Genomic DNA, 57671 nt, shown 5'->3' with positions numbered 1-57671 from the left:
CGCGTCGCACACAAACCTGCAGCTTATTGCGGCTTCCCATTCTTCCATGTGACAGTCTGCCCATAAAGCGGAATCGTCGAGATCGACATCTTCGCAGAGCCATCCGTCAGTTCCCTGGAATGGGCGAGATAGATCAGCGTGTCGTTGGCCTTGTCGTAGATGCGATTGACGACCAGCGTCTTCCAGATCAGCGACATGCCCTGCCGGAACACTTCGCTGCCATCCTTGGACAGGTCGATATTGCCGATCTCGATCGGCCCCGTCTGCCGGCAGGCGATGGAATTGTTGGAGGGATCTTCGAACCAGTTGCCGTTCTTGAACCGGTCGATCAGGCTGCGGTCGAAATAGGTGACGTGGCAAGTGACGCCCTTGACCTCCGGATCGGAGAGCGCCTCGACGATGATGTCGTTGCCGATCCAGTCGACCCCGACCTTGCCGACGACCTCGGCCGAGGCGGCGCCTGCGGAAAGGGTGGCGAAGGAGAAGGCGGCGAAAAGAAGATTGCGCAGGTTGGACATGGCGGCTCCTTAGAGCGCCGCGCGTCCGACCGGACGCGCTAAGGACGCTCTATCACTTTGAATGCGCATAATCCTTTCCGAAAATCGATTCCGATTATTGGGGTTATGCGCTGAATAATCCGCCTTCTAGATAAGTGCGTCCACATGCTTTGCAAGAAAGGCCGACCGCGGGAAAGGATCACCCTTTCCGGCAGGTGCAGGGCTCATAGGCCCGCGCCGTCAGCCGGCCAGGCTTCATGCCGATCAGCGCCGGTATGGCGTGAACGGCATTGGCCTTGACCGCCTTCGCCATCTCGATGGCCGCGGCCGCGCAAACGATGGCGTCCTCGGCCGCATTGTGGTGCACAAAACGCAAGCCGAGATGCTCGGCGATCAGGTTCAGCCGATGCGAAAGGAAGTGCGGCCAGATCCGCTGCGCCATCTTCAGGCTGCAGAGATAGGTCAGCTCCGGATAGGATTGCCGGTAGAGATCGAGGCACGCCCGCCAGACGCTGAAATCGAAGGCGGCATTATGCGCGATCATCGTCGCGCCGCTGATATCCTCGTGGAACTCGTCCATCACCTCGGGAAATTCGGGCGCATCCTCGACGTGCTCCGGCCGGATGCCGTGAATCGCGATGTTCATCCCGGAAAAACGCATGTCGCGCGGCCGGATCAGCCGCTCCTCGACACGCGTGACCCTGCCCTCCTCGATCCAGGCAAGGCCGACGGAACAGGCGCTGCCGCGCTGTTCGTTCGCCGTCTCGAAGTCAATCGCGATGGTCTTCAAATCAGTACCCGAATCATTTCTTCGGGAACAGAAATACCGCCCCGCTCCCGGCCGCGCAAATTCGGCACGACGTACGGTTGACTTTTCACCCGGCATATCCAAACTTGCCGCCATGATCGGCTCCGTGACCGTGGCAGCGCTTATTCATCACACCACGACCCTTGAAGGGTACGCGGGAGCGATGGCGCGTTAGCAGCGATCCGATCACCCGAAAACCCTGCCGAGGCGAGCAGGGTTTTCGCAAAGCCGGCTCTCCTCCTGACACCGATGGAGAGCATGAATGTCCGAAAACGAAGAGAATGAACCTCGCGGCCGAGCGCGCCTGCCGGATGGCGTCCTCGTGCGCGCCGTCCGCCTGTCCGATGCGGAGGAGATCACGGATCTCATAAATCTGCCGGGCTACAGGGCCGGCACCTTGAGGCCGCCGTACCAAAGGGTCGAAGAGGTCCGCAAATACATGGAAAACCCATCGCCGGGCGCGCTCAACCTCGTTGTTACCTTGGATGGCAAGATCGTCGGCAATTGCGGCCTCAACCGTCTCTCCGGCCGCAGGCAGCACGTCGCCAGCCTCGGCATGGGGATACATGACGATTTCACCGGCCGCGGTTTCGGCCGCATCCTGCTCGGCGCCATGGTCGAGGCCGCCGACGATTGGCTGGATGTCAAACGGCTGGAACTGACCGTCTACACCGACAACGGCGCCGCCATCGGCCTCTACAAGACGTTCGGCTTCGAGCGGGAGGGCCTGCTGAAAGCCTTCGGCTTTCGAGCGGGAAAGTATGTCGACGCCTATACGATGGCCCGGCTCAGGCTGTGAGTGGACGAGGCTGGCGGCTTGCCGTCAGCCTCTCACCCGCTGATCAGCGCCAGCCACTCGTCCTCGTCCATCGTCTGCACGCCGAGTTCGCGCGCCTTGTCGAGCTTCGAGCCGGCGCCGGGTCCGGCGACGACGATGTCGGTCTTCTTGGAGACCGATCCCGCCACCTTGGCGCCGAGGCTTTCCGCCCTCGCCTTCGCCTCGTCGCGAGTGAATTTTTCCAGCGAGCCGGTAAAAACCACGGTCTTGCCGGCGACCGGACTGCCGGTCGTTACCGGCTGTTCGGCCTGCTGGGGCGTCACTTCCTCGAGCAGCCGGGTAATCACCTCGACATTACGCGGTTCCTTGTAGAACTCGACCATCGCGCGCGCCACCACCTCGCCGATGCCCTCGATGGCGTTGAGATCGTTCCAGGCGTCGCCGGAAAGCGGTGCCGCCTCCTTCATCGCAGTCGCAAAGGCTTCGTAAGTTCCGTAGGAGCGCGCCAGCAGCTTTGCCGTGGTCTCGCCGACATGACGGATTCCGAGCGCATAGATGAAGCGGTGGAGTGCAATGCTGCGTCGTTCGTTGATCGCCGTATAAAGCTTGCCGACGCTGACCTTGCCGAAGCCGTCGATATTCTCCAGCTTGGTCAGCGATTGCTGCTGGCGCTTCTCCAGCGTGAAGATTTCGGGCGCGGTGCGGATTTGCAGCGACGCATCCTCGTGTTCGAAGAAGAAGTCGATCTGCTTCGAACCGAGCCCCTCGATGTCGAAGGCGTTGCGCGAGACGAAGTGCTTCAGATGCTCGGTCGCCTGCGCCCGGCAGATGAAACCGCCGGTGCAGCGACGCACCGAATCCATCTTGCCGGTCTTCTCGTTGACCTCGCGCACCGCATGCGAGCCGCAGACCGGGCAGGTTTTCGGAAATTCGTACGACCGGGCGTCGGCCAGGCGCTTTTCCATCACCACGTCGAGGATCTGCGGAATGACGTCACCAGCGCGCTGGACGATGACGGTATCGCCTTCGCGGATATCGTGATCTTCAGGCCGAATGCGCTCGCCGCTATTGCCGATACCCTTGATATAGTCCTCGTTGTGCAGCGTCGCATTGGTGACGACGACGCCGCCGACGGTGATCGGCTTCAGCCGCGCCACCGGCGTCAGCGCGCCGGTGCGGCCGACCTGGATCTCGATTTTCTCGACCTCGGTGAAGGCCTGTTCGGCCGGAAATTTATGCGCCGTCGCCCAGCGCGGTGAACGCGAACGGAAGCCGAGACGGGCCTGCAGTTCGAGACTGTCGACCTTATAGACGACGCCGTCGATGTCGTAGTCGAGATCCGGGCGCTTCAGGCCGATCTCGTCGTAATGCGCCAGGATGTCGGCGACCGAATTCAGCCGCTTCATCAGCGGGTTCACCGGAAAACCCCAGTCCTTGAAGGCCTGCACCATCCCGAGTTGGGTGTCGGCGGGCATTTCCGACATTTCACCCCAGGCATAAGCAAAGAATTTCAGCTTGCGGCTGGCCGTCACCTTGGCGTCCAGCTGGCGCAGCGACCCGGCGGCGGTATTGCGCGGATTGACATAGGTCTGCTTGCCCTCCGCTTCCATCTGCCGGTTCAGCGCCAAGAAGTCGCTCTTGGCCATGTAGACCTCGCCGCGGATCTCCACCACCGCGGGCACGCCCTTTGGCAGCTCGTTGGGGATTTCGGCAATGGTGCGAATATTGGCGGTGACGTTCTCGCCCGTCGTGCCGTCACCACGTGTGGCAGCAGTCACCAGCCTACCGTTCTCGTAACGGATCGACATCGACAGACCGTCGATCTTCGGCTCGGCGGTAAAGGCGATCGACTGGTCCGGCAGACGGCCGAGGAAGCGATAAACGCTGGCGACGAAATCCTGCACGTCCTCCTGCGAAAACGTGTTGTCGAGCGACAGCATCGGCCGCGCATGGACGACGGGCGAGAAGGTGACGGAGGGCGCAGCACCCACCCGCCGCGACGGGCTATCCTCGCGGATCAGCTCGGGAAACCGTACCTCCAGCGCATCGTTGCGGCGCTTCAACGCGTCGTAATCCGCATCCGAAATCTCTGGCCGGTCCCTGCCATGGTAGAGCGCGTCGTGATGCGCGATCTCCTTTGCCAGCCGCTCAAGCTCGGCGGCAGCCTCTTCGATCGTCAACGTGTCGACGGCGGAACCTTCGGTGGACATGGAATATCACTCCAGAGAATCTGGCCAGAAATCTGCATTGTTTTTAGAGCAAAATTGCCGGATGAAAAGAGAGGCAATATCTGTCGCGTTGCGAAGATAGCTCTACCCCAGTCCGCAGCAGTACGCAGCCGGACACCGCTGACGTACAGACGGACCGCTGACCTTTCCACCCTCATTCCTGTGCCTGTCACAGGAATCCAGCCACCGCGCGTCTGCGCGGAGATTGACTCTCTTGCGCCGAAGAAGAGTCTTCTGCGCCCAAGGACTTGGGCGCACTGGATTCCTGTGAAGGGCACAGGAATGAGGGAGGTTGGGGCCGGCTTTCTCGCCAAAATTCGACACGCGGAGCATCGCACAGACGGATAGCATTTGAATACCCTCCCCGCCCTATTCCCAATCCCTCGCATTGCGCAACCGGATACCGCTGACATGCAGGCTGGTGGTCCAGAGGCCCTTCAGCGGCCGCAGACTGTCGAGCACTCGAAGCTCCACCCGGCGCGGCGCAAACTCCCGATCGAGCCGCGATATGGCAACCCGCTCCGTCGGAATGACGCGTCTGCGCGATACCCACATGCCCGCATCGTCAAGATCTTCGAACTCCTCTGCCGGCATCTCGTAACGATGGATCGTCTCTGCCTCGAGCCTTTCCAGCCAATGACGCTCGACGAAGGCGACGGCGCGCCAATCGCCGAGCCAGCGCCGCCGTTCGGCCTCCGGCGTATCCGACGTTGCCCATACCAGAATGCGCGGGCAGTCGCGCGGAAAGAGATACATGAAGTCATGATCGCCATCGATCGCCCAGACGAGCGGACCATTCAGCCATTCCCGGCCGAGCGGGCGAATGGAGGGAATGCGGACGGGGCGCGGTTCGAATATGGCAATATCGGGATCGTCGCTGAAATGGAAAAGCCGCATGGCGAGGGATCACCGCTGAACGAGCGATTGGCATAATGTGAATCGAACGCATGTCACAGCGGCCGTCTGGCGATCAGCCGTTGCCGGCCAGCAGCCGCTTCGCCGCCGCCCTCGCCTCTTCGGTCACCGAAGCCCCGGCCAGCATCCGGGCGATCTCTTCGGTGCGGTCCTTCTGCTCCATCGTTGCCACGCGCGTGGCGATCTTTTCCGACCCTTCGGCGGCCGGCCCCTTGGAGATCAGAAGATGCGTCGCCGCTCTCGCGGCGACCTGCGGCGCATGCGTGACAGACAGCACCTGCACCCGCTCCGACAGCCGCTTCAGCCGCTGGCCGATCGCATCGGCCACCGCACCGCCGACGCCGGTATCGATTTCGTCGAAGACGAGCGTCGGGGCCGATCCGCGATCGGCGAGCGCCACCTTCAGCGCCAGCAGGAAACGCGACAGCTCGCCACCGGAGGCGACCTTCATGATCGAGCCCGGCCGCGTGCCCGGATTGGTCTGGACATGGAACTCGACGACGTCGATGCCTTCGGCAAGCGCCTCCTGCGCATCCGTGGTGATCTCGACCATGAAACGGGCGCGTTCGAGCTTCAGCGCCGGCAGCTCCGTCATGACGGCCGTAGCCAGTGCGGTGCCGGCATGATGGCGCTTGTCGGAGAGCGAGCGTGCCGCCGCATCGTAATTCTCGTGCGCCAGGCCGACTTCGGCTTCGAGCCTGGCAAGCCTTTCCTCGCCCGCATCGAGGTCGGCAAGATCGGCGATCATGCGGACGGCAAGAGCCGGCAGCTCGGTGACGGGCACCGAGTATTTTCGCGAAGCAGCCCTGAGCGCGAAAAGCCGCTCCTCCACCCGCTCCAGCTCTCTCGGATCGTATTCTGTCTTGCGCAACGCCGCCTCGACTTCCATCTGGGCGTTGGAAAGCTGGTCGAGCGCGGCATCGAGCAGCGTCACGGTGTCTTCAAGCAGGCCCGGCGCCTCATGGCTCTTGCGCTCCAGCCGTCGCACCAGCGAAGCGATATGAGGCACGGGCGAGGCATTGCCGTTCAGGAACTCGGACGCCTCGGCGATATCGCCGGCGATTCGCTCCGCCTTCATCATCTTCTGCCGGCGGTCGGCGAGTTCGTCCTCCTCGCCATCTTGCGGCGAGAGCTTCTCAAGCTCTTCGACGGAAGATCGGAGATAGTCGGCTTCGCGCGCCGCACCTTCCACCTTCTCGCGGTGCTTCTTTAGCATCCGCTCGCTGTCGCGCCACAGACGATAAAGCCGGGAAACCTCCGAAACCTCATCGGTGAGACCGGCGAAGGCATCGAGCAGAGTGCGGTGGGCATTGGTGTCGACAAGGGCGCGATCGTCGTGCTGGCCGTGGATTTCGACCAGCATCTGGCCGGCCTGACGCATCAGCTGCACGCTGACCGGCTGATCGTTGACATAGGCCTTGGTGCGCCCGTCCGCCGATTGCTGGCGACGGAAGATCAGGTCGCCCTCGTCGTCGATGCCGTTTTCACGCAGCAACTTGCGGGCGCCGTGGTCCATGCCGACATCGAACACCGCCGTCACCTGGCCCCTGTCCTCGCCGTGGCGCACCAGATCGCCATCGCCGCGTCCACCGAGCGCCAGCGACAGGCTATCGAGCAGGATGGATTTGCCTGCTCCGGTCTCGCCCGTCAGCACGGAGAGGCCGGTCTCGAAGGCAAGATCCAGCCGCTCGATCAGGACGATATCGCGGATCGAAAGCTGGATCAGCATTGGCCTCAGGAACCGAGCAGGAGTTTCTTGCCTGCCGCAGCGATCCACGAGCCCTTGTTTTCACGCGGCTCGGCACCGCCGGTCTGCAGCAGCTTGTAGGAATCGGCGTACCACTGGCTGTCGGGATAATTGTGGCCGAGGACGGCAGCCGCCGTCTGCGCCTCGTCGACAATGCCCATGGCGTAATAAGCCTCGACGAGACGCGCCAAGGCCTCTTCGATCTGGTTCGTATTCGGATATTTCTCGACGACGATGCGGAAGCGCGAGATCGCGGCGAGATATTCCTTCCGCTCCATGTAGTAGCGGCCGATCTGCATTTCCTTGCCGGCGAGCTGGTCCCGCGCAAAGCGGATCTTGGCCTGGGCGTCGTCGACATATTCGGAGTTCGGATAATTGTCGATGACGGCCTGCATCGCTTCGATCGTCTTGGCCGAGGCGCGCTGATCCTGGGTCACGTCGACGATCTGCTTGGAATAGGTGAGACCGATGAGATACTGCACATAGGCCGCATCCTGTGATTTCGGATATTGCGACATGTAGCGGTTGCCGGATGTAAGCGCATCGTCCAGGCGGCCCTGGCGGTATTTGACGAAAGTGCTCATGACAAGCGCCTTGCGCGCCCATTCGGAGAACGGGTTCTCGCGGTCGATGGCGTCGAACTTGCGCGCCGCTTCCGCCATGTTGCCGGCCTTCATGTTGGCAAGGCCCTGTGTGTAGAGCACATCCGGCGGATCGGTTTCGAGGCCGAGCTTGGTGATGTCGATATCGGGATCCGACTGGCAGCCGGATATCGAGGCGCCCGCGCTGAGCACCAGAAGCGATGCGAACAAAGCACGCGCTGTCTTCATCATACCGTCAGATCCTGCATAACCCATTCGAAAGAACCCCACTGCCGCCGCTCGCTCCACGGCAGCCACGCCTCGCTGGCGTTTCTAGCCATAAATGTGCATCAAGAGCAACGCAATGATAAGGCATTAACGCATTTTTGTGGCAGCAGCCGGGGAATGCCCGGCTTTTCCTCTTCTTCCCCGACCTGTGGCAGTAAAGCATCTGACCCGGCGGACATAAAAAAACCGCCTCCGGGAAAGAGGCGGCCTGGTCTTGAGAATATGCTGGAGGTCATGCCGACCAGGGAGCGAATCCGGAAGCGCTGACCGCGATCAGTTCGCGGGCGGCGACACGCTGGCGCGGCGTCGACGTCTCCACAACCTCATAGGCGGAGGGATCGGCGAGCAGCGCCTTCAGCGCATTGGCATTCATCTTATGGCCACCGCGATAGGACCGGTAGCAGCCGATGAACGGCGCGCCGGCAAGCGATAGATCACCGACGGCATCAAGCGTCTTGTGGCGGACGAATTCGTCCTTGGCGTAACGCAGCCCTTCGACGTTGATGACGGTATTGTCGTCCGAGATGACGACGGAATTTTCGAGCGAGGAGCCGAGCGCGTGGCCCGAAGCCCAGAGACGCTCGACATCGCGCATGAAGCCGAAGGTGCGGGCGCGGGAAAGCTCGGCCTTGAAGACGGCCGCGGTCATGTCGCCGGCCCACTTCTGCCGGCCGATCAGCGGGCAGTCGAAATCGATCTCGACCTCGAAGCGCGTGCCGTCATAGGGACGGAATTCGCTCCAGGAGCCGCCATGCTCGATTCGCACCGGCTTGGTAATGCGGATATAGCGGCGCTTGACGCCAAGCGAGACCAGGCCGACCTGCTCGATCGCCTCGACGAAGGGCAGCGAACTGCCGTCCATGATCGGCATTTCGGAGCCCTGCACCTCGATCACCACATTGTCGAGGCCGAGCGCATAGATCGCCGCCATCACATGCTCGATCGTCGCGACCGAATGGGCGGGCGAGAAGCCGAGTACGGTGCAGAGGTCGGTATTGCCGACCTGCGAGGAGACGGCCTTGAGTTCGGTGATATCGCCATTGGCATGCATGCGCTGGAAAATGACGCCGGTATCCGATTCGGCCGGGTTCAGCGTGATCGAGACATTAGCACCCGAATGGACCCCGATGCCCGAAAGCGTCACGGGACGCGATACCGTCGTTTGAAAACCCAGCAAGCCAATTGCCATAAATTCTGCCTTTATTCTTCCGCACCGGCAGTCTGCCCAATCGGCGCGGTCATCGTTCATTCTGTACAACGAGCCTGTCAAAAGGACTCGTGGGGCAGTTTCCTTGCACCATACTTACGTGCCCCGGCGCTCCAATCCAAATCACTGTTTCTTTCGCTTTGTAACGAAGTCACACGATTGAAATCGCTAGCGAATCACGGACTGAAAAACAGCAATGCCCGGGACCTTGATCCCGGGCATGAACGGTGCAGAGTTAGCCGCTCAATTCGACTGGCGACGCAGGAATGCCGGGATTTCCAGCTGGTCGTCTTCCTGCATCATCCGGGCCTGCGGAACCGCCCTGCCCTGATCATCGAGATTGCCGCGACGCGGTGCGTAGAGGCTTGCTTCAGGCGACAGCGGACGGCGCTGCTGCGAAGCGGCCGGCGGTGCGGCGGTCATGTCGGCGGCCACGGCTTCGTCGTCGCGACGGCCGAGCGAATTGGTGATTCGCTTGAGCAGGCCCATCGGACCGCGCTCTTCCGCTGCATGCGCGGAAGCCGGCTGCGTGCGGTGGTCGAGTTCGGCCTGGACGACCGGCGGGAAATCCTCGACCTTCGGCATGCGCATCGGTTCGGGCGCCTGGCGGATGATCGGCTCCTGCCGGACCGGCTGCTGCTGGACGGGCTGGCTCACGATCGGCTGGCTCATGACGGGCGCTGGAGCCTGCTGCTGCACCTGGGGACGCGTGACGGGAGCTTCCGGAGCAGGCGCGAAAATCTTGCTCTGCGGACGGAAGGTTTCCTGCTGTACCACTGGCTGCTGTACCGGGGCGCTGGCACGCGGGGCCGGGAATTCGAGTTCGCGTTCCATCTCGGCTTCGCGGATGGTCTGCGCGATCGGATCCACCACCTTCGGTGCCTGCATCACGGGGGCAGGCTGAACTGCGGCCGCTGCCGGAGCAACAGCCGCGGAGGGACGGATAGCAGGCCTTGCGACCGGCTGAACGTTGCGCTCGGCGGCTTCGCTGATCGCCCGATCGATGCCGGTTGCGACGACCGAGACGCGGATGATGCCCTCAAGCGATTCGTCGAAGGTGGCGCCGAGAATGATGTTGGCGTCGGGATCGACTTCCTCGCGGATGCGGGTCGCGGCTTCGTCGACTTCGAAGAGGGTGAGGTCGCGACCGCCGGTAATGGAGATCAGCAGGCCCTGGGCGCCCTTCATCGAGGTTTCGTCGAGCAGCGGGTTGGCGATCGCGGCCTCGGCGGCCTGCAGCGCGCGGCCGGAGCCGGAAGCTTCGCCGGTACCCATCATCGCGCGGCCCATTTCGCGCATGACCGAGCGGACGTCGGCGAAGTCGAGGTTGATGAGACCTTCCTTCACCATCAGGTCGGTGATGCAGGCAACGCCCGAATAGAGAACCTGGTCGGCCATCGCGAAAGCGTCGGCGAAGGTGGTCTTGTCGTTGGCAATGCGGAAGAGGTTCTGGTTCGGAATGACGATCAGCGTGTCGACAGACTTCTGCAGTTCCTGGATGCCCATCTCCGCCAGGCGCATGCGGCGCCCGCCTTCGAAATGGAACGGCTTGGTGACGACGCCGACCGTCAGGATGCCCTTGTTGCGGGCGGCCTGGGCGACGACGGGCGCTGCGCCCGTGCCGGTGCCGCCGCCCATGCCGGCGGTGACGAAGCACATATGCGTGCCGTTCAGGTGATCGATGATCTCGTCGATGCACTCTTCGGCGGCCGCGCGGCCGACTTCCGGCTGCGAACCGGCGCCGAGGCCTTCAGTGACGTTGGCGCCGAGCTGGATGACCCGCTCCGCCTTCGTCATCGTCAGCGCCTGGGCATCCGTGTTGGCGACGACGAAGTCGACGCCCTGGAGACCGGCGGTGATCATGTTGTTGACGGCGTTGCCGCCACCGCCGCCAACGCCGAATACGGTGATGCGCGGCTTCAGCTCTGTGATGTCAGGCTTTTGCAGCTTGATGGTCATGGTACCTGTTCCTTCTCTCTCTGGCCGCATCGCCACGCCGGCCAATCACTCAATTTCAGAAGCTTTCCTTCAGCCACTGGCCCATCCGGGCTATGCGGCTGTTATTTCCACCAAGCGACATGAGCAGACCGCTCTGTGACGCATGTGTCTCCATGTCCGCGACCTGCGGATAGATCATCAGGCCGACGGCCGTCGAAAAAGCCGGGCCCTTTGCCGCCGTCGGCAGTCCCGAGACGCCCATCGGGCGGCCGATGCGGACGTTGCGGGCAAGAATGCGCCGCGCCACATCGGCAAGGCCGGTCAGCTGGCTCGCGCCGCCGGTCAGGACGACGCGCTTGCCGACGATCGGGCTGAAGCCGGAGCGCTGGATGCGGTCGCGGATCAGTTCCATCGTTTCTTCGATTCGGGCCGAAACGATGCGCGAAACCAGCGCCCGCGGCACCTGCGACGGCTGGTCGCGATCATCCTCGCCGATCGGCGGAATCGAGATCAGCTCGCGCTCGTCGGAGGAATTCGAAAGGGCCGTGGCATGCACGACCTTCAGCCGCTCCGCATCCTCGATACGGGTCGAAAGGCCTCGCGCGAGATCGGTGGTCACGTGATGGCCGCCGAGGCCGACGGCATCCGTATGAACGAGCTTGCCTTCGGCAAAGACCGAGATCGTCGTCGTGCCGCCACCCATGTCGATCGCAGCGCAGCCGAGCTCGACTTCGTCATCGACGAGAGCCGCCAGGCCGGATGCATAGGGCGTCGCGACGATGCCCTCGACCGACAGATGCGCGCGGTTGACGCTGAGCTCGAGGTTCTTCAGCGCCGAGCGCTCTGCGGTGACCACATGCATATCGACGCCAAGCGCATCGCCATACATTGCCAGCGGATCGCGAATACCGCGCTCGCCGTCGAGCGAAAAGCCGGTTGCTAGCGAATGCAGCACCGAACGATCCTGGCGCAGCGACTGCTGGCAGGCGGCCGACAGTACCTTCTTCAGATCGTTGAGTTCGACTTCCTGGCCGCCGAGATCGATCGTGGCCGTGTAAATGTCACTGCCGAGGCGGCCGGCCGTCAAATTGACGATCAGGCTCTCGACAGTCAGCCCGGCCATGCGCTCCGCCGCGTCGACGGCGAGGCGAATGACGCCTTCCAGCGCGTCGAGATCAGCGATGACGCCGGTCTTGATGCCGCGGGAACGCTGGTGCCCGATGCCGATGATCTCGATATTGTGCGTGCGGCCCGGCAGGATCTGGCTTTCCTCGCGCGGCGTCAGCCGGCCGATCATGCAGACGACCTTGGTCGAGCCGATGTCGAGCACCGAAACGACATGCGACCGCTTCGACGAAAGCGGCTTCAGGCGCGGCAATCCGAAATGGGATGAACCGAACAAGCTCATATATTCTGCCCCGCCTTCTTCAATTCCTTGGTGCGCTCTGTCACAGCCGTCTGACGGCGGACTGCCGCCTCCGGCGTCAGCTGGATTGCGGTTCTATCGGACAGCCTGAGATCGACCGCGGCAATGTCCCGCTCCAGGAGCTGATGCTCCTTGTCGAACTTCGAAAGCGTCGCCAGCGCCTGGTCGATACCGTCTTCCGGCAGCTTGACGACGACGCCGTTATCCATGTGCAGATCCCAGCGACGGCCTGATATCCAGACATAGGCCTTCACGCGGGCCTTGACGTCGGGCCACTTCGAGAAGGCGTCGTCGAGCGACGCCGCCGCCGTCTCCGCATCGCGGCCGACGACGAGCGGCAGCGACGAAAACTTGTTGTCGCGCAGCGGCGCAATGACGCTGCCGTTCTTTTCGATCAGCGAAAGCTCCTGCCCGTGCTGCCAGATCGCATAGGCCTGACGCTCCTTGAGCTTCACCTCGATCGTCTTCGGATAGATCTTGCGAACCTCGACACTTTCGACCCACGGAAGATGCGCGATCTTCCGGCGGGCGGCATCGACGTCGAGGGCGACCAGCGAGGTCGTGCCGTCGAGGCCGATCAGTTGCAGGATCTCGATTTCGGACGTCTCCGAATTGCCGGAAACCTTCACGTCCTCGATCGCAAAACCCGCCGCCGTCGTCGTCGCCTGCGCAACGGCTTCGGTGTGGCCGCCGAGCGACATGCCGTAAAGCCCGGTCGCAGCCAGGAAAGCCAGCGCCGAGATCGTGCCGGTATGGGCCGGGATGTAGATGCGGCCGCTGCCGAGGCTGATCAGGAAACGGGTAACGCGGCGCAGCGGACGCGGCAGGACGAATCGCTCTTCGGCTTCCATGACCGGAAGCACGGCATGATGGCTGGGGCGCCCTATCCTCTTTACTGTCAACGCAAACAAGACGCGTCCTCCACCATCCACCGGAGAAACTCACCAAAGGAATAACCGGCATGACCGGCCATTTCGGGCACAAGCGAGGTTGGAGTCATGCCTGGCTGGGTATTGACTTCCAGCCAGATGATTTCGCCGTCTTCGGAGAAACGATCGTCGTAACGAAAGTCGGACCGACTGACGCCGCGACAACCGATTGCCTGATGCGCCCTTAGGGCCAATCTTTGTATTTTTTGGTAAATATTCGGTGAAATTTTTGCCGGGATGACGTGTTTTGAACCGCCGGCTGCGTACTTGGAATCGTAATCATAGAAATTGTGTCCCTGCGGCACCACCTCGGTGACGCCGAGCGCAGTCTCGCCCATGACGCCGCAGGTGAGTTCGCGGCCATAGACATAGCGCTCGACAAGCACATCCTCGCCGTAGCGCCACTCGGTGGAGCTGACGACTTGCGGCGGATGCGCCTGATCTTCCGTGACGATGACGACGCCGAAGCTCGACCCTTCCCGCACCGGCTTCACCACATAGGGCGGCTTCATCGGATGCGTCGAGGGAAAGGCGAAACGGTTGATCACCTGCGATTCGGCGACCGGAATGCCGGCAGCGGCGGCAACAAGCTTCGCCTTGTCCTTGTCCATTGCCAGCGCCGAGGCAAGCACGCCCGAATGCGTATAGGGGATCTCGAGATATTCGAGGATGCCCTGAATGGTGCCGTCCTCGCCGAAGGGGCCATGCAGCGCATTGAAGACCACATCGGGTTTCAACGCGGCAAGCTTTTCGGAAACGTCGCGCGCCACATCGATGCGTGTCACTTCGAAGCCTTCCGATTCGAGGGCTTCTGCGCAAGCCTTTCCCGAGGAAAGGCTGACAGGCCGTTCCGAGGAAAATCCGCCCATCAGGACAGCGACATGCTTGCGACTCATCAACACCCCCAAAAAATAACTTTCATTCTCGAAATCGACGCTTGCGCGAAGCTGTCTGCGCCGTTTCGGGCCTTTGTCCGACCTGCATGCATTAGAGCATCATTATGGTTAATGAAGTGTTTACTTTCGTTAACTTCTTCTTCCCAGGCGCAGCATTTGTCCGTGCCGCGCACTTCATTTTTCGAAGCTTCACGTCTTCGAAGTTTCAGGGTGGACATCTCAGCCGATCTGTCAAAACGGAAAAGCCCGCATGGAAAAACCACGCGGGCTCAACGGGATAGCCTCCTGCCTTGTGGTCAGTCGGCGTCGTCGAGAAACTTCCACACGAGCCCCCCGAGCACCCCGCCCGCAAGCGGTGCAATCCAGAACAGCCAGAGCTGCTGCAATGCCCAGCCGCCGACGAAAAGCGCCTGGCCGGTGGAACGCGCCGGGTTGACCGAGGTATTTGTCACCGGGATAGACACGAGATGGATCAGCGTTAGCGCTAGGCCGATCGCAAGTGGCGCGAAGCCTGCAGGCACGCGGCTGCTGGTCGATCCCAGGATGATGATCAGGAAGAACATGGTCAGCAGCACTTCGATCAGCAGTGCCGAAAGCAGCGAATAACCGCCCGGCGAATGATCGCCATAGCCGTTGGCGGCAAAGCCGCCAAGTTCGAAACCCGCCTTGCCGCTGGCAATGAGATAAAGCAGTGCGGCCGCAGCAACAGCGCCAACAACCTGGACGACGATATAGGGAAGCAGGCGTGCCGCGGGAAACCGCCCGGCGACCGTCAGGCCGAGGGAGACGGCGGGGTTGAAATGACCGCCCGAAATACCGCCCACGGCATAGGCCATGGTGAGCACGGTCAGGCCGAATGCAAAGGCCACCCCGACAAAACCGATGCCCAATTCGGGATAGGCCGCGGCAAGGACGGCGCTCCCGCATCCACCAAAGACAAGCCAGAACGTGCCGAGAAACTCCGCAACAAGACTCTTTCGCATGCGCACCTCCTAAATCTCAACCAGAGAGTTTATAGGGAATCTGCTACAATTCGAGTCCGGTCAAGCTGGTGAGAAATGCTGCGGCAAGCTTCGCGCAAGGATCGAGAAACTGTGCATCCGAGGAAAACAGCCAGCGCGGCTTTTTTATTGATGCGGTCGGCACTTCCGGCTAACCCGAGCACTCAAGGTCAAGCGGGGAACAGATCATGCGATGCCTCATCACCGGCGCGGCCGGCTTTGTCGGCGGGCCTCTCGTCGAAAGACTGCATGGCGAGCGGCTGTGGGAGCTTCAGGTGACGACGCGCTCCGCAGCCGCCGGCTTTCCGGCAGAGGTGCGGCATTTCCCCATCGAAATATCCAGCGAAACAGACTGGACGGCCGCTCTCGACGGTGTTGACGTCGTCGTCCATCTCGCCGCCCGGGTGCACATCATGAATGACCGCGCGGCCGATCCTCTGACGGAATTCCGCCGGATCAACACCGCCGCCACGCTCAATCTCGCCGAGCAGGCCGCACACGCCGGGGTAAAAAGGTTCGTTTTCATCAGCAGCATCAAAGTCAATGGTGAAGAAAACGACCGGCCCTTCCGCCACGACGATACGCCGATGCCGCTTGATCCCTATGGCGTTTCCAAGTTGGAAAGCGAAATCGGCCTGCATGAAATCTCAGCCCGAACAGACATGGAAGTCGTCGTCATTCGCCCGCCCCTCGTCTATGGGCCTGGGGCCAGGGGCAACTTCGCCCTGCTCGTCGGACTTGTCCGGAAGAAGATACCGCTCCCCTTCGCATCGCTGAAGAACCACCGGACACTGGTTGCGCTTCCAAATCTCGTCGACCTGATCGTCATGGCCATGACGCATCAGGCTGCGGCCGGCCAGACCTTTCTCGCAGGCGACGGAGAAGATCTCTCCACGCCCGGGCTCATCGAAGGCATTGCCGCAGGCTTGGGTGTCAAACCGATGCTGCTCCCCTTCCCTCCCGCCCTGTTACAGTTGGGCGCAAGATTGACGGGGAAGGATGCGGTCTACCAGCGTCTTTGCGGTTCCCTGCAGGTCGACATATCCCACGCCCGCGACGTGCTCGGCTGGTCGCCCATCGTCACGCCGCGCGAAGGTTTGAAGCTCGCCGTGAAGTAAAAAGCTATTCGCTGGTGACGCCGTGGAACGGGCGCACTTCGCGGCCGGGCATGAAGACGCCGAGGCGCTTGATTTCCCATTCGAGCTTGATGCCCTCTTTCTCGAAGACCTCGCGGCGCACCTGTTCGCCGAGATATTCGAGATCGTAGCCGGTCGCCTGCCCCATGTTGATCATGAAGTTGCAGTGAAGCGACGACATCTGCGCTCCGCCGATGACGAGACCGCGGCAGCCTGCCTCGTCGATCAGTTTCCAGGCCGAATGGCCGGCAGGGTTCTTGAAGGTCGAGCCGCCGGTCTTTTCGCGCACCGGCTGCACCGTCTCGCGATGATTGCGCACGGCGTCCATCTCGGCGCGGATCTGGGCGCGCTCCTCCGGATAGCCCTCGAATAGCACGGAGGTGAAGATCAACTCGCTGGATGCGGTCGAATGACGATAGGAATAACCCATCTCGGCATTGGAGAGCACGTGCCTGTTGCCCTTGCGGTCGACCGCGTTGACCTCGATCAGCCGGTCGCGCGTCTCGACGCCATTGGCCCCGGCATTCATGCGCGCTGCGCCGCCGATGCTGCCCGGAATACCGTAGAAGAAATGAAAGCCGCCGATGCCGTTATCCATCGCCATCGCCGCCACATGCTTATCGGGGCAGATGCTGCCGGCCAGAATGCGGTTTTCGCCGGCAAGCTCGACAAAGCCGAAGCCCTTGGCGGACAGGCGCAGCACGACGCCGGGAATGCCGCCGTCGCGCACCAGGATGTTGGAGCCGACGCCGATCACGGTCAGCGGCACCTCTTCCGGCAAGATTTTCAGGAAGGCGACGAGATCGTCGATATCATGCGGCTGGAACATCAGCTCGGCGAGGCCGCCTGCCCTGAACCAAGTGACGCGGTCCATGGGGGCATCCGGCGTGATGCGACCGCGGATATCCTTTACACCGTCTCCGAGAGACGCGAGAAGCTTTTCCCCATTCACCTGTTTCATACGGACTTTCCCGATAGGCCTTCCAGTTGCTTGGGCAGCGCCGCCGCCCAGGATGTGATGCTCCCAGCCCCCAACAGAACCACGAAATCGCCAGGCTTTGCAACCTCCGCAACCATCTGCGGCAGAAGCTCTGCCGAAGTGAGAAAGCGAGCGTCGCGATGGCCGCCGGATTTTATCCGCGAGACCAGCGACACGGAATCGATCCCCGCGATCGGATCTTCGCCTGCCGCATAGACCGGCGCCAGGAAAATGCTGTCGGCATCGTTAAAGCAGGCGGCGAATTCCTCGAACAGGCTTGCCAGGCGGCTGTAGCGGTGCGGCTGATGGACCGCGATGATGCGCCCCTTGCAGGCTTCGCGGGCAGCGCGCAGCACCGCCTTGATCTCGACCGGATGGTGACCGTAATCGTCGAAGATCTGCACCCCGTTCCATTCGCCGGTCAGCGTGAAACGGCGCTTGACGCCGCCGAAGGAGGCAAGCCCCTTGGCGATATCGGCGCTCGATATGCCGAGCCGGTTGGCTACGGCGATAGCCGCCGTGGCGTTGGAAATATTATGCCGCCCGGGCATCGGCATGACCAGCCCCTTGAGCTCGATCACCTGGCCGGTGCGGCGGCGGCGGATTTCGACGTCGAAGATCGAGCGTGTGCCGTCGATGCGCACATTCTTGAAGCGTACGTCGGCCTGCGGGTTCTCGCCATAGGTGATGATCTTGCGATCCTCGATGCGGCCGACCAGCGACTGCACCTCGGGATGGTCGAGGCACATAACGCCGAAGCCGTAAAACGGCACGTTCTCGACGAACTGCCGGAAGGCGGCGCGCACGGCGTCGAAATTGCCGTAATGGTCGAGATGCTCCGGGTCGATATTGGTGATGACGGCGACATCCGCAGGAAGTTTCAGAAACGTGCCGTCGGATTCGTCGGCCTCGACCACCATCCACTCGCCCTCGCCCATGCGGGCATTGGTGCCGTAGGCATTGATGATGCCGCCGTTGATGACGGTCGGATCGAGCCCGCCGGCTTCGAGCAGGGTGGCGACCAGCGAAGTGGTCGTCGTCTTGCCATGCGTGCCGCCGATGGCGATCGCATTGCGGAAGCGCATCAGCTCGGCAAGCATTTCGGCGCGGCGCACCACCGGCAGCAGCTTTTCGCGGGCGGCGATCAATTCCGGATTGCTCTTTTTTATCGCCGTCGAGACGACGACGACTTCGGCATCACCCAGGTTCTCAGCCCGATGGCCGACGAACACCTCTATGCCCTTGTCGCGCAGGCGCTGGACATTGGCGCTATCGGCCTGGTCGGATCCCTGCACCTTGTGGCCGAGATTGTGCAGCACCTCGGCAATGCCGCTCATGCCGATGCCGCCGATGCCGATGAAATGAACGAGACCGATCGCCTTCGGCAGTTTCATGCGCGTGTCCTCTTCAATTCCGCAATTGTCCGTCCGGCGGCAATAGCCTCAACCATGTCGGCAAGCAAGTTCGCGGCATCGGGTTTTCCGGCGAGTTTCGCCGCCGCTGCCATGTGCGAAAGCTTTTCCGGATCGTTCATCACAGCCGTCAGGATCGCCGCGATCTTCTCCGGCGAAAGCTCGGATTGGGCGATCACCTTCGCTCCGCCGGTCGCAGCCAGCGCTGCCGCATTCGCCGCCTGGTCATGATCGAGAGCGTGCGGGTAAGGCACCAGCACCGCCGGCCGACCAATGACGGAGATCTCCGAAACCGTCGAGGCGCCCGAGCGGCAGATGACAAGATGGGCCTTCGCCAGCCTCTCCGCCATGTCGGTGAAGAAAGGCGCGATATCGGCCCCCATCTCCAGCTTGGCGACGCAGCCGCCGACCATCTCCATATCCTCGGGACGCACCTGCTGGGTGATGCGCAGTCGCAGACGCAGCGCGTCGTCAAGCAGGCTAATCGCCGTCGGCAGCGCCTTGGAGAAATATTGCGCGCCCTGGCTGCCGCCGAAGACGACAAGATTGAAGGCTTCGCCGGGATGCGAGGGCGTATAAGGCACCTCGGCGGCAGCGATGATTGCCGGGCGGACCGGATTGCCTGTCGTTACGGTCTTGTCCGGGAAGGCGCCGCCCCCCTCCGGCAGGAAACCGCCGGCAATCCCCTGTACGCGGGTCGCCAAGGCCTTGTTGGCACGGCCCATCACGGCATTCTGCTCGTGGATCATCGCCGGCACGCCAAGCCTTGTCGCGGCAAGCAGCGGCGGCACTGTCGGATAGCCGCCGAAACCGACGACGATGACGGGCTTCAGCCGCTGGATCAGCTTCTTTGCGGCCCGCATGCCGCTCCAGAGCGTCCACAGCGAACGGGCGACGGCGACCGGGTTCTTCGAGCCGATCGTCGCCGACGGCACGACATGGATCTCTTCGGCCGGGAACTTGCCGGCATACCGCTCGGCCCGGCTGTCGGTGACGAGATGCACCGAGTAGCCGCGCTCCTTCAGCTTGAAGGCCAGCGCCTCCGCCGGGAACACATGGCCGCCGGTTCCCCCGGCGGCAAGCAGCACGATGCCTTTGCTCATGGCCTTTTACTCCGCCGGCATGCCGTGCGGGACGCGGAAAAGGCTCCGGTCCTGCGCACGTTTTTCCGGTCGATGACGCGTCAGCGCCAGAATGAAGCCGGCGGTGACGCAGATCGCCACCATCGACGAGCCGCCGTAGGAAATCAGCGGCAGCGTCATGCCCTTTGCCGGCAGCAACTCGAGGTTGACGCCGATATTGATGATCGACTGGATGCCCATCTGCAGCACCAGGCCGGCAACGGCGAAGCGGTTGAAGTCGTTGCGCTCGCGATAGGCATGCGATAGGCCGCGCAACACCAGCACGGTAAAGAGCGCCACCAGCGCCATGCAGAAGACGATGCCGAACTCCTCGGCCGCGACCGAGAAGATGAAGTCGGTATGTGCATCCGGGATGATGCGCTTGACGATACCCTCACCCGGCCCCTGGCCGAACCAGCTGCCGCGGATGATCGCCTCGCGCGCCGTGTCGATCTGGAACGTGTCGCCCTCGCCGGTCATGAACTTGTCTATTCGCAACGCGACGTGCGGGAAGACGTAATAGGCGCTGAGCAGGCCGCCGGCGCCGCCGATGCCGAGCAGCATGATCCAGATCCATGGCATGCCGGCCATGAAGAACATCCCGCCCCAGACGGCCGTAGTCAGGATGGTCTGTCCGAGGTCAGGCTGCGCGACGAGCAGGGCGGCGACGATGGCAAACAGAATGATGGCGAAGAGATTACCGGGAATCTCCGGCTGGCGCGCATGTTCGGCAAACAGCCAGGCGCAAACCACGACGAAGGCGGGCTTCATGAATTCCGACGGCTGGATCGAAAGGCCGGCGATCCAGATCCAGCGCCTGCCGCCCTTAACCTCCTGTCCGACGAACAGCACCAGCACCATCATGGCGAGCGAGATGATCAGCAGCAGGATCGCCGTTCGCCGCACTTGCCGGGGCGTCAGGAACGACAGTCCGAGCATGACGGAAATCGAAGGGATCATGAAGGCCGCATGGCGCTTGACGAAGTGGAAGGGCTCGAGCCCGATGCGCTCGGCAACCGCGGGAGACGCTGCAAACGACAGCATGAAACCGATGCCCATCAGGAAGATGAACATCGCCAGGAAGAAGCGGTCGATGGTCCAGAACCAATCGGCCAAAGGCCCACGTTCCGCGCGGCTTACCATGTCATTTCTCTCCTGTTGCCGAACCGATCAGCATCGCAATCCCGTCAAGCGCTGCCACGTGTCCGACGAAGGCTTCACCCCTGACTTCGAAATTCTTATACTGATCGAAGCTTGCGCAAGCCGGGGATAACATGACGGCCGAAGCGGCGGCCTCGTCGCGCTCGGCATCGGCTGCCGCATGCACGACCGCGCGCTCCAGCGTGCCTGAAATCTCGTAAGGCACGGCCTCGCCGAGTGTCGCTGCGAATTCCGCCGCCGCTTCGCCGATCAGATATGCCTTGGCGATGCGCGGAAAATAGGGAGCGAGCGTGGTGATGCCGCCTGATTTCGGCAGGCCGCCGGCGATCCAGTAGATGCGATCATAGCTCGAAAGCGCCGGTGCCGCAGCATCGGCATTGGTCGCCTTGGAATCATTGACGAAGACGACGCGGCCACGCTGCCCCACCGGCTGCATGCGATGCTTGAGGCCAGGGAACGAGGCAAGGCCGGCACGGATGTCGTCGGCGGAAATACCGACGGCAAGGCAGGCGGCCACAGCTGCGGCGGCGTTCTGCGCATTATGGCTGCCGCGCAGCGTCTGGATACCGTCGAGATCGGCGAAGGGCAGCATGGCGCCGCCGGCGGCCTGAATGAGCCTGGTGCCCTCGGCATAAATGCCTGATGCCACCACGCTGCGGCGCGAAATGCGCACCACCTTGACACCCGCCCGCTCGACGCGGTCGGCAATCAGCGCCGAATGGCTGTCGTCGACGCCGACGACCGCCACATCGCTGCCGGCGACCAGCCGTTCCTTGACATCGGCGTAATGCTGCATCGTGCCGTGACGGTCGAGATGATCGGGCGTCAGGTTGAGCAGGATGCCGGCTGACGGGTTGAGCGTCGGTGCCAGGTCGATCTGGTAGGAGGAGCATTCGACGACGTAATAGCGTCCGGCCTTCGGCGGATCGAGCGTCAGAACCGCCGTACCGATATTGCCGCCGAGCTGCGTATCATAGCCGGCGCTTTTCAGAATATGGGCGATCAGCGCCGTCGTCGTCGACTTGCCGTTGGTGCCTGTGATGGCGATGAACGGGCAATCCGGCGCATGGGCGCGGCGCTCGCGCACGAAGAGTTCGACATCGCCGACGATATCGACGCCGGCGGCGCGCGCAAGATCGACGGTCCAGTGCGGCTTCGGATGGGTGAGCGGCACGCCTGGTGATAGCACGAACAGCGCCTGCTGGCTCCAGTCGATGGTATGCAGATCCTCAGTCCGGATGCCCTCGGCGGAAGCCTTGGCGACGCTGTCGGGATTGTCGTCCCAGGCGGTCACCTCGGCGCCGCCCGAAACCAGCGCCCGGGCGGTGGCAAGGCCCGAGCCGCCGAGCCCGAAGAGCGCGACCTTCCTGTCCTTGAGCGTCGTGACCGGGATCATGGCCGCCTCACCGCAACTTCAGCGTCGAGAGGCCGAGCATGGCAAGGCCGACGGCGATGATCCAGAAGCGGATCACCACCTGGCTTTCGGTCCAGCCCTTCTTCTCGAAGTGATGATGGATCGGCGCCATCAGGAAGACGCGCCGGCCGGTCATCTTGAAGAAGCCCACCTGGATGATGACCGAAAGCGTCTCCATGACGAAGAGGCCGCCGATGATCGCCATGACGATCTCGTGTTTGGTGGCGACGGCAACAGTGCCGATCGTGCCGCCGAGCGCCAGCGACCCGGTATCGCCCATGAAGATGGCGGCCGGCGGCGCGTTGAACCACAGAAAGCCCAGCCCGGCGCCGATGACGGCGCCGAGAACGACGGCAAGCTCGCCGGTGCCGGGCACGAAATTGATCTGCAGGTAGTTCGCAAACACCACATTGCCGGCGAGATAGGCGATGACGCCGAAGGAGGCGGCGGCGATCATGACGGGCACGATAGCTAGCCCGTCAAGGCCGTCGGTCAGATTGACGGCATTGCCGGCGCCGACGATGACGAAGCCGCCGAAGACGACGAACATGATGCCGATATTGATCATGAAGTCCTTGAAGAAAGGAAAGGCGATCGACGAACCGAAGGTCGAGCCGGCAACGCCCGAGGCAAGGGCGGTGCGCATCATGAAATAGACGGCGATGCCGGCGATGACAAATTCGATGCCCAGGCGCGCCTTGCCGGAAAAGCCCATATGGCTCTGCTTCGTCACCTTGAGATAATCGTCATAGAAGCCGATCGCGCCGAAACCGAGCGTCACCAGCAAGGTGGCGACGACATAGACGTTGGAAAGATCGGCCCAGAGCAGCGAGGCGCCGACGATGCCGGCAAGGATCATAAGCCCGCCCATGGTCGGTGTGCCGGCCTTTTTGAAATGGGTCTGCGGCCCGTCGGCGCGGATCGGCTGGCCCTTACCCTGCCGGATGCGCAGCGAATTGATGATGGTCGGCCCGAACAGGAAGACGATCAGGGCTGAGGTGAACAGAGCAGCGCCTGTACGGAAGGTAATATATCTGAACAGGTTCAGAAACTTGAAATATTCCGACAGTTCGACAAGCCAGATCAGCATTCAGGGCCCCTTGTTTACCCGATCAAAGTTCGCGTTGCGTGTCGGAAAATGGCGGGAACTTGTCAAGGAGCGCGGCGACGATCTTGCCGAAACCGATGCCCAGAGACGATTTCACCATCAACACGTCGCCTGGCGCGACCGAGTTCAACACATAATCCGTCAATTCGGCGGTGTTCTCGCGATATTCGACATGGACGCTTTCCGGCAGCGATTCCTTGAGCGCGGCCATCTCTGCGCCGGCGAGCCAGACATGTTCGATACCGGCTGCAAGCAGCGGCACGGCCAGATCGGTATGGACCTTCTGCGCATACTCGCCCATTTCAAGCATGTCGCCCAGCACGGCGATACGGCGTCCGCGGCTGGTCGGCTCGGAGGCCGCCAGCAGTGCGATCGCCGCGCGCATCGAAGCCGGATTGGCATTGTAGCTTTCGTCGATCAGCGTGAAGCTGCCGCTGCCGATCGAAAGCCGGTGGCGCTTGCCCCTGCCCTTTTCCGGCTTCAGCGTCGCAATCGCTGCGATCGCCCTTTCCATGTCGGCACCGACGATCCTGACGACCCCGAGCGCGGCGAGCGCGTTCTCGGCGATATGGCGGCCGGGCGCGCCGATCGCGACCTCCAGCGTCTCGCCGCCGATCGTCAGCCACAGCGTCGAATTCTCATCCGCGCCGTTGAATTCCGCCAACCGGAATTCGGCCTTGGCATGCTGGCCGAAGGAATGGATATGCTCGATACCGAGCGACTGAGCCGTGCGGTCGAGGAAATTGAACTGGTCGTTGTCGCGGTTGAGCACCACATGGCCGCCTGGCTCGACCCCCTCGAAGATCTCCGCTTTGGCGGCAGCGATCTCTTTGATGTTCTTGAAATTGCCGAGATGGGCCGGTGCGATCGTCGTGATGATGGCGACATCGGGACGGATCATCTCGACCAGCGGCCGGATCTCGCCGGGATGGTTCATCCCGACTTCGAAGACACCGTAATCCGTATCGTCAGGCATGCGCGCCAGCGTCAGCGGTACGCCCCAATGATTGTTGAAGGAGGCGACGGAGGCATGCACCTTGCCGGAGGGCGACAGCACATGCCGCAGCATTTCCTTGGTGGTCGTCTTTCCCACGGAGCCCGTCACCGCGATGATCCGGGCCTTGGAGCGCTCGCGCGAGGCAAGGCCGAGCCGGCCGAGTGCCGCAAGCACATCCTCCACGACGATCATTGGCACCGTCAGGCGGCCCATGGCCGGAAGCCTCGCCTCACTGACGACGAGAAGGGAGGCGCCGTTCGCCACCGCCATCGACGCGTAGTCGTGACCGTCGACATGGTCGCCCTTGATCGCGAAGAAGGCTTCGCCCGGGCTGATCGAGCGGCTGTCGATGGAAATGCCGGTGATGCCTTCGGGCAGAGTGCCGAAGGGCCGCCCCGCCATTGCTGCGATCATGTCTTCGGTCGTCCAGAGCCAGCTCAAGATTGCAGTTCCTCCAAGGCCTTGCGCACCTCCGCATGATCGGAGAACGGCAGGGTGACGCTACCGATCGTCTGCCCTTCCTCATGCCCCTTGCCGGCGACGATCAGTGTATCGCCGGATCGCAACATACCAACAGCCTCGCGGATTGCCGTGGCGCGATCGGCAATTTCCGAGGCGCCGGATGCTGCCGCCATGATCTCCGCCCGGATCGCGGCCGGCTCCTCCGAGCGCGGATTGTCGTCGGTGACGATGACGACGTCGGCAAGTCGGCAGGCGATTTCACCCATGATCGGCCGTTTGCCGCGATCGCGGTCGCCGCCGCAGCCGAAGACGACGACGACGCGGCCGGTGGTGAAGGGCCGGACCGAGCCCAGCACGTTTTCCAGCGCATCCGGCTTATGGGCATAGTCGACATAGGCGAGCGCGCCGTCTTTCGTATGGCCGACGAGTTCGAGACGGCCGGACGCGCCGACGAGCTTCTCGAGCGCGGCCATCGCAACTTTCGGCTCGACGCCGGTCGACATGGCAAGACCTGCCGCGACCAGCGCGTTGGCCACCTGGAAATCGCCGGCCAGCGGAATATCCACCTCGAAGATCTCGCCGCCGATATGGATCTCGGCGGTCTGCTTGTGGCGGAAGTGCTCGACACGTTTCAAGGTGAGGTAGACGCCCTTGCGCCCGACGGTGCGCACATCGTGACCGGCAGCGGCAGCGGCCTTGATCGCCTGCGCCGACCATGGATCGTCGGCGAAGATCACCGCCGGCGCGCCCTTCGGCAGCAGCGTATCGAAAAGCCGCATCTTGGCGGCCATATAGGCCTCGACCGTGGGATGATAATCCATGTGGTCGCGGCCGAGATTGGTGAAGGCAGCGGCGGCAAGCTTGACGCCGTCGAGCCGGCTCTGGTCGAGGCCGTGGCTGGAAGCCTCCATCGCCGCATGCGTGACACCTTCGCCGGCAAGTTCGGCCAGTAGTTTGTGCAGCGACACCGGATCGGGCGTCGTCAGCGAACCATATTCGTTGCGCGTCGGCGAGACGACGCCTGTTGTGCCGATCATCGCCGCCGCATGCCCCGCATGCGCCCAGATCTGCCGGGTAAAAGAAGCCACAGAGGTCTTGCCCGCCGTGCCGGTGACGGCGACCATGGTCTCCGGCTGCCTGCCGAAGAAGCGCGAGGCGGCGATCGAAAGGAAACGGCGCGGCTCCTTGACCGCAAGCACCGGGATGGAAGCCTCGACGGCCTGGGAAGCAATCGCGACGGCGGCACCCCGGCCGGCGGCATCGGCGATGAAGCCCGCGCCGTCCGCCTTGCTGCCGGCGACAGCGACAAAAGCATTGCCCGGCGCCACATGGCGGCTATCCGAAGACAGGCCCGAAATATCAAGCAAGCCTGCCGGGCCTTCGAGCTGTGCTTCAATTTCCGGAAACTGATCTCCGGCCAGGTCTCGCAATTTCATCGAATGCACTTTTCTCTCTTGAAGCCGGTCCACCCCTCGCGAATCGGCGTCGATATTCATTCACACTCAATAAGACACCAGCAAGGCCGATCCGCCCTCCCCGAATTTCGGCTCGATGCCGAGAATGGGGGCCGCGCGGCTGATGATCTCGCGGGCGATCGGGCCAGCGGTACCGGCAGAGATCGTTCCGCCGTATTGCTTTTCGCCGGTTTTCGGCTCGTCGCAGAAGGTGATCACCGCATATTTGGGATCGTTGATCGGGAATGCGGCAATGAAGGAGTTGAAGTTCAAGGTCGCGGAATAGCGGCCGTTCACCACTTTATCGGCCGTGCCGGTCTTGCTGCCGACGGCAAAACCTGGCACGCGGGCGACGCGGCCCGATCCCTTGTATCCGTTGAAATCGAGAAGATAGCGGATCTCGTCGCTGGTCGTCTTCTTGATCACCTGCGTGGCGATTTCATCGGCCTGTTCGCGGCTGCGCGGCAGGAATGTCGGCTCGATCAGCTTGCCGCCATTGACGAGAGCGGCCGCCGCCACCCCTGTCTGCAGCGCCGTCGTCGAGACGCCGTGGCCGAAGGAAATCGTGATCGAATTGATCTTCTTCCAGACCCGCGGCTGGCTCGGCATCTTCACCTCAGGCAGCTCGGTCTGCATCTTGGTCAAGAGGCCGAACTTGGTCAGATAGTCCTTCTGCGCGTCGATGCCGACGATGTCGATGACGCGCGCCGTGCCGATATTCGACGAATACTGGAAAATCTCGGGCACGGTCAGCCAGCGGCGCTGCCCATGGAAATCGTGGATCGTGAAGCCGCCGATATAGATCGACTTGCTGGCATCGAACGTGTCGGTCATCTTCACCTTGCCGGTGTCGAGCGCCATCGCCAGCGAAAAGGTCTTGAAGGTCGATCCCATTTCGAAGGTGCCGTTGGTCATCCTGTTGAGCCAACCCTCCTTGGCTCCTTCCTGCGGATCGTTCGGATCGAAATCCGGCGCCGAGGCCATGGCCAGCACTTCCCCGGTATGCACGTCGATGACGGCAGCACCCGCCCCCTTGGACTGGAAGTTGTTGACGGCGTTGACGACCGCGTCCCGAACGATGTTCTGCACGCGCAGGTCGATCGACAGCCGCACCGGCTCGAGCGGCTGGTCGCTGGTCATGCCGACCGAGGCGAGGTCGGCGAGCCCCTGGTCGTCGATATATTTCTCCATCCCGGCGACACCGCGGTTGTCGATGTTGACGTAACCGAGGATATGCGCGGCGGTCGAGCCGCCCGGATAGAAGCGGCGCTTTTCCGGCCGGAAGCCGATACCGGGAATGCCGAGCGCCAGGATCTGGCTCTGCTGCTTCGGCGTCAGCTGCCGGCGCAGCCAGGCGAAATGCGACGTTTTGACCGAGAGCTTCTTATAGGTATCCCGGACGTCGAGCTCCGGCAGAACAGTCGCAAGCTTCTCGACCGCCTCGTCGGCATCGACGATCTTGTTGGGTTCGGCAAACAGCGAGACGGTGCGGATGTCGGTCGCCAGCACTTCGCCGTTGCGGTCGAGAATGTCGGGGCGCGAAGCCATCAGCCGATCGGGCGGCAGGATGCTGGAGACGACCTCCTGATCCTTCATCGCATATTCGACGAGACGGCCGCCGATGACGACATAGACACCCATGAAGCCGAGGATCAGCAGACCGACGCGGCTTTTTGCCTGCCCTGACTTCTTCTTGCGGGATCCCTCGATCGCCAGGCCGGCAGGAGAAGGACCGCCGAAACGATTGTAGACTCCAGCGGAGAAATGCGCCTGGCTCTTCAAGACCATGATGCGAGAAAGAAACGACATTATTCCACCGACCCCGTTTCGATCTCGTCTGCTTCATCCTCCTCCGCGGCGCGCGGCGCGGGTTTTGGAACGGGCTGCGCCTTCGTCGTGACCGTCGCGCCTTTGGCGCCGGCCAGGGCTGCACCTTTCGCGCCGGCCTCGGTCGCGCTCTTGGCGCCAGCCTTGGCCTCGGTCACGTCGGGCACGGGAACCTCGGATTTCAGCATCGGCAATTCCTTAGCATGCACCAGCGCCGTCGATTGCGTCGGCTGCAACTGCAACTCGTCATCATAGGCCTTGACCAGCCGCTCCAGCCGGTTCGGCTGCGATTGCAGCGCCCAGTCAGCCTTGAGAAGGTCGATCGTGTCCTCCTCGAGCTTGATCTCGGCTTCGAGGCGATGAACCTCCTCGAACTTCAATTCAGCGCGATGCTTGATCGTATAGGTGACGGCGGCGGTGGCCGTCATAACGCCGATGAGCACGAGATCGAACGTTTTCAGCATATCAACCTCCAAGCTTTCCGAGACTGGCGAGATTGGGAAACCCGAAGAGCGACATATCCGCAGCTTCAGCGGCGGCCTCCGTCCTCAGGCCGGCGCGCAGCTTGGCGGAGCGGGCGCGCGGATTGATCTCCGCCTCCACCTCGCTTGCCGAAACCATCGGCTTGCCGATCGCCGCGAAAGTTGCCGCCCGCTCATGCGCGACCGGCAGATGCCGCGACCCCGACGCCTTGCCGGCGCGGTCGGAGAAGAATTTCTTGACGATCCGGTCTTCGAGCGAATGAAAGGTGACGACGACGAGCCGGCCGCCCGGCTTCAGCGCTGCTTCCGCCGCAAACAGCGCCTGCGCGAGTTCGCCGAGCTCGTCATTGACGAAGATGCGCAAGGCCTGGAAGACACGCGTTGCCGGATGGATTTTGTCCTTCATCTTGCGGGGCGTGACCAGCTCGATGAGACCGGCAAGATCGCGTGTCGTCTCGAACGGCTTTTCCTCGCGGCGCTTCTCGATCGCATGCGCAATGCGCGGCGCCTGGCTTTCCTCGCCGAGGAAATGGAAGATGCGGATCAGATCGGCGACCTTGGCGCGGTTGACGACATCGGCCGCCGAAACGCCCGCAGCCGACATACGCATGTCGAGCGGCCCGTTCTTCTGGAAGGAGAAACCACGCTCGGCCTCATCGATCTGCATGGAGGAAACGCCGATATCGAGGACGACGCCATCGAGCCCGCCTTGCGGCGCATGATCGGCAAGATGCGAGAATTGCGAATGAACGAGCTTGAGACGGCCACCATGGGCAGCAACCATTGCCTGGCCGGATGCAATCGCCGTCGGATCGCGGTCGAGCGCGATCACCTCGGCGCCGGCCGCAAGAATGGCGGCGCTGTAGCCGCCCGCACCGAATGTACCGTCGAGGATGAGCTTGCCGGGCGCGGGCGCCAACGCCGAAAGCACCTCATCAAGAAGAACAGGAATGTGACGAACCGGTCCGCCACCGGCATCAGTTGAACCTCCGCCAGGATTCGCCACCATTCCGTTCCCTCGTTCTTTCAGGAACGCTTGCCCGCCAGCTTGCGCTCCCCTCGTGCCTGCGCCTGCGCAGCCACAAAAGCCTGCGGCTGCCAAAGCTGAAAATGATCCGCCCGACCGACGAAGGTCACCTCGTCCGAGATGCCGGTAAAGCCGCGAATGAAATCCGTGACCATCAGCCGCCCCTCGGCGTCGAGCTTCATGAAGACCCCGCCTCCATGAATGAGAAGCGACATCTCGTTGGCATCCGGCGAAAACGGATCCTCCGCAGCAATCTGCCGTTCGAATCTTTCGAGAAGATCCGGACCGCCGACGCTGATCGCCGGAAACACAAAGTCCTGGAAGCAATAGAGCTCCTGAACATTGCGCTGCGCCAGCACGGACCGGAACGCCGAGGGCACGGAAACCCTGCCCTTGGCATCGATCCTGTTGGTCGCATTCGAAAGGAAGCGGCTCATCACACGAAACATCCGTTCCCGCAGGGATCCGGACCAAAAGACGCCCGAAACTCCCGATATCAGGCACAGCTTCGCAAGCCGGATGAGCAAAAACCCCTCCGACGCTTCCGGAGAGGAAGACGTCTTTGCTTTGCGATGAATGGGCAGGTGATTGCCCTGGTGCAGTGCGCATTTGGGATAGCATGGGACCATATGGGCGTCAATGGGATACGCCCATTTTGCAACAGACGCATGATCAAAAATTTATAAGCTGTTAAGTTTAACAAAGAGTTAGGATCGCCCTGTCGCGATGGTCGCGCAGCGGTGCTTTTGCAAAAAGAATTTTCAACAGGCGGATTGCATGAGCATCCACTTGAAAACTTTCGATTTCAGCGGCTTACCGGGAAGTGAATCCTGAAATCAGGGCTTGATCGCGCCACAAAAGTTAATCGCCAGTTGGCCTGTAAGCCGGGTTCTGTATGGCTCCGGCGTGAACCGGAACGTGGCAGCCATTCCTCTGGGACAGCGTTCGCACGCTGCCTCGCGCAACCCACCCGGATGACTGGCCTGGAAACCGGCCGGAAGGCCTTTCGGCCTGCCGCGTCATCCCTATTCGGTCTTGCTCCCGGTGGGGTTTACCGTGCCATTTCCGTTGCCGGAGATGCGGTGGGCTCTTACCCCACCCTTTCACCCTTACCTGTCATGACAGGCGGTTTGCTTTCTGTGGCACTTTCCCTGAGGTCGCCCTCGCCGGACGTTATCCGGCACCGTGTTTCCGTGGAGCCCGGACTTTCCTCACCCTACCGCCTTTCGGCATTGATAGAGCGCGGCTGCCCAGCCAACTGGCAGGGGTCCCATAAACGAGAGAGATGGCAATTGCCACCGAAATCAAAATTTATTTAGCGAAATTCCGGTGTGAAATCCGTGGAGTAGCCATGTTCGCTGATTCTGCCTGACAAAAGCAGGTCAGCCCCAAGCCGGCCGATTTCGTCCGAACTCTTGGCCGAGGTGCCGGCGCAGCCCGTCAGCACCGCGATTTCAGGCGATGAGGTGTAGCCGATCATCGGGTAGCCGCTCTCCGTCTGCGAGACGACGCAGGCCGCCGTCGAAATCGAGAGCGGCGCCAAGTCGGGCACGAGACCTTCGACGATGCGTTCGTGATAGGCGCGCACGGTCTCGCGCCCCTCGGTTTTGAACCAGGCGCGCATCGCGACCTCGTCACCGAGCGCCAGATCGTCGGGATCGCCGCCGATCTTCAGGTAGAAATTGCCGTCGGGATAACGGATCGGTGGCAGCAGATAGATATGCGTGCCGGGCACATCGAGAATGAGCGACGGCATGGCCGCAAGGCGCACCGCATCGGTCTCGCTCACCTCGAAAAGCGTTACCGTCCGACCATAAACCGTCATGGCAACCGGCTTCGGCAACAGATTCTCTGCAATGGAAAATCCGCCCGCCGCCAGCAATACCTTCTCACCGCGATAGCTCCGGCCGCCGGCAGTCTCGACGACAGCCGATCCGCCCACGCTGCGGATCGAGACGACATGGTCGCGAATGACGGCAGCACCTGCCTTTTCCGCCAGCAGCGACTGTGCCTTGACCAGGCGGCGCGGGCTGATGTGGCCGGCCCCCTTTGCCTCGAAGACGCCGGCAGCGGCACCGGGAAAGGCGAAAAACGGAAAGGCGGCCTTCAGCCCAGCCTCATCGAGAAAGCGGGTCTCGACGCCGAGCGAAACGGCCGCCTGCCGGGTCCTCTCGAGATAATCGCTTCCATCAGGCGCGACGACCACGCAGCCGACCTCGCGATAGAAGTCGATGCCGCTGTCGCGGGAAATCTCGCGGTAACGGCCGATCGCGCGGTTGGCGAGCAGCGCCCAGTTGCGATCGGGATCGATGGTGCGGGTGATGCGCCCCTCGTCGTAATGGCTGGCGAAGACGCCCTGATGCGCCTTGCGATCATCAGGCTCGTCCGGGCCGATCACTCCCACGCCATCCACCTGGCGCGCCAGATGCCGCGCCGCCGCAGATCCCATCAGCCCGCGGCCGACGACGATATATTTGAAATCGACTGCCATGATGCTCCCTTTCAGGCAAAGACCGGCGTCAGCTCGCCGCCGAAATCACTGTCGCGGAGCGCACCTTCGGTCAGAAGCATGGCGCCCAGCCGTCCGAGTTCGTCGGAGGATTTGGCTGCGACGAAATTGCCGCCGGTGAGCACCGCGATGCGTGGCGACTGCGTAAATCCAGCATAAGGATAACCGGTCGGCGTGAAATTCGCCACGCAAGGCCCCGAGGTGACCGGGCAGCCGGCAAGCGCCGGCATCAACGTGAGGGCGATGCGTGCGAGATGCTCGCGTTCAGCCACGCTGCCATCCGAACGGAACCACGCGCCGACATTCTCCAGCTCTCTGAAAGACAGCATCTCGGTGTCGCCACCGAGTTTCAGGTAGGTCTTGCCGTCGGGATAACGCACCGGCGGCAGGATATAGATGTGGTCCTCCTCCCGGTCACCGAGCACGATCGTCGACGGCATGTCGCCGAAGATCGCCATCTCGTTCTCACTGATCTCGTAGAAGGCGACCGTGCGCGCCATGACCCTGGTATCGACGGGACGCGGCAGCAAGGCATTGAAATTGCTGAAACCGCCGGCAGCGACCAGCACGCGCTCGGCACTGTAGGTTCTGCCACCGGCCATCACCTCGACATGGGAACCGGCGTCGCGCACGGATGTCGCGGTTGCTTCGATCAGCGAGACACCGCCCTGTTCGGCAAGCCTCGCCTGCGCCCGCACCAACGCCCGCGGGTTGATGTGCCCGGCGCGCTTGCGCTCGAAATATCCGGTGAAATCAGGATCGACGGCAAGATAGGAAAAACGTTGGCGAAGGTCCGACGGCGCGACGGTCTCGATATCGCTGCCGAGTGTCCGGCTGACGGTGAGCGCCCGGTTGATATAGTCCTGCTCGTCCTTTGGCGGCGGACCGGCGAAGAGGCAACCGACTTCGGAATAGAAGGAAATGCCGCTCCTTGCCTCGATCTCGCGGTAGCGGTCGAGCGCACGGGCGGCGAAACTTCCCCAGGTCAGATTGCCGTCGAACGTGCGGGTGATGCGCGCTTCGTCGTAATGGCTGGCGAATATCCCGTGATGGGCCTTGCGTTGCTCCGGCTCGCACGGGCCGATCAGCGCAATGCCGTCGGCCATCGAGGCGAGATGCCGTGCGGCAGCCGCCCCCATCATGCCGCGCCCGATGATGATAAACCTGAAATCGACTGCCATATCTAGCCTCGTGTCGAGGTGGCCTAACCTCATCGCGAGGTGGCCTAATCTCATCTCGAGGTAGCCCACCTCGTTTCAGGTGGGGATATCACGGCAAGCATCCTGATTCATATCGCAAAAATGCCGGAAAAATTCTCGGCCGACGCGTCCGGCGAAGCTCAGTCGAGCATCGCCAGGACCTTGCCGCAATAGGTCTTAGACACCGGGTTCATGCGCGTGGCGGCATGGCCGGCATTGTATTTCAGGATCGTGTTGCAGGTCTGCCCGCCGCCGAGCTGATGGGCGGCCGCCAGGTATTTCATCCCGTATTTGATGTTGGTCTCCGGATCGAACAGGCCCTTCTTCGTGCCAGAATAGCCCATCATCCGTGCCGTCGCCGGCTTGATCTGCATCAGGCCGATTTCGCCGGCGCTGCCGCGTGCCTTCGGATTGAAGTTGCTCTCGACACGCACGACGGCCTGGGCAAGCGCGACCGGCACGTCGTATTCAGCGGCATATTTATTGATCAGCGCGGCATAGGGAACGCTGGCGGAAAAATCGGGCATGGCATAGCCGCTCTGGCGATCGACGGTTTTCAGCGGGATGGTTTCAGCCCTGGCACCCCAGTCATCACCAGCCAAGGCAAAACTATATCCCGCCAGCAGCATGCCAACGCATGCCGCAGCACCAACAATCATATTCTTCATGTAGTCTATTCACTCCGACCCATAGAATTGCAGGACTGCGCGCCTCGCCGTCATCCGGTCATACGCGATCAAGGACTGATCGTGTTCCGCAGCAATTCTTATCGTTTCATTTGGCGCTCGTGGTTACACTTGAAAAAGCCGTGAGCGCTGTTCAGCGGGCGTTCTTAGACCATCGCAATGAGGAGATAATAGGGAAATGATGTGGCGAGGCGGTTTTCTCGCCAGCCGCAGAAATATCGGCCGGAAACCGGCCTCTTCCGCTCAGGAAAAACCCGGCAGCGCCGACAGCAGCCGGTGCAGCGTGTCGATCGTCGAGAAATCGGCGATGCCGTCCACCCGTTCAGGCCGGAAATGACGCTGGAAAGCTTCCACGTCTCCCGCCGTCTTCTCGGAAAATTGTCCTGTGATTTCAGTGCCATAGCCATATAGAGACAGCATCGACTGCAGCGCTTCGACAGGCTGGCCGGCATCACCCTGCTGGAAGAAGCGCCCGCCGGTGATCGTTGCCGGCTCGACCCAGTGACCGACGCCCGCCCTGTGGAGCTCGCCCCAGGGGAATTTCTCACCCGGATCGACCTTGCGGATCGGGGCGACATCGGAGTGCCCAAGGACCCGCTCCGGCGCGATTGACCAACGTTCGACACAGTCACGACACAATTCGATCACCGCGGCGATCTGCTCTTTCGGGTAATCGGGAAGTCCGCCGGGATGGCCGGCATTGGCGATCTCGATGCCGATCGACAGCGAATTGATATCCGTCTCGCCGTGCCAGCTGCTCTTTCCCGCGTGCCAGGCCCGCCGCACCTCCGGCACCAGCTGCACCACCTCGCCGTTCTCATGCACGAAATAATGGCTGGAGACCTGGCTCTCGGCGCGACAGAGCCAGTCGAGCGCGCCATCCGCCGTCGGCATGCCGGTATAGTGCAGCAGGATCATGTCCGGACGGCGCCCGTCCGCGCGCTCGCCGTGGTTCGGCGAAGGCTGCACGCGGGCGCTCCCGCAGTCGGCCTCGAAAGAGGTCATGCGGCTCGGCGTTCCTTCTCGATCGCCGCATAGGCCGCATTCAGCGCCGCCATGCGCTCATTGGCGATGACATGGAACTCCTTCGGCACGCCGCGCGAGATCAGCCGGTCGGGATGATGTTCGCTGACGAGACCGTGATAGCGGCGGCGGATGGTCGGGAAATCGTCCGAGGGCAACACACCGAGCACCTTGTAGGGATCGCCGCCTGTGGAGACGTGGCGGGCGGCGATCTGCTCGAAGCGCGTCTCGCTCATCTGAAAGATCTCGCCGATATGGCTGAGGAAATTCAGTTCCTTCTCGTGGATCAGCCCATCGGCCTTGGCGATATGGAAGAGACCGTCGAGCACGTCTTCCAGCACGGTGCAATTGGCCGCGCAGGTAACGCAAAGCGTCGAGAGCCGTTCGGCATAGGCTTCGTAGCCGGCCACGTCCTGGCGTGCGAGGTTGTAAAGCCTGGCGACGTTCTTTGCCTGGTCCTGCGGGAATTCGAAGATTTCGCGGAAGGCTTCGACCTCCTTCTCGCTGACGATGCCGTCGGCCTTGGCCATCTTGGCCGACAGCGCGATGATCGCCACGGAGAAAGCCACCTTGCGCCGGGTCTCGGGATCACCTTCAAAAACCGTTCGGATAGCCTCGACCACCGCCGACAGCGCATTGCCCGCGGTATTGCCAATGGCATTCAACAGTTTTTCCCAGAAGGACATCGAAATCTCTCGCACGCTTGTCAACTTATATGCAGATAGCTTGACCAAAGAATCGTAGCCTTTGCAAGGCGACTATTGGTCGTAGGGCCGAACACAGTTTTCACGATTTGGTAATTGTCGCACCGCAGCAAAGGTTCCTCCTGCGCTCGGCACCTCCGCTTCGCGGCGCGCCGCGCCGGCAATTTCCACAAGAGTTCTCCGCAGTCAGAACCGGCTTGAAACGATTATATCAACTCTTCCGGCCGCAACGCGGCAGAAAGGCGCTTTTTCGTAAATTCTTTACTTTACAGGCTCCCTTCCCTGCCGCATCCATGCGCTCATGCATGTCGCCCGGAGGTGTGCAGCGGATCCGGGATAACGACATCCATGAAAACAATGCGCTAACGCGCGTCGCTTGAATCGAATTCGAGGCGACGCCTGTAGCTGAAGCCGCCGCACCGAAACGCCATAGGAGGGATCATGGCCAAGCAGAAAGTTGCAATGCTGACCGCCGGAGGCCTGGCGCCCTGTCTTTCCTCCGCCGTCGGCGGACTGATCGAACGCTACAGCGACATCGCCCCCGACCTCGATCTCGTCGCCTACAAGTCCGGCTACCAGGGCGTATTGCTCGGCGACAGCGTCGAGATCACCCGCGAGATGCGCGAAAAAGCGCCGCTGCTACATCGTTATGGCGGCTCGCCGATCGGCAACAGCCGCGTCAAGCTCACTAATGCCGCCGACTGTGTCAAGCGCGGTCTGGTCAAGGAAGGGGACAACCCGCTGCGGGTTGCCGCCGAACGCCTCGCCAATGACGGCATCACCATCCTCCACACGATCGGCGGCGACGACACCAACACCACCGCCGCCGACCTTGCCGCCTATCTCGCCGCAAACGGTTACAACCTCACCGTCGTCGGCCTGCCGAAGACCGTCGACAACGACGTCGTGCCGATCCGCCAGTCGCTCGGCGCCTGGACGGCCGCCGAAGTCGGCGCACATTTCTTCGACAATGTCGGCAACGAACAGACGGCCGCCCCCCGCACCCTCGTCATCCACGAGGTCATGGGCCGCCATTGCGGCTGGCTGACCGCCGCGACCGCCCGCGCCTATCTCCAGCGCACCAGCCGCAACCAATATGTCGACGGCCTGATGATGGACGCGCATCTGAAGAGTATCGACGCCGTCTACCTGCCTGAAATGGCCTTCGACCTCGACGCTGAGGCCGCCCGCCTGAAGGAGAGCATGGACCGCAACGGCCACGCCACGGTCTTCGTCTCCGAAGGCGCCTGCCTCGACGCCATCGTCGCGGAGCGCGAAGCCGCCGGCGAGACGGTCAAGCGCGACGCCTTCGGCCATGTGAAAATCGATACGATCAATGTCGGCGCTTGGTTCCAGAAGCAGTTCGCCAGCCTTTTGAACGCCGAACGTTCGCTCGTGCAGAAATCGGGCTACTTCGCCCGCTCGGCGCCGGCCAACAGCGACGACCTCCGGCTGATCCAGAGCATGGTCGATCTTGCAGTCGAGAGTGCGCTCAACAGAGTCTCCGGCGTCACCGGCCACGATGAAGCGCAAAACGGTAAATTGCGCACTATAGAATTCCCGCGCATCAAGGGCGGCAAGGCTTTTGACCTGTCGACGGCATGGTTTGCCGAAGTCATGGACAATATAGGCCAGAAATACAAAGAAGCGTGATTGACGGATGGTTAATATGATGTCTTTGCTTGTTCCTGAGGAATAGGAGGAGACACCATGTCACTTGAAGCTTGGCTCGCTTTTGCGGCCGCATCCGCCATCATGCTGGCCATACCGGGACCGACGATACTGCTCGTCGTTTCCTATGCGCTCGGTCATGGACGCAGGACGGCGTTTGCGACGGTGAGCGGTGTGGCGCTTGGTGACTTCACCGCGATGACGGCGTCTCTCTTCGGTCTCGGCGCCGTCCTCGCCACCTCCGCCACCCTCTTCACCGTCCTGAAGTGGATCGGCGGCGCCTACCTGATCTGGCTGGGAATCAAGCTCTGGCGGGCCCCGGTCATCGGCGAACCGGTTGCCGACAACGACAATCTGCCGGAAGAGAAGTCGCTCAAGATCTTCCTCCACGCCTATGTCGTCACCGCCCTTAATCCGAAGAGCATTATCTTCTTCGTCGCCTTCGTGCCGCAGTTCCTCAATCCGGCCCTGCCCTTCGTCGGCCAGATGGCGATCATGGAAGCAACCTTCCTCGTGCTGGCGATCCTCAACGCTTCCGCTTATGCGTTTCTCGCCCATACCGCGCGCGGACTGATTCGCAAGGCGAGCGTCCAGCGCGCCGTAAACCGCACAGGCGGCACTCTGCTGATCGCTGCAGGCGCCGTAACCGCCGGGTATCGCCGTATTGCAGCTTAGAAATAATCCGTGGTTGCCGGAATGCCACGAATAGGTTAATGGGGTCGTCGGATTTAAGCTTTTTAGTAACTTTTATAACGCTGCCGGGGCGGCGCGATTTCACGAAAGTGACGGAATGGTAGCGATCGGATTGTCCGGGCTGAAACGCAGTCTTGTCGTTTCTACGGTGCTCTGCTGTGGCGTGATGACCGGCTGCGCGAGTGTCGAATACACCTCCCAGGCCGAACTGACAGCTGCGCAGACCGTGGTGCCGATGCCGAAACCCGGTGAAGACGCCACGCTTGCCGTAATCCCGACAGCCGAAGGCACGGCCGCTCAGGCGGTCGCCGGTGCCACCCTTTCCCCGGCATCCCCTGCCCTGACCGCAACGGCGATGCCGACCGTGACCGCCTCCCAGCCTGCCGATCTCACCATGGAGCCGGCAGCCTACGCGCAGATCCCGCTGACACCCGAGATGACGGCGATCCAGTCCGTGGTACCGACGCCGCGTCCGGGAGCGCCGGCACAGCCGGCAACGCAGCTTGCCTTTGCCGCGACACCGCAGAACGGCGCGCTTGCGGCACTTGCCGCAGTCGACACGACGCCGCGCGCCAGCATGGACTACGGTTTCGATGAATCCGGGCCGATCGATCCGCCGACGGCGCCGCCGATGTTCAGCGACGACGACAAGGACGATGCGCCGACCGTCGAAAAGAGCTTCGTCACCAAGCTCATTCAGAAATATTCGAAACTCTACGAAATTCCCGAGACGCTGCTCCACCGCATAGTCCATCGCGAGAGCCGCTACAATCCGAAGGCCTACAACAAGCGCGGCTATTTCGGCCTCATGCAGATCAAGTACAACACTGCCAAATCAATGGGTTATGACGGCGCCCCGGGCGGTCTCTTCGATGCCGAGACCAACATCAAATATGCCGCGAAATATCTGCGCGGCGCCTGGCTCGTCTCCGACAGCAAGGAAGACGATGCCGTGCGTCTCTATGCGCGCGGTTATTATTACGATGCCAAGCGCAAGGGCATGAACGACGTCGCGCAGGGCAATTACTGACAACTACCCCAGAAAGACGGCTCGGCCTATGGCCGCGGCTGGACCTGCCGCTCTGATCCGGCCTGCAGTTGCGGCATGCCCAATTGCGGCGACGCCGCCAGGACTGCCTTGAGAAGCGTTTGCGGCTGATAACCGAGCCAGCCCGGAGTCAGGCCAAGCCGGACGACGACCAGATTGGCGGACGGCACGATCGCCATGCTTTGCCCGTCATGCCCCGTCAGCCAGAACGTGTCCTCCGGCAGCCCGAATACAGCACTCGAGCCGCCGGGCGCGAGCCACGCCTGGCCTTGCGTATACCGGCCGTTCGATGCTGCCGTCGGCGTGCGCATGGCGCCGACGAACCCCTCCGGCAACAGCCGCCGGCCATTCCAGACGCCATCCTGCAGCAGGAACTGTCCGAAACGCGCCCAGTCATGCGCAGTCGCATAGAGATAGGAGCTTCCGGCAAAGGTGCCGCGCGCGTCGAGCTCGAAGACGGCGCTGGTCATGCCGAGCGGGGAGAAGAGCGCATCATGCGGATAGGAAAAGGCTGCCTGCGCATTGCCGACCCTGTCCATCCAGATGCGTGACAAGAGCGCCGCCGTGCCGCTCGAATAGCGGAACCGCTGCCCGGGTGCTGCCTCCATCGGCGCATTGGCCGGCAGCGAGACCATGTCTGGATCGAGATAGAGCATGCGCGTCACATCGGCAACGCTGCCGTAATCCTCATTGAAGGCAAGCCCGCTCTCCATGCCGAGCAGGTCGGAAACCTTGATCCTCGCACGCTGATCGTCCTTCCACTGTGCCATCAAGTGATCGTCGTCGAACGAGACCTTGCCGTCGAGCATCAGCCGGCCGAGGATGGCCGCGTTCACCGTCTTCGTCATCGACCAGCCGATCAGTGGCGTCTTCGACGAAAATCCGGGACCATAGGCTTCGGCGACGATACGGCCGCCGCGCACCACCACGATCGCCCGCATGGCCGGACCGGCAAATCGGGCATCGGCCAGCACCGCGGCGATCTTCGCGTCCGGCTGATTGCCAGTGCCCTCGCCTTGCGGCCACACCGCGTCATTCGCCTGCATCTTGGCCGGCGGATCGAACGGCACCGCGTTAATCGCCGCCTCGAAATTGCCGTCCGGCACGCTGGTGCATCCGAGAGCGCCGCGATAGAGCGCATAACTCGATGCGAACAGCCCCATGAAGCGCGCCGTCACCCGGCCGCTGTCACGCTCGACACCGACGCGAACCAGCCTCAGCAGCGGATTTCCCGGCGCCTGGACGTCGTCATGCAACACATCGTCGGCATCCCGGCTGGCGACGAAGACATTGGAGCAGACGATCTTGGCGGCGTAGCCGTCCCCGACGCGCAAGAGCTCCGGCGGCCAGGCGAAGAGCCAGCCGGTCCCGGCAGCGATGATGAGAGCCACAAGGAGAGCAAGCGCCTTCAGGACACGCAGCACAAATCGCATGGCATTCCTCCATGCCGGGAGAGAAGCAGGAATCGCGCCTGTCGGAAAGGGGCCGGTGCGAAGTAGGCGCACCATTCCGATCACTCTTCATTGATGCCGGAGCCTTCCGAGAACGGTGCCCCACAGCCCACGTCATCAAACTGTAGCAGTGGCGCGCTACACGCCCTGAACGCTAAAAAGGTGACAGACTCATGTCAGAATTTGCACCGGATGCCGGCTTCCGCAAGAACCGGAAACTCAAGGACGCCCTTCTCCGCCACAAGGCTTTTTCGAAGGAAGGTTTTTCCGAGCGTCTCTTCGGCCTCCTCTTCTCCGGCCTCGTTTATCCGCAGATCTGGGAGGATCCGGATCTCGACATGCAGGCGATGGAGCTGAAGCCCAACCATCGCATCGTCACCATCGGCTCCGGCGGCTGCAACATGCTCGCCTATCTCTCCAAAGCGCCGGCATCGATCGACGTCGTCGACCTCAACCCGCACCACATCGCGCTGAACCGCCTGAAGCTCGCCGCCTTCAAGCATCTGCCGGATCATGCCGATCTCGTCCGTTTCCTGGCCATGCCGAACGAGAAGTCGAACAGCCGCGCCTACGACCGGCATCTTGCCGTCAAGCTTGACGAGGCGACCCGCAGCTATTGGAACGGCCGCAAGTTCGGCCGCCGCCGCGTCACCGTCTTCGACCGCAACATCTACGAAACCGGTCTGCTCGGTCGCTTCATCGGCGCGGCCCATCTTCTTGCCCGCCTGCATGGCGTCAAGCTGCGCGAGATGACCAAGACCCGCTCGATCCGCGAGCAGCGCCAGTTCTTCGAAGAGCAGATCGCGCCGCTGTTCGAAAAGCCGGTGGTGCGCTGGATCACCGGCCGCAAGAGCTCGCTCTTCGGCCTTGGCATCCCGCCGCAGCAATATGACGAGCTCGCAAGCCTGGCCGCCGACCATTCGATCGCACCGGTGCTGAAGCACCGCCTGGAAAAGCTCGCCTGTCATTTCCCGATGCGCGACAATTATTTCGCCTGGCAGGCCTTCGGCCGCCGCTACGGCACTGAAGAGGAAGGCCCGCTGCCGACCTATCTGAAGCCGGAGCACTATGAAGTGATCCGCGCCAATGTCGACCGCGTCAACGTCCACCATGCAAGCTTCACCGAGCTTCTGGCCCGCGAGCCGGCCGCCTCGCGCGACCGCTACATCCTGCTCGACGCGCAGGATTGGATGACGGACGAGCAGTTGAACGACGTCTGGCGGGAAATCACCCGCACGGCGCGTGAAGGCGCCCGCGTGATCTTCCGCACCGCCGCCGAAAAGAGCATCATCGAAGGCCGCCTGTCTCCTTCGATCCGCGACCAGTGGGACTACTTCGAGGAGAAGTCGCGCGAGCTGACGGCCCTTGATCGTTCGGCGATCTACGGCGGCTTCCACATTTACGGGAAGAAGGCGTGAGCAAGGTCGGCACCGAGACGGCAGGAAAGAGCGGCGAACATGCCAGCCTGATGGATGGCATGTACCGCTACCAGCGCCATATCTACGATCTGACGCGCAAATATTACCTTCTCGGCCGCGACAGCACGATCCGCAATCTCGATGTACCCGAGGGCGGCACCCTACTCGAAGTCGGTTGCGGCACCGGCCGCAACATGGCCTTCGCCCACAGGCATTTCCCGACAGCCAAGCTGTTCGGCCTCGACATTTCCCAGGAAATGCTGATTTCGGCGCGCAAGACCTTCGCCACCAAGGCGACGATCCCGGAATTCCGCGTTGCCGATGCCACGGCCTTCACCCCGCGCGAATTCGGCGTCAGCGGCTTCGACCGCATCCTGATCTCCTATGCCCTGTCGATGATCCCGGACTGGGAGCGCGCCGTCGATGCGTCGATTGCCGCACTCAACCCCGGCGGTCAGTTGCACATCGTCGATTTCGGCCAGCAGGAAGGCCTGCCCGGCTGGTTCCGCCGCATGCTGCAGTCATGGCTCGCAAAATTCCACGTCACCCCGCGCTCCGATCTGCGGGAGCTCCTGGAAGCGCAAGCCCATGAAAACAACGCGAGATTGTTGTTCGACACCGTCGGCGGCGGTTACGCCTGGCGGGCGGCCATTATCAGCAACCGCTCATAATTCGCTTGAAACTAACCGATTTTTTACGTTGATATGGTGAAAAGAGGGTTATCCTCTGCCCACTCGTCTTTTTCGAAGGTCAGGCTGTGGGGCAAAGAGATCATTCGGTTCACGACGGGATGCCCATGCGCCGGCTTTTGTTTTGCGTTCTGCCTCTGGCCATTCTCCTGGCAGGCTGCTCCTCTTCTGGCCACGACTATCTCGAAACAGCATCGATCAAGCCGAAGACGCGATTCAAGGACACCGATCCGCAGGATTTCGGCCCGAAACATCCGCAGCAGAACCAGGTCCACGGCATCGATATCTCCAAATGGCAGGGCAATATCGACTGGGCGACGGTCAAAAATTCCGGTGTCGCCTTCGCTTTCATCAAGGCGACGGAAGGCAAGGACAGGGTCGATCCGCGCTTCGACGAATACTGGCGCGAGGCGCGCGCCGCCGCCATCCCGCACGCGCCCTACCATTTCTATTATTTCTGCTCCTCGGCCGATCAGCAGGCCGACTGGTTCATCCGCAACGTGCCGAAGGAGGCGATGCGCCTGCCGCCGGTGCTCGACGTCGAATGGAACGCCGAATCGAAGACCTGCCGCTACCGTCCCGACCCGGAAACGGTGCGCGCCGAAATGCAGCGTTTCATGGACCGGCTGGAGGCCTATTACGGCAAACGCCCGATCATCTACACCTCGGTCGATTTCCACCGCGACAATCTCGCCGGTTACTTCCAGGATTATCATTTCTGGGTGCGTTCGGTGGCAAAACACCCCGAAGTGACCTATTCCGACCGCCGCTGGGCCTTCTGGCAATACACCTCGACCGGCGTCATTCCAGGCATCAGCGGTCCCACGGATATCAATGTCTTTGCCGGCAGTGCAAAGAACTGGAACAATTGGGTCGCTGCCGTTTCCAAGGATAGAAATTCTTAGTAACGTCTTTCAATGTTTCTTGCTTCCGTCACATTCCTCTGGGAAAGCGACGAACATCCATTTGATATAAGGACCGCATCCATGCACCGCTCGCTCGCAAGCCGCTCTGCACTCGCCCTCCTGTTTGCCCTCGCCCTTGCGGGCGGCGCAGCCGCCCAGCAGGCACCTGCGGCGGATCCAGCCGCTCCGGCAGCACCCTGCGGCGGCGATCTGTCCGCCTTCCTTGAAGGCGTCAAGAAGGATGCAGTTGCCGCCGGCGCAAGCGCGGCAGCCGCCGACTCCGCTCTTGCCGACGCCGAGATCGACCCCAAGGTTCTGAGCCGGGATCGGGCCCAGGGCGTCTTCAAGCAGACCTTCCTTGAATTCTCCCAGCGCACCGTCAGCCAGGCTCGCCTCGACATCGGCCGCCAGAAGATGAAGCAATATGCCGACGTCTTTGCCCGCGCCGAACAGGAATTCGGCGTTCCCGCTGGCGTCATCACCGCTTTCTGGGCGATGGAAACCGATTTCGGCGCCGTCCAGGGTGATTTCAACACCCGCAACGCCCTGGTGACGCTGTCGCATGACTGCCGCCGCCCGGAACTCTTCCGCCCACAGCTGATCGCCCTCATCGAGATGGTCCAGCACGGCGATCTCGACCCCGCCACCAATACCGGCGCCTGGGCCGGCGAGATCGGCCAGGTGCAGATGCTGCCGCGCGACATCATCGCCTACGGCATGGACGGCGACGGCGACGGTCATGTCCGCCTGAAGCAGAGCGGCCCGGACGCCATCCTGACGGCGGCTAAGTTCATCCAGCATCTCGGCTTCGAGCGCGGCCAGCCCTGGCTGCAGGAAGTCACCCTGCCCGATAACCTGCCCTGGGAGAAATCCGGCCTCGGCGGCACGATGACGGCAGGCGAATGGTTCGCGCTCGGCGTCAAGCCGCGCGACGGCAACACCGCCTTCGGCAACCTCGAAGGCGATCTGGTGCTGCCGCAGGGCCGCATGGGACCGGCCTTCATCGCCTACCCGAATTTCAAGATCTATCTCGAATGGAACAAGTCGTTCATCTACACGACCTCGGCCGCGTATTTCGGGACCCGGCTTTCCGGCGCCCCGACCTATCTCAAGGGCGTGCCGGAACAGGGCCTCGCCAACGACCAGATGAAGACGCTGCAGACCAAATTGCAGTCGCTCGGGCATGATGTCGGCGAGATCGACGGCATCCTCGGCTCCGGCACGCGTGTCGCGATCCAGAAAGAGCAGCAGCGCCTCGGCATGCCGGCCGACGGCTGGGCAACGCCTGCCCTCCTCAACGCTCTCTGATCGCCGCCTGCACCTCACCGCCACCCGCGTCGCAAGAAACGGGTGGCGCGGTCCGCCGTCTGCGCTAAGCATGAGCCCTGACAGCCGGTGCCGGTTTTTAGCAACCGAGCGGCTTACGGTGGAGGAACCGGTATGGACAGCAGAATGAATGCCTGGACCTGGGGCCTGCTGCTCCTGCTCGGCCTGATCTGGGGAGGCTCCTTCTTCTTTGCCCGCATTGCCGTTCAGCATGTGCCGCCGCTGACCCTTGTCTTCCTTCGGCTGCTGCTCGCCGCGCTGGCGCTTCACGTCTATATCGCCGGCCGCTTCGACGTCTATTCGATCCTCAAGGCGCGCTGGCGCGAATTCCTGATCCTTGGGCTCATCAACAATGCTCTGCCGCATGCGTTGATCTTTTTCGGCCAGACCCGCATCGGCGCCGGTCTTGCCGCGATCCTGAACGCGACGACGCCGATCTGGACCGTGCTGATTGCCAACTACTTCACCTCGGACGAGAAGCTGTCCTCGGCAAAGATCGCCGGCTGCCTCGTCGGCCTCGCCGGAACGATCGTGCTGATCGGCCCCGGCCTGGCGGCCGGCGGCGAAGCGCCGCTCTGGGCTCTGCTGCTTCCCGTGCTCGCCGCCGTCTCCTATGGCTTTGCCGCCACCTACGGCAAGCGGTTCAAGGATGTTCCCGCACCGGTCACCGCGGCCGGCCAGTTGACGGCATCCTCGCTGATAACTCTGCCGCTGTCGCTGCTGGCCGATCGTCCCTGGACGCTCCCGATGCCGCCGGTCGATATTCTCGTCGCCGTGCTGGCGCTGGCGCTGGTATCGACCGCCTTCGCCTATATCCTCTATTTCCGGATCATGGCGGCGGCAGGTGCCACCAACGCCTCGCTCGTCACCTTGCTGGTGCCGCCGAGCGCCATCCTTCTCGGTGTGCTTTTCCTCGGCGAAAGGCTCACACCCGGCGAATTCGCCGGCATGGCGCTGATCGGTTTCGGCCTCGTCATTCTCGACGGCCGCGCCTATCGCCGGATGGTGAAGACCACCTGAGCCAGGTTGCGAATTCCGCGTGTTTTCAACCGCTTGCCTCTTCGCCATGTTTTCGGCGCATAGGTAAACCGGCAATCGTCGGATTTAACGGCACGTTAAAATCTGTGAACAAAAATTTATCGAATATAATCGATTAGTTTCAACGGCTTGCCGCTAGCCACGTCGACTTGTCCACCGCGCCCTTCGGCAGCGCAGCATAGAATCCGCTTCCCAACCGACATATTTCCGACATATTATCGGCCGGTTAACGCGAGGAGACAGACATGGGACTCACGCAATCCTTGAATGTTCTGTTGGTCAGTGCAGCGTTTGCTTTCGTCTTGTCCATGCTCTTCATCTGAGCTGGCCGATGAAAGTGGAATGACTGGTAGTACCTGAACTCCCCTGATCAATCCGCCAATGAAAAAGCGCATGTCCCGCCCGACATGCGCTTTTTCACCTTTTCAAACCCTTTAGATCAGGCCGCAGCGCCCGCGCTTTTTGCCGGCCGGCGGCAAAAGCCGAGATTTTCGAGCACAGCGGAAACCAGCGGCGCGCGGTTCATCGTATAAAGATGGAAGTCATGGATGCCGCGCCGGACGAGATCCTCGATCTGTTCGGCGGCGACATCGGCGGCGACCTTTGCCCGCTCCTCGGGCTTGTCGTCGAAACCGGCGAAGCGTTCATCGAGGAAGGCCGGGATGATCGTGCCGCAGGCGCCGGCGAAACGCTTCAGCTGCGTCAGGTTCTGGATCGGCATGATACCGGGCACAACGGGGATCGAGACCCCGGCAGCGCGCACCTTCTCCAGGTAGCGCTCGAAATTGTCGTTGTCGAAGAAGAACTGTGTCAGCGCCCGATCGGCGCCGTTATCGGCCTTGCGCTTCAGCATGTCGATATCGGCGGCCGTGTCACGGCTTTCCGGGTGTTTTTCCGGATAGGCGGAGACCGAAATCTCGAAATCGCCGACCGACTTAAGGCCAGCCACCAGCTCGGCCGCATTGGCATAGCCGCCGGGATGCGGCTGGTAGGGGGCGCCGGCGCCGCCGGGCGCATCGCCGCGTAGCGCCACGAAATGCGTGACGCCGACCTTGCGGAACGTCTCGATCATCTGGTGCGTCTCTTCCTTCGTCGCGCCGACGCAGGTCAGGTGCGAAGCGGTGGCGAGCGGCGTCTGCGACAGGAAACGCGTGACGGCGGTCAGTGTCGGCGCCCTGGTGGTCCCGCCGGCGCCATAGGTAACCGAGACGAAATCCGGGTCCCAGTCCTGCAGCTTGCTGACCGTATCCCAGAGCTGACCTTCCATCTCCTCCGATTTCGGCGGGAAGAATTCGAAGGAGATCCCAATATTGCGGCCGCGTGCCTCGTTATTCAAAGCCATGTCATACTCTCCCGGCAAATGTAGGTTCGGCGCCTTCGCTTAGTTGCGAAGCCATCAGGCGCCTCGGATCGCGCGCGAGCCAGACGGTGACCGTCAACCCCTGCCCGCTTTGCTGACCCGGATGAAGGTCCACGACCTGCTCGACGTCGAGCCCGGCCCTGTGCAGCCAGTCGGATATCGCCTGGTGCGAAAAGCCGAGACGGACATGCGCATGCTCGTCGCGGAGATATTCGAGCGTGTGCGGCGCAAGGTCGATGACCACGAGCCGGCCACCCGGCCGGAGCATGCGCGCCGCTTCCGCGATCGCAATTTCCGGCTGGTCGAAGAAATGCAGCACCTGGTGGATTGTCACCAGATCGAAATCCTGGCCCTCGAACGGCAGGTTCAAGATATCGGCATGGCGCACGGTCGCCTTGGTGATGCGGGACTTGTCGAGATTGGCGCGCGCCACGCTCAGCATGTCGCGGCTGGCATCGACGCCGATCGCCCGCCGGTAGAGCCCCGACAGCAGTTCGAGGATGCGGCCGGTGCCGGTGCCGAGATCGAGGAGCGAATCGATCGGCTGACTGCCGAGCAGCCGGATGACGGCGGCGTCGACCTCTTCATCGGCGGCATGCAGGCGGCGAAGCTCGTCCCACTCAGCGGCGTTGCGGCTGAAATAGGCCTGCGCCCGCTCGGCTCGCTGGCGCTTGACCTGCGACAGCCTTTCGCCGTCGCGAAGCACGGTCGGATCGTTCTCGGAGACATGCTTCAGTAATGCCCGCACCAGCATCGCCGCCTTGCCCTCCTGCTTGAGGCGGAAATAGGCCCAAGCGCCTTCCTGGTAGCGTTCGATCAGTTCGGCCTCGCCAAGCAGCTTCAGGTGGCGGGAGATGCGGGGCTGGGATTGGCCGAGAATTTCGGTAAGATCGGTTACCGTCAGGTCGCCACCGTCGAGAAGCGCCAGAAGACGCAGGCGCGTGGGCTCGCCGGCCGCCTTCATGACGTCCACCAGCGCATCCAGTCCAAGCTTCAAGGGTTCGCTCATCTTCAGTCCAATCAAGATATAAAGATATCTTTATGTGATTTGGACGATGGTGACAAGCGGCATTTCGCGCTTGAGCGAAATTGCCTGCTCAAATTGCGACAGGCCAGACGTGAAAAAGCCCCGGTAGAAACCAGGGCTTCGTGACTGCAAAAACGGCTGCAATCAGCGCGTCAGGCGCTTATGGGCCTGGCTGCCCGGATTGAGGGCATCGGGACCAAGACGACGCACCTTGTCCTGCTCATAATCCTCGAAATTGCCTTCGAACCATTCGACATGGCCTTCGCCTTCGAAAGCCAGGATGTGCGTCGCCAGGCGGTCGAGGAACATGCGATCGTGGCTGATGATGATGGCGCATCCGGCAAACGCCTCAAGCGCGCTTTCGAGCGCACCCAGGGTTTCCGTATCGAGGTCGTTGGTCGGTTCGTCGAGCAGCAGCACGTTGCCGCCGGCCTTGAGCATTTTGGCAAGGTGAACGCGGTTGCGCTGGCCGCCCGAGAGATTGCCGACCTTTTGCTGCTGATCGCCGCCCTTGAAGTTGAATGCGCCGCAATAGGCTCTGGAGTTCATATCGAACTTGCCGAGCTTGATGACTTCGGCGCCGCCAGAGATTTCCTCCCAGACGGTCTTGCTGCCGTCGAGTGCGTCGCGGCTCTGGTCGACATAACCAAGATGGACGGTCTCACCGATGCGGATCGATCCCGCATCCGGCCTTTCCTGGCCGGTGATCATACGGAACAGCGTCGTCTTGCCGGCGCCGTTCGGGCCGATAATGCCGACGATGCCGCCCGGCGGCAGCTTGATCGACAGGTCGTTGATCAGCGTGCGGCCCTCGAAGCCCTTGGTGATGCCTTCCATCTCGATGACCACCTGTCCCAAGCGCTCGCTGACCGGGATGATGATCTGCGCATCGCCGGGACGCTGCTTTTCGGCCGCCTCCACCAGCTGTTCATAGGACTTGATACGCGCCTTGGACTTGGCCTGACGAGCCTTCGGGCTGGAGGCGATCCATTCCTGTTCGCGGCTGATCGCCTTCTGGCGGCCGGCCTCTTCCCGGTTTTCCTGCTGCATGCGCTTGGCCTTGGCGAGCAGGTAGGCCGAGTAATTGCCTTCGTAGGGAATGCCGCGGCCGCGGTCGAGTTCGAGGATCCAGCCAGTGACGTTGTCCAGGAAGTAGCGATCGTGGGTGATCATCATCACGGCGCCCGGATAGTCGCGCAGATGCTTTTCGAGCCAGGCGATCGTCTCGGCGTCCAGGTGGTTGGTCGGTTCGTCGAGTAGCAGCAGGTCCGGCTGCGACAGCAGTAGCCGGCAGAGCGCGATACGGCGGCGCTCGCCGCCGGACAGGCTGGTGACATCGGCGTCGCGCGGCGGGCAGCGCAAGGCTTCCATCGCCATCTCGACCTGGCTTTCCAGATCCCAGAGGTTCTGGCTGTCGATGATGTCTTGAAGCTTGGCTCCCTCTTCCGCCGTCTCGTCGGAATAGTTCATCATCAGTTCATTGTAGCGTTCGAGCACGGCCGTCTTCGAGGCAACGCCTTCCATGACGTTTTCGAACACCGTCTTGTTGGGATCGATATGCGGCTCCTGCTCGAGGTAGCCGACCGTCGCTCCTTCGGCGAGCCAGGCTTCGCCGGTATATTCCTTGTCTTGGCCGGCGATGATGCGCAGCACAGTGGATTTACCGGCGCCGTTTGGCCCGAGAATACCGATCTTGGCATCCGGGTAGAAGGAAAGGTGGATGTTCTCCAAGATCTTCTTGTTGCCATAGGCCTTGTTGAGGCCGGACATATGATAGATGAACTGACGTGCCATGCTGCGCTGCTCCGGGCGGGAAACTTCGATTGTGCCGCTATGTAGGCGAAACAGCGCCTTCGGGCAACGCCGAAACCCGGTTTACGCAGGATTTCCGGTCAGAAGCCCGCTGCGTCGACGACGCCCTCGTCGCAGCCGAACGTCGTTTTTCCCGCGCCCTGGATCAGATCGCCAAGCCCGGTGCTCTTCGCCGACGCCGCCCCGGCGGCTTCCGAAAGCCCGATGGTCAACCCGCTGATCATCTTGACATTGCCGGCCCGACGGCAGCTCATTTTGACGCGTTCGCCGGCACCCGGCCCGAAGCTCTTGTCGAAAGCCGCCTTGATCGCCTCAGCCTTGACCGGCTTGCCGATATTGGCGGCGAAGAGATCGCGCACGGCCGAGGTGTTGAGCGCGCCGACGAGGTGCACGCCGACGCCGAAATAATCCTCGGCGCTCATTTTCGTGCAGGTGCCGTGCTTTACCCATTCATGTCGTTCCAGGCCGGATTGTGTGCCGGGCATCGCCTTTGCCAGCGCCGCCTGCGTCTCGGCCGACAGCGTAACCGCCGGCAGCGTGTCCCACTTGCCGTCCTTGTCGGCCGCTTTCTGCTCGGCGCTCACGCCGCAATAATCCTGCCGCATCGGCCAGAGCCCGTGCAGCGAAAAATTCGTCGCATCGGCGCGCTCGCCGGTCTGGCTTGCGCATTCGGCCTTCTTCTGATTCGTCTGGCAAAAGGCCGGCTGCCAGCTCGCCGAAAGAATAAAACGGGTGCGCCCACTAGCCTCCTGCGCCACGGCGGCGCCAGCAAGAACCATCGATACGGCGAACGTCAAGGTACGCAACTGCATGCTGCTCATTTCAACCCCCAAAAAAGAACAATACAGGAACAAATAAGCACGAAGATCGAAGACCCGCAACCCTGAATCGCAGCAGGAACGCAATTTGTTATCGGATAAACCCGGAACCGATGTTGCTTTTGGGCGGTGATCTGGTCTGTTGCCGCAAGGAGGATCCCGATGTTTTCTGAAACACAAAGGCTCGCTTCGACGGGGGCGTCGCTCGCCTATCACCATGATGAGGCCGTCGGCCCGGCACGCGGCATCCTGTTGATATCGCACGGTCTCGCCGAACATTCGAAACGCTATCGCGCCTTTGCCGAGGCGATGGCGGCGCGCGGCTATCATGTTTATGCCCATGATCATCGCGGCCACGGCGAGACAACGGCGCCCGACGCGCCGGTCGGCCGCTTCGCCCGGCGAGGCGGCGTCGACAGGGTGATCGGCGACGTCCTTGCCATGCGCGCTCACGCGGCCATGCGCCATCCCGGCCTGCCGGTAATCCTCTTCGGCCATTCGATGGGGGGCCTGATCGCCCTTAATGCCGCCGTCACGGCGCCGGCCGATTTTAACGCCGTCGCCGTCTGGAATTCGAATTTCGCCGTCGGCCTTGCCGGCCGCGCCGCCCAGGCGATCCTGCTTGCCGAACGCATGCTGAAGGGCTCCGACGTGCCGAGCGGCCTGTTGCCGAAGCTCACCTTCGCCGCCTGGGGGAAATCGATTGCGGGCCGCCGCACCGAGTTCGACTGGCTGTCGCGCCTTCCCGGTGAAGTCGACAAATATGTCGCCGATCCGCTCTGCGGCTTCGACGCCTCGGTCTCGCTCTGGCTCGATCTCTTCGAAATGACGTTTCGCGCCCCGCAGAAGCTCCATCTGGATCGGCTGCCGCGCGACCTGCCGATCCATCTGGTAGGCGGCGGAGAAGACCCGGCAACCGAGCGCGGAAAAGCCGTGCTCTGGCTGTCAAACCATTTGAAAGCCTGCGGCTTCTCTCGTATCAGCACTGAGATATATCAGGACATGCGGCACGAAACGCTGAACGAGATCGGCGCGGATGCTGCAACCGCCGCCTTTGCGGACTGGTGCGACGAGGCCCTCGCCAGATTCCAAACGGCAAGATCCTGAGCCAGAGAGATTCCGTCATGAGCAGCACCTCCGCCCGCCCCGTTTCCTCAGCCTCCGAGGTGACGACAGGGCTCGCGCTGATGTTTCTTTCGGTGATGTTTTCGCCGCTGATCGATATTTTCGCCAAGCTTGCCGTCGTCACCATCCCCTCCGCCGAGGTTACCGCCGGCCGCTTCGTCGTGCAGGCGCTCTGCATGCTGCCGATCGTCATATGGCGGCGCAGCTTTGCCGATTTCTCGTGGCGCCAGAGCCTGTTCCATGCCATCCGCGGCTTGATCATCACCGTCTCGATGATCTCTTTCGTCACCACGCTGAAATACATGGCGGTTGCCGACGCGATTGCGATCTTCTTCGTCGAGCCGATCATGGTGACCATCCTCGGCGGCATCTTCCTGAAGGAGACGATCGGCTGGCGGCGCTATACCGCCTGTGGCGCCGGCTTCTTCGGGGCGATGCTGATCATCCAGCCGAGTTTCCAGGAAGTCGGCTATATCGCCCTCCTGCCCGTCCTCAGTGCGCTTTGCATCGCGATCTTCGTGCTGATGACCCGCGTCCTCTCGCACCGGGAAGATCCCTGGGCGATGCAGTTCCAGATGGGCATCTGGGGCCTCATCTTCTGCGCCGTCCTGCTTTTTATCGGCGATGGAAGCGGCTCTGATCTCTTCGATCCCGTCGTGCCCGAAGGCAGCGCCTGGTTCTACGTCGCCGGTGTCGGCGCCATGGCCGCAATTGCGGGCATCTTCGGCGTCTATGCCTATCGCGCCGCACCCGCCTCGACGCTGGCGCCGCTGCAATATTTTGAAATCGTCTCAGCGACGATCTTCGCCTGGCTGGTTTTCGGCGACTTCCCGGACGCGGTCAAATGGCTCGGCATCGCCATCATCACGGCATCGGGCTTGTACATCCTCTGGCGCGAGCGCCGCTTTGCTTCAAGGCCTCTATCCGATACATCTGAGGCGACGCTGGCGCCGTAAAGACCGACGAGGGAATATGACGCAGACCACGAAAAAGCCGCCGCTTGCAGGCATCCGGGTGATCGAGCTTGCCCGCGTGCTGGCCGGCCCCTGGGCCGGCCAGATGCTTGCCGATCTCGGCGCCGACGTCATCAAGGTAGAAAACCCCGACGGCGGCGACGATACCCGCCAATGGGGGCCGCCCTTCGTCGAAGGCGCGGACGGCGAAAATCTCTCGGCCGCCTACTACCACGCCACCAATCGCGGCAAACGCTCCGTCACCGCCGATCTGAAGAGCGCCGAAGGTCAGGATCTCGTCCGCCGCCTGGTTGCGTCAGCCGATGTGGTGATCGAGAACTTCAAGCTCGGCGGTCTCGTCAAATACGGGCTCGATTACGACAGCCTGCGCAAGGTCAACCCGAAGCTCGTTTATTGCTCGATCACCGGCTTCGGTCAGACCGGCCCCTATGCCAGCCTCGCCGGCTATGATTACATCGTCCAGGGCATGTCCGGCTTCATGTCGATCACCGGCGAGCCGGACGGCCAGCCGATGAAGGCCGGCGTTGCCATCGCCGATATCTTCACCGGCATCTATGCCGTCTCGGCGATCGAGGCCGCCCTGATCCACGCGCTCAAGTCGGGCGAAGGCCAGCTCGTCGACATGGCCCTGCTCGACGTGCAATCGGCCGTTCTCGCCAATCAGAACATGAACTACTTGGTTTCCGGGGCCGCCCCCACCCGCCTCGGCAATGCCCATCCGAATATCTCGCCCTATGAGGTCGTGCCAGCGGCGGACGGTTTTCTCATTCTTGCCATCGGCAATGACGGCCAGTTCCGCCGCCTCTGCGCCATCCTCGGCCTGGATGCGATCGCCGGCGACGGGCGTTACGCCACCAACAAGGCCCGCGTCGCCAATCGCGGCGAAGTCCGCCGTCTCGTCTCCACCGAGACGCTAAAATGGCGCAAGGCGGATTTGTTGAAGGCCTGCGAGGAGAATGGAGTTCCCGCCGGCCCGATCAACACGATCGAGGAAATGTTTGCCGATCCGCAGGTAGAAGCCCGCGGCCTGCGCATCGATCTTGCCGATCGCGCCGGTACAGTCATCCCCGGAGTCAGGACGCCGGTAGTGCTGTCGGAAACGCCGCTGCACTATAGCAGGCCGAGCCCGCGTCTCGGCGAACACACCGAAGAGATTCTGGCGGAACTCGCCGAGCGCGAGAGGAAGGCATCGTCATGAAGAAGGCATTGTCATGAAGAAGACTGGCGGGGAACTAATCGTCGAGGCGCTGAAGGCGAACGGCGTCAAGCGTCTGTCCTGCGTGCCCGGCGAGAGCTTCCTTGCCGTTCTCGATGCGCTACGCGACAGCGACATCGATGTGATCGTCTGCCGCCAGGAAGGCGGCGCGGCGATGATGGCCGATTGCTGGGGCCGGCTGACCGGCGAACCCGGCATCTGCATGGTCACCCGCGGCCCCGGCGCCACCAACGCGTCTGCCGGTCTGCATATATCAAAGCAGGATTCGATCCCGATGATCCTCTTCATCGGCCAGGTGCAGCGTGAAGCACGCGAGCGTGAGGCTTTCCAGGAGGTCGAATTCCGCCGCGCCTTCACCGAATTCGCCAAATGGGTGGGCGAGATCGACGATGCCGCCCGCATTCCCGAGTTCGTCACCCGCGCCTTTGCGATCGCAACCTCCGGCCGCCCCGGCCCCGTGGTGCTGACGCTGCCGGAGGATATGCTGCGCGACGAAGTCGAAGCGCCCCGCGCCAAGCGTTATGTCAGCGTCGAGGCCCATCCCGGCCGCCGCCAGATCGACGATCTCTATCTGAGACTGCTCAAAGCCGAGCGGCCGATGGTGATCGTCGGCGGCACGCGCTGGGATGCCGATGCCGTCGCCGATTTTGCAATCTTCGCCGAACGGTTCCAATTGCCGGTCGGCTGTTCCTTCCGCCGGCAGATGCTGTTCGATCATCTCCACCCCTCCTATGCCGGCGATGTCGGCATAGGCATCAATCCGGCGCTGGCAAAGGAGATCAAGGAGAGCGACCTGCTGATCCTGCTCGGCGCCCGCATGTCGGAAATGCCGTCTTCGTCCTATACGCTGATCGATCTCCCCTACCCCCAGCAATCGCTGATTCACGTCTATCCCGATGCGTCCGAACTGGGCCGCATCTACCGCCCGGATCTCCCCATCTGCGCCGCACCTGCCGATTTCGTCGCGGCCCTTGCCGATCTGGAAGCGCCGGCCGAGCCGCATTGGGCGGAGCGCACGCAGCGCATGCACCAGGCCTATCTCACCTGGTCGAAACCGCCGGCGACAGGTCCGGGCGCCGTCCATATGGGGCCGATCATGGAGTGGCTGGAAGCCAATACCGGGCCGGAGACGATCTTCACCAACGGCGCCGGCAACTACGCCACGTGGCTGCACCGCTTCCATCGTTTCCGCCGCTTCAACACCCAGGCCGCGCCCACCTCAGGCTCGATGGGTTACGGCCTGCCCGCCGCCGTCGCCGCCAAGCGGCTCTTTCCAGAGCGCGAGGTCATCTGCTTTGCCGGCGACGGCTGTTTCCTGATGCACGGCCAGGAGTTCGCCACTGCCATCCGCTACGGCCTGCCGATCATATCGGTCGTGGTCAACAACGGCATCTACGGCACGATCCGCATGCATCAGGAGCGCGAATATCCCGGCCGCGTCAGCAGCACCGACCTGACCAACCCCGACTTCGCAGCCCTTGCCCGCGCCTATGGCGGCCATGGCGAAACGGTGGAAAGCACCGAGCAATTCGCCGCGGCCTTCGAGCGGGCGCGCGAAAGCGGCAAGCCGGCAATCATCGAAGTTAAACTCGATCCCGAGGCGATCACGCCGACACGCACGCTCTCGGAAATTGCGCAAACAAAAAGCCGGTAAGTCCGTGAGCTCACGCACCTACCGGCTTTGATGCAGTGCTGCGGCGACGATCAGTCGATCGCGGCCGTGACGATGAACTCGACCTTGTATTTCGGCGCTGCGAGCTTGGCTTCGCTGGTGGCGCGGGCCGGCGGATTGGCCGGATCGATCCAGGCTTCCCAGGCGGCGTTCATCTCGGCGAAATAGGCAATGTCGGAGAGATAGACGATCGTCTGCAGGATCTTCGACTTGTTGCTGCCGGATGCAGTCAGCAGGCGGTCGACTTCGGCAAGCGAGGACTTGCACTGATCGGTGACGCTTTCGCCCTCGCCGACCTGGCCTGCGAGATAAACCGTGTTGCCGTGAATGACGGCGCCGCTCATGCGTGCGCCGACGTCGATACGCTTAATGCTCATCATAGTCTCCTGAGTGAATGGGAAGGTGGCGGCGGCGCTGCGGTGCAGCGCCGGAAAATCGGCAGCCGGAATGGGGGCCTAGCTGCGGATATGGTGGGTCTTCTGGTAGATCGCCGTCGAGCGGGCGCCGGAGCGGCAATAGCCGAGCATCGGCCGCGGGAACTCGTCGAGCGCGTCGACCATGCCCTGGACCGCTTCCTCGGTCACGCCCATCGGCCCGACGGGCACATGGGTGATCTCCAGACCGAGTTCCTTGGCACGTGCCTCGATAACGGAAAACGACGTCTGATCGGGGCTCTCATGGTCGGGGCGGTGGCAGACGATCGATTTGAACCCCAGCGCCTTGATATCGTCGAGGTCCTCGGGCGTGATCTGACCCGAAACCGAATATTCATCGTCGATCTGGCGAATATCCATCGTCCTGTCTCCTCAAAAATGGTGGGCTGAAGGTCTACGACGCAGCTTGGCAAGCGTCAACAACACTTCGCTCACAGGAAGGCAAAGCTCAGCCCATAGCTGCGGCTCTCGCCGGGCGCCAGCATGTGGAACTCGCCGGCTGCCTCAAGCTCGTCACGCAATACCCAGCGATGCGAGACCGGCTCGATGCCGATGATATGGGCCGGCGCCTTCTGGTTTCGCCACACCTGCAGATAAGGCAGCGTGTCGGCGCGGAAACGCACGCGAAGCGTCCTGCCGCCGATCGCGGCGATGGGCCCTAGGCGAACTTCGGCAAAGCCCTGCTCCGTTGCCGGCGCCGACACGCAGAAGATGCCGCCCGGCTCCTCGCCGAATGTCCAGGGGAAACCGCCATTCTCCAGCATCCCGCCCTCGATCCGCGTGCCCTCGTCCAGCCATTTACCGCCGGTGTTCATGTGATACATCAGGAAGGTCGGCACCGTCTGATCGCTGGTGTTGACGACCCGGTCCTCGAGCCGGACCTCACCGGTCGCCCCATCGATCCGCCACAGCCGCTCGATGCGCTGCGGCAGTCCTTCGACGGTGGTGATGTCGATATCGGCCCGGCATTCGGCATTGCCGTTCTCCAATTTCGTCCACAGCACCTTGGCCGCATGGCCGGAGGCCGATCCGTGCAGCGGATAGACCTTGCCCT

At 62.3% G+C, this 57671-nt stretch carries 51 protein-coding genes and 1 other RNA gene (1 of these 52 only partly in view); 14 read left to right on the top strand and 38 right to left on the bottom strand.

Annotated elements, in window-relative coordinates:
- Positions 1 to 23: 23 nt before the first annotated feature.
- A complete protein-coding gene (locus FHX03_RS09290; RefSeq protein WP_183853403.1) occupies positions 24 to 518 on the bottom strand; it encodes a CreA family protein in 495 nt (164 codons plus the stop codon).
- A 178-nt stretch (positions 519 to 696) separates the two neighbouring features.
- Positions 697 to 1287 (bottom strand): 3'-5' exonuclease, encoded by a 591-nt coding sequence (locus FHX03_RS09285; RefSeq protein ID WP_097628257.1) that lies wholly within the window; start codon positions 1285 to 1287, stop codon positions 697 to 699.
- Positions 1288 to 1567: 280 nt separating this feature from the next.
- Between FHX03_RS09285 and FHX03_RS09280 the strand changes: the two genes are divergently transcribed.
- On the top strand, positions 1568 to 2104 hold the full coding sequence (locus FHX03_RS09280) for a GNAT family N-acetyltransferase (protein WP_183853401.1): 537 nt from the start codon (positions 1568 to 1570) through the stop codon (positions 2102 to 2104).
- Positions 2105 to 2136: 32 nt separating this feature from the next.
- On the opposite strand, the gene ligA is transcribed toward FHX03_RS09280, so the two are convergent.
- From ligA to aqpZ, 10 genes are all read right to left on the bottom strand, one after another.
- Entirely contained in the window at positions 2137 to 4293 is a 2157-nt protein-coding gene (gene ligA / locus FHX03_RS09275; RefSeq protein WP_183853398.1) for an NAD-dependent DNA ligase LigA, read from the bottom strand.
- A 387-nt stretch (positions 4294 to 4680) separates the two neighbouring features.
- Entirely contained in the window at positions 4681 to 5208 is a 528-nt protein-coding gene (locus FHX03_RS09270) for a DUF6886 family protein (protein WP_183853396.1), read from the bottom strand.
- A 73-nt stretch (positions 5209 to 5281) separates the two neighbouring features.
- Positions 5282 to 6955, bottom strand: a complete 1674-nt coding sequence (recN, locus tag FHX03_RS09265) for a DNA repair protein RecN (protein WP_183853394.1) — start codon at positions 6953 to 6955, stop codon at positions 5282 to 5284.
- A 5-nt stretch (positions 6956 to 6960) separates the two neighbouring features.
- Complete coding sequence (locus FHX03_RS09260; RefSeq protein WP_172643284.1) at positions 6961 to 7830, bottom strand: outer membrane protein assembly factor BamD; 870 nt, start codon at positions 7828 to 7830, stop codon at positions 6961 to 6963.
- 244 nt (positions 7831 to 8074) lie between these two features.
- A complete protein-coding gene (gene lpxC, locus FHX03_RS09255) occupies positions 8075 to 9031 on the bottom strand; it encodes a UDP-3-O-acyl-N-acetylglucosamine deacetylase (protein ID WP_097628252.1) in 957 nt (318 codons plus the stop codon).
- Between the two features lie 261 nt (positions 9032 to 9292).
- The gene (gene ftsZ / locus FHX03_RS09250; RefSeq protein ID WP_097628251.1) at positions 9293 to 11008 is read right to left on the bottom strand and encodes a cell division protein FtsZ; all 1716 of its coding nucleotides are present in this window, start codon (positions 11006 to 11008) and stop codon (positions 9293 to 9295) included.
- Between the two features lie 55 nt (positions 11009 to 11063).
- Entirely contained in the window at positions 11064 to 12395 is a 1332-nt protein-coding gene (gene ftsA, locus FHX03_RS09245) for a cell division protein FtsA (protein ID WP_003565034.1), read from the bottom strand.
- The gene (locus FHX03_RS09240) at positions 12392 to 13324 is read right to left on the bottom strand and encodes a cell division protein FtsQ/DivIB (protein ID WP_097628250.1); all 933 of its coding nucleotides are present in this window, start codon (positions 13322 to 13324) and stop codon (positions 12392 to 12394) included. The genes ftsA and FHX03_RS09240 overlap by 4 nt, the downstream gene beginning before the upstream one ends.
- On the bottom strand, positions 13312 to 14238 hold the full coding sequence (locus tag FHX03_RS09235) for a D-alanine--D-alanine ligase (RefSeq protein ID WP_097628249.1): 927 nt from the start codon (positions 14236 to 14238) through the stop codon (positions 13312 to 13314). The genes FHX03_RS09240 and FHX03_RS09235 overlap by 13 nt, the downstream gene beginning before the upstream one ends.
- A gap of 296 nt (positions 14239 to 14534) precedes the next feature.
- Positions 14535 to 15221, bottom strand: coding sequence for an aquaporin Z (gene aqpZ, locus FHX03_RS09230; protein WP_097628248.1), 687 nt, complete (start codon positions 15219 to 15221; stop codon positions 14535 to 14537).
- Between the two features lie 206 nt (positions 15222 to 15427).
- On the opposite strand from aqpZ, the gene FHX03_RS09225 reads away from it, so the two are divergent.
- Positions 15428 to 16357, top strand: coding sequence for a UDP-glucose 4-epimerase family protein (locus FHX03_RS09225; protein WP_183853392.1), 930 nt, complete (start codon positions 15428 to 15430; stop codon positions 16355 to 16357).
- A 4-nt stretch (positions 16358 to 16361) separates the two neighbouring features.
- On the opposite strand, the gene murB is transcribed toward FHX03_RS09225, so the two are convergent.
- From murB to FHX03_RS09135, 18 genes are all read right to left on the bottom strand, one after another.
- Positions 16362 to 17336 carry a UDP-N-acetylmuramate dehydrogenase gene (murB, locus tag FHX03_RS09220; RefSeq protein WP_183853390.1) on the bottom strand — a complete coding sequence of 325 codons (975 nt, stop codon included), beginning with the start codon at positions 17334 to 17336 and terminating at the stop codon, positions 16362 to 16364.
- Positions 17333 to 18748, bottom strand: a complete 1416-nt coding sequence (murC, locus tag FHX03_RS09215; RefSeq protein WP_003593362.1) for a UDP-N-acetylmuramate--L-alanine ligase — start codon at positions 18746 to 18748, stop codon at positions 17333 to 17335. Before murC ends, murB begins: the two co-directional genes overlap by 4 nt.
- Positions 18745 to 19869: an undecaprenyldiphospho-muramoylpentapeptide beta-N-acetylglucosaminyltransferase gene (gene murG / locus FHX03_RS09210; RefSeq protein WP_097628245.1), complete on the bottom strand. Its 1125-nt coding sequence runs from the start codon at positions 19867 to 19869 to the stop codon at positions 18745 to 18747. Before murG ends, murC begins: the two co-directional genes overlap by 4 nt.
- A 6-nt stretch (positions 19870 to 19875) precedes the next feature.
- Positions 19876 to 21030, bottom strand: coding sequence for a putative lipid II flippase FtsW (gene ftsW / locus FHX03_RS09205; protein ID WP_003565051.1), 1155 nt, complete (start codon positions 21028 to 21030; stop codon positions 19876 to 19878).
- 1 nt (position 21031) lies between these two features.
- Positions 21032 to 22444, bottom strand: coding sequence for a UDP-N-acetylmuramoyl-L-alanine--D-glutamate ligase (murD, locus tag FHX03_RS09200; protein ID WP_097628244.1), 1413 nt, complete (start codon positions 22442 to 22444; stop codon positions 21032 to 21034).
- A 7-nt stretch (positions 22445 to 22451) separates the two neighbouring features.
- Positions 22452 to 23552 (bottom strand): phospho-N-acetylmuramoyl-pentapeptide-transferase, encoded by a 1101-nt coding sequence (gene mraY / locus FHX03_RS09195; RefSeq protein WP_003593357.1) that lies wholly within the window; start codon positions 23550 to 23552, stop codon positions 22452 to 22454.
- Positions 23553 to 23574: 22 nt separating this feature from the next.
- Complete coding sequence (locus tag FHX03_RS09190) at positions 23575 to 25008, bottom strand: UDP-N-acetylmuramoylalanyl-D-glutamyl-2,6-diaminopimelate--D-alanyl-D-alanine ligase (RefSeq protein WP_183853388.1); 1434 nt, start codon at positions 25006 to 25008, stop codon at positions 23575 to 23577.
- Positions 25005 to 26525 carry a UDP-N-acetylmuramoyl-L-alanyl-D-glutamate--2,6-diaminopimelate ligase gene (locus FHX03_RS09185; RefSeq protein WP_097628242.1) on the bottom strand — a complete coding sequence of 507 codons (1521 nt, stop codon included), beginning with the start codon at positions 26523 to 26525 and terminating at the stop codon, positions 25005 to 25007. The genes FHX03_RS09190 and FHX03_RS09185 overlap by 4 nt, the downstream gene beginning before the upstream one ends.
- A gap of 6 nt (positions 26526 to 26531) precedes the next feature.
- A complete protein-coding gene (locus FHX03_RS09180) occupies positions 26532 to 28292 on the bottom strand; it encodes a peptidoglycan D,D-transpeptidase FtsI family protein (protein ID WP_003593354.1) in 1761 nt (586 codons plus the stop codon).
- On the bottom strand, positions 28292 to 28774 hold the full coding sequence (locus FHX03_RS09175; protein ID WP_097628241.1) for a hypothetical protein: 483 nt from the start codon (positions 28772 to 28774) through the stop codon (positions 28292 to 28294). The genes FHX03_RS09180 and FHX03_RS09175 overlap by 1 nt, the downstream gene beginning before the upstream one ends.
- Before the next feature lies 1 nt (position 28775).
- Complete coding sequence (rsmH, locus tag FHX03_RS09170) at positions 28776 to 29801, bottom strand: 16S rRNA (cytosine(1402)-N(4))-methyltransferase RsmH (protein ID WP_097628240.1); 1026 nt, start codon at positions 29799 to 29801, stop codon at positions 28776 to 28778.
- Positions 29802 to 29818: 17 nt separating this feature from the next.
- Positions 29819 to 30256: a division/cell wall cluster transcriptional repressor MraZ gene (gene mraZ / locus FHX03_RS09165; RefSeq protein WP_024320776.1), complete on the bottom strand. Its 438-nt coding sequence runs from the start codon at positions 30254 to 30256 to the stop codon at positions 29819 to 29821.
- Positions 30257 to 30683: 427 nt separating this feature from the next.
- Positions 30684 to 31081, bottom strand: an RNA gene (gene rnpB / locus FHX03_RS09160) — RNase P RNA component class A.
- Positions 31082 to 31134: 53 nt separating this feature from the next.
- On the bottom strand, positions 31135 to 32310 hold the full coding sequence (locus tag FHX03_RS09155) for an NAD(P)/FAD-dependent oxidoreductase (RefSeq protein ID WP_183853386.1): 1176 nt from the start codon (positions 32308 to 32310) through the stop codon (positions 31135 to 31137).
- 11 nt (positions 32311 to 32321) lie between these two features.
- A complete protein-coding gene (locus FHX03_RS09150; RefSeq protein WP_183853384.1) occupies positions 32322 to 33509 on the bottom strand; it encodes an NAD(P)/FAD-dependent oxidoreductase in 1188 nt (395 codons plus the stop codon).
- A gap of 158 nt (positions 33510 to 33667) precedes the next feature.
- Positions 33668 to 34195, bottom strand: a complete 528-nt coding sequence (locus tag FHX03_RS09145) for a lytic transglycosylase domain-containing protein (RefSeq protein ID WP_097628237.1) — start codon at positions 34193 to 34195, stop codon at positions 33668 to 33670.
- A gap of 261 nt (positions 34196 to 34456) precedes the next feature.
- Positions 34457 to 35218: an N-acetylmuramoyl-L-alanine amidase gene (locus tag FHX03_RS09140; RefSeq protein ID WP_183853383.1), complete on the bottom strand. Its 762-nt coding sequence runs from the start codon at positions 35216 to 35218 to the stop codon at positions 34457 to 34459.
- Positions 35215 to 35922 (bottom strand): J domain-containing protein, encoded by a 708-nt coding sequence (locus FHX03_RS09135; RefSeq protein ID WP_003593343.1) that lies wholly within the window; start codon positions 35920 to 35922, stop codon positions 35215 to 35217. Before FHX03_RS09135 ends, FHX03_RS09140 begins: the two co-directional genes overlap by 4 nt.
- Positions 35923 to 36381: 459 nt before the next feature.
- On the opposite strand from FHX03_RS09135, the gene FHX03_RS09130 reads away from it, so the two are divergent.
- From FHX03_RS09130 to FHX03_RS09120, 3 genes are all read left to right on the top strand, one after another.
- Entirely contained in the window at positions 36382 to 37593 is a 1212-nt protein-coding gene (locus FHX03_RS09130) for a pyrophosphate--fructose-6-phosphate 1-phosphotransferase (RefSeq protein ID WP_183853381.1), read from the top strand.
- A 57-nt stretch (positions 37594 to 37650) separates the two neighbouring features.
- Complete coding sequence (locus FHX03_RS09125) at positions 37651 to 38286, top strand: LysE family translocator (protein WP_183853379.1); 636 nt, start codon at positions 37651 to 37653, stop codon at positions 38284 to 38286.
- Positions 38287 to 38401: 115 nt separating this feature from the next.
- Positions 38402 to 39334, top strand: a complete 933-nt coding sequence (locus FHX03_RS09120; RefSeq protein WP_183853378.1) for a lytic transglycosylase domain-containing protein — start codon at positions 38402 to 38404, stop codon at positions 39332 to 39334.
- Positions 39335 to 39360: 26 nt separating this feature from the next.
- Here FHX03_RS09120 and FHX03_RS09115 read toward each other — a convergent pair whose 3' ends face one another.
- Positions 39361 to 40785 (bottom strand): serine hydrolase domain-containing protein, encoded by a 1425-nt coding sequence (locus FHX03_RS09115; RefSeq protein ID WP_097628233.1) that lies wholly within the window; start codon positions 40783 to 40785, stop codon positions 39361 to 39363.
- Between the two features lie 191 nt (positions 40786 to 40976).
- On the opposite strand from FHX03_RS09115, the gene FHX03_RS09110 reads away from it, so the two are divergent.
- The 5 genes from FHX03_RS09110 to FHX03_RS09090 all read left to right on the top strand — a co-directional run bounded on the left by FHX03_RS09110 (position 40977) and on the right by FHX03_RS09090 (position 46161).
- Complete coding sequence (locus FHX03_RS09110; RefSeq protein ID WP_097628232.1) at positions 40977 to 42221, top strand: DUF3419 family protein; 1245 nt, start codon at positions 40977 to 40979, stop codon at positions 42219 to 42221.
- A complete protein-coding gene (locus FHX03_RS09105) occupies positions 42218 to 42892 on the top strand; it encodes a class I SAM-dependent methyltransferase (RefSeq protein ID WP_097628231.1) in 675 nt (224 codons plus the stop codon). Before FHX03_RS09110 ends, FHX03_RS09105 begins: the two co-directional genes overlap by 4 nt.
- Positions 42893 to 43017: 125 nt before the next feature.
- Positions 43018 to 43815 (top strand): GH25 family lysozyme, encoded by a 798-nt coding sequence (locus FHX03_RS09100; RefSeq protein WP_183853376.1) that lies wholly within the window; start codon positions 43018 to 43020, stop codon positions 43813 to 43815.
- A gap of 81 nt (positions 43816 to 43896) precedes the next feature.
- Entirely contained in the window at positions 43897 to 45123 is a 1227-nt protein-coding gene (locus FHX03_RS09095) for a lytic murein transglycosylase (RefSeq protein WP_183853374.1), read from the top strand.
- 132 nt (positions 45124 to 45255) lie between these two features.
- Positions 45256 to 46161, top strand: coding sequence for a DMT family transporter (locus FHX03_RS09090; RefSeq protein WP_097628228.1), 906 nt, complete (start codon positions 45256 to 45258; stop codon positions 46159 to 46161).
- Between the two features lie 457 nt (positions 46162 to 46618).
- Here the strand turns inward: FHX03_RS09090 and metF are convergent, their stop codons facing one another.
- The 4 genes from metF to FHX03_RS09070 all read right to left on the bottom strand — a co-directional run bounded on the left by metF (position 46619) and on the right by FHX03_RS09070 (position 51199).
- The gene (gene metF / locus FHX03_RS09085) at positions 46619 to 47521 is read right to left on the bottom strand and encodes a methylenetetrahydrofolate reductase [NAD(P)H] (protein WP_183853372.1); all 903 of its coding nucleotides are present in this window, start codon (positions 47519 to 47521) and stop codon (positions 46619 to 46621) included.
- 1 nt (position 47522) lies between these two features.
- Positions 47523 to 48548 carry an ArsR/SmtB family transcription factor gene (locus tag FHX03_RS09080; protein ID WP_183853370.1) on the bottom strand — a complete coding sequence of 342 codons (1026 nt, stop codon included), beginning with the start codon at positions 48546 to 48548 and terminating at the stop codon, positions 47523 to 47525.
- A gap of 162 nt (positions 48549 to 48710) precedes the next feature.
- Positions 48711 to 50360 (bottom strand): energy-dependent translational throttle protein EttA, encoded by a 1650-nt coding sequence (gene ettA / locus FHX03_RS09075; protein ID WP_097628225.1) that lies wholly within the window; start codon positions 50358 to 50360, stop codon positions 48711 to 48713.
- Between the two features lie 98 nt (positions 50361 to 50458).
- The gene (locus tag FHX03_RS09070; protein WP_183853447.1) at positions 50459 to 51199 is read right to left on the bottom strand and encodes a ribonuclease T2 family protein; all 741 of its coding nucleotides are present in this window, start codon (positions 51197 to 51199) and stop codon (positions 50459 to 50461) included.
- Between the two features lie 159 nt (positions 51200 to 51358).
- Between FHX03_RS09070 and FHX03_RS09065 the strand changes: the two genes are divergently transcribed.
- From FHX03_RS09065 to FHX03_RS09050, 4 genes are read left to right on the top strand one after another with little or no spacing between them, the layout of a single operon-like run.
- The gene (locus tag FHX03_RS09065) at positions 51359 to 52303 is read left to right on the top strand and encodes an alpha/beta fold hydrolase (RefSeq protein WP_183853368.1); all 945 of its coding nucleotides are present in this window, start codon (positions 51359 to 51361) and stop codon (positions 52301 to 52303) included.
- Positions 52304 to 52320: 17 nt separating this feature from the next.
- Positions 52321 to 53277, top strand: coding sequence for a DMT family transporter (locus tag FHX03_RS09060; protein WP_183853366.1), 957 nt, complete (start codon positions 52321 to 52323; stop codon positions 53275 to 53277).
- Positions 53278 to 53293: 16 nt separating this feature from the next.
- The gene (locus FHX03_RS09055) at positions 53294 to 54493 is read left to right on the top strand and encodes a CaiB/BaiF CoA transferase family protein (protein WP_183853364.1); all 1200 of its coding nucleotides are present in this window, start codon (positions 53294 to 53296) and stop codon (positions 54491 to 54493) included.
- Positions 54494 to 54506: 13 nt separating this feature from the next.
- The gene (locus FHX03_RS09050) at positions 54507 to 56165 is read left to right on the top strand and encodes a thiamine pyrophosphate-binding protein (RefSeq protein ID WP_183853362.1); all 1659 of its coding nucleotides are present in this window, start codon (positions 54507 to 54509) and stop codon (positions 56163 to 56165) included.
- 50 nt (positions 56166 to 56215) lie between these two features.
- Here the strand turns inward: FHX03_RS09050 and FHX03_RS09045 are convergent, their stop codons facing one another.
- From FHX03_RS09045 to FHX03_RS09035, 3 genes are all read right to left on the bottom strand, one after another.
- On the bottom strand, positions 56216 to 56560 hold the full coding sequence (locus tag FHX03_RS09045) for a RidA family protein (protein WP_097628219.1): 345 nt from the start codon (positions 56558 to 56560) through the stop codon (positions 56216 to 56218).
- A 78-nt stretch (positions 56561 to 56638) separates the two neighbouring features.
- Positions 56639 to 56977 carry a TIGR01244 family sulfur transferase gene (locus FHX03_RS09040; RefSeq protein ID WP_097628218.1) on the bottom strand — a complete coding sequence of 113 codons (339 nt, stop codon included), beginning with the start codon at positions 56975 to 56977 and terminating at the stop codon, positions 56639 to 56641.
- Positions 56978 to 57048: 71 nt separating this feature from the next.
- Positions 57049 to 57671: the 3' portion of an aldose 1-epimerase family protein gene (locus FHX03_RS09035; RefSeq protein ID WP_183853360.1), read on the bottom strand. It continues 217 nt past the right edge of the window; only the last 623 of its 840 coding nucleotides appear in the window; the start codon falls outside the window, past its right edge — the gene reads right to left on this strand; its stop codon occupies positions 57049 to 57051.

It is taken from the genome of Rhizobium sp. BK456, from assembly GCF_014194045.1.
Lineage (GTDB): Bacteria > Pseudomonadota > Alphaproteobacteria > Rhizobiales > Rhizobiaceae > Rhizobium > Rhizobium redzepovicii.
The sequence above is the reverse complement of the archived record's forward strand: the minus strand, read 5'-3'. Positions and strand labels throughout refer to the sequence as shown.

Coding starts and splice junctions, on each gene's coding strand:
- ettA (WP_097628225.1), bottom strand. CDS start 50,360: ATGGCACGTCAGTTCATCTATCATATGTCCGGCCTCAACAAGGCCTAT.
- FHX03_RS09110 (WP_097628232.1), top strand. CDS start 40,977: ATGTCAGAATTTGCACCGGATGCCGGCTTCCGCAAGAACCGGAAACTC.
- FHX03_RS09130 (WP_183853381.1), top strand. CDS start 36,382: ATGGCCAAGCAGAAAGTTGCAATGCTGACCGCCGGAGGCCTGGCGCCC.
- FHX03_RS09155 (WP_183853386.1), bottom strand. CDS start 32,310: ATGGCAGTCGATTTCAAATATATCGTCGTCGGCCGCGGGCTGATGGGA.
- FHX03_RS09045 (WP_097628219.1), bottom strand. CDS start 56,560: ATGAGCATTAAGCGTATCGACGTCGGCGCACGCATGAGCGGCGCCGTC.
- FHX03_RS09235 (WP_097628249.1), bottom strand. CDS start 14,238: ATGAGTCGCAAGCATGTCGCTGTCCTGATGGGCGGATTTTCCTCGGAA.
- rsmH (WP_097628240.1), bottom strand. CDS start 29,801: ATGGTGGCGAATCCTGGCGGAGGTTCAACTGATGCCGGTGGCGGACCG.
- FHX03_RS09090 (WP_097628228.1), top strand. CDS start 45,256: ATGGACAGCAGAATGAATGCCTGGACCTGGGGCCTGCTGCTCCTGCTC.
- FHX03_RS09140 (WP_183853383.1), bottom strand. CDS start 35,218: ATGACCTCTTTCGAGGCCGACTGCGGGAGCGCCCGCGTGCAGCCTTCG.
- ftsZ (WP_097628251.1), bottom strand. CDS start 11,008: ATGACCATCAAGCTGCAAAAGCCTGACATCACAGAGCTGAAGCCGCGC.
- recN (WP_183853394.1), bottom strand. CDS start 6,955: ATGCTGATCCAGCTTTCGATCCGCGATATCGTCCTGATCGAGCGGCTG.
- FHX03_RS09280 (WP_183853401.1), top strand. CDS start 1,568: ATGTCCGAAAACGAAGAGAATGAACCTCGCGGCCGAGCGCGCCTGCCG.
- FHX03_RS09055 (WP_183853364.1), top strand. CDS start 53,294: ATGACGCAGACCACGAAAAAGCCGCCGCTTGCAGGCATCCGGGTGATC.
- FHX03_RS09120 (WP_183853378.1), top strand. CDS start 38,402: ATGGTAGCGATCGGATTGTCCGGGCTGAAACGCAGTCTTGTCGTTTCT.
- lpxC (WP_097628252.1), bottom strand. CDS start 9,031: ATGGCAATTGGCTTGCTGGGTTTTCAAACGACGGTATCGCGTCCCGTG.
- ligA (WP_183853398.1), bottom strand. CDS start 4,293: ATGTCCACCGAAGGTTCCGCCGTCGACACGTTGACGATCGAAGAGGCT.
- FHX03_RS09225 (WP_183853392.1), top strand. CDS start 15,428: ATGCGATGCCTCATCACCGGCGCGGCCGGCTTTGTCGGCGGGCCTCTC.
- FHX03_RS09100 (WP_183853376.1), top strand. CDS start 43,018: ATGCGCCGGCTTTTGTTTTGCGTTCTGCCTCTGGCCATTCTCCTGGCA.
- FHX03_RS09060 (WP_183853366.1), top strand. CDS start 52,321: ATGAGCAGCACCTCCGCCCGCCCCGTTTCCTCAGCCTCCGAGGTGACG.
- FHX03_RS09185 (WP_097628242.1), bottom strand. CDS start 26,525: ATGAATATCGACGCCGATTCGCGAGGGGTGGACCGGCTTCAAGAGAGA.
- metF (WP_183853372.1), bottom strand. CDS start 47,521: ATGGCTTTGAATAACGAGGCACGCGGCCGCAATATTGGGATCTCCTTC.
- FHX03_RS09050 (WP_183853362.1), top strand. CDS start 54,507: ATGAAGAAGACTGGCGGGGAACTAATCGTCGAGGCGCTGAAGGCGAAC.
- mraZ (WP_024320776.1), bottom strand. CDS start 30,256: ATGAGCCGCTTCCTTTCGAATGCGACCAACAGGATCGATGCCAAGGGC.
- FHX03_RS09070 (WP_183853447.1), bottom strand. CDS start 51,199: ATGAGCAGCATGCAGTTGCGTACCTTGACGTTCGCCGTATCGATGGTT.
- murC (WP_003593362.1), bottom strand. CDS start 18,748: ATGAAACTGCCGAAGGCGATCGGTCTCGTTCATTTCATCGGCATCGGC.
- FHX03_RS09125 (WP_183853379.1), top strand. CDS start 37,651: ATGTCACTTGAAGCTTGGCTCGCTTTTGCGGCCGCATCCGCCATCATG.
- FHX03_RS09290 (WP_183853403.1), bottom strand. CDS start 518: ATGTCCAACCTGCGCAATCTTCTTTTCGCCGCCTTCTCCTTCGCCACC.
- ftsA (WP_003565034.1), bottom strand. CDS start 12,395: ATGAGCTTGTTCGGTTCATCCCATTTCGGATTGCCGCGCCTGAAGCCG.
- FHX03_RS09145 (WP_097628237.1), bottom strand. CDS start 34,195: ATGAAGAATATGATTGTTGGTGCTGCGGCATGCGTTGGCATGCTGCTG.
- FHX03_RS09180 (WP_003593354.1), bottom strand. CDS start 28,292: ATGTCGTTTCTTTCTCGCATCATGGTCTTGAAGAGCCAGGCGCATTTC.
- FHX03_RS09095 (WP_183853374.1), top strand. CDS start 43,897: ATGCACCGCTCGCTCGCAAGCCGCTCTGCACTCGCCCTCCTGTTTGCC.
- ftsW (WP_003565051.1), bottom strand. CDS start 21,030: ATGGTAAGCCGCGCGGAACGTGGGCCTTTGGCCGATTGGTTCTGGACC.
- FHX03_RS09135 (WP_003593343.1), bottom strand. CDS start 35,922: ATGTCCTTCTGGGAAAAACTGTTGAATGCCATTGGCAATACCGCGGGC.
- FHX03_RS09270 (WP_183853396.1), bottom strand. CDS start 5,208: ATGCGGCTTTTCCATTTCAGCGACGATCCCGATATTGCCATATTCGAA.
- FHX03_RS09080 (WP_183853370.1), bottom strand. CDS start 48,548: ATGAGCGAACCCTTGAAGCTTGGACTGGATGCGCTGGTGGACGTCATG.
- FHX03_RS09115 (WP_097628233.1), bottom strand. CDS start 40,785: ATGCGATTTGTGCTGCGTGTCCTGAAGGCGCTTGCTCTCCTTGTGGCT.
- FHX03_RS09150 (WP_183853384.1), bottom strand. CDS start 33,509: ATGGCAGTCGATTTCAGGTTTATCATCATCGGGCGCGGCATGATGGGG.
- FHX03_RS09065 (WP_183853368.1), top strand. CDS start 51,359: ATGTTTTCTGAAACACAAAGGCTCGCTTCGACGGGGGCGTCGCTCGCC.
- FHX03_RS09175 (WP_097628241.1), bottom strand. CDS start 28,774: ATGCTGAAAACGTTCGATCTCGTGCTCATCGGCGTTATGACGGCCACC.
- aqpZ (WP_097628248.1), bottom strand. CDS start 15,221: ATGCGAAAGAGTCTTGTTGCGGAGTTTCTCGGCACGTTCTGGCTTGTC.
- mraY (WP_003593357.1), bottom strand. CDS start 23,552: ATGCTGATCTGGCTTGTCGAACTGTCGGAATATTTCAAGTTTCTGAAC.
- murB (WP_183853390.1), bottom strand. CDS start 17,336: ATGAAACAGGTGAATGGGGAAAAGCTTCTCGCGTCTCTCGGAGACGGT.
- FHX03_RS09260 (WP_172643284.1), bottom strand. CDS start 7,830: ATGGGTTATGCAGGATCTGACGGTATGATGAAGACAGCGCGTGCTTTG.
- FHX03_RS09040 (WP_097628218.1), bottom strand. CDS start 56,977: ATGGATATTCGCCAGATCGACGATGAATATTCGGTTTCGGGTCAGATC.
- murG (WP_097628245.1), bottom strand. CDS start 19,869: ATGAGCAAAGGCATCGTGCTGCTTGCCGCCGGGGGAACCGGCGGCCAT.
- murD (WP_097628244.1), bottom strand. CDS start 22,444: ATGATCCCGGTCACGACGCTCAAGGACAGGAAGGTCGCGCTCTTCGGG.